This window comes from Candidatus Parcubacteria bacterium (assembly GCA_021414235.1).
GTDB lineage: Bacteria > Patescibacteriota > Minisyncoccia > Phycocordibacterales > JAKFXT01 > JAIOOV01.
In genome coordinates this window covers 1-56,698 of record JAIOOV010000003.1, presented here as the reverse complement: position 1 = coordinate 56,698, position 56,698 = coordinate 1, and the positions used below count along the sequence as shown (strand labels likewise).

Annotated in this window: 56 protein-coding genes (1 of these 56 cut by a window edge); 48 read left to right on the top strand and 8 right to left on the bottom strand. The window is 54.0% G+C overall.

Going from position 1 to position 56,698, the window contains the following annotated elements; genetic code table 11:
* The 27 genes from K8Q93_00300 to K8Q93_00170 all read left to right on the top strand — a co-directional run.
* A protein-coding gene (locus K8Q93_00300) for a type IV secretion system DNA-binding domain-containing protein (GenBank protein ID MCE9643683.1) crosses the window boundary here: on the top strand, positions 1-1,373 show its 3' portion. The gene continues 643 nt to the left of window position 1, outside the view; the window shows 1,373 of its 2,016 coding nt (coding positions 644-2,016); its start codon lies beyond the left edge, outside the window; its stop codon occupies positions 1,371-1,373.
* A gap of 19 nt (positions 1,374-1,392) precedes the next feature.
* Positions 1,393-2,832 carry a lamin tail domain-containing protein gene (locus K8Q93_00295; GenBank protein ID MCE9643682.1) on the top strand — a complete coding sequence of 480 codons (1,440 nt, stop codon included), beginning with the start codon at positions 1,393-1,395 and terminating at the stop codon, positions 2,830-2,832.
* Positions 2,833-2,859: 27 nt separating this feature from the next.
* Positions 2,860-4,062: a glycosyltransferase family 4 protein gene (locus K8Q93_00290; protein ID MCE9643681.1), complete on the top strand. Its 1,203-nt coding sequence runs from the start codon at positions 2,860-2,862 to the stop codon at positions 4,060-4,062.
* Between the two features lie 21 nt (positions 4,063-4,083).
* The gene (locus tag K8Q93_00285; protein ID MCE9643680.1) at positions 4,084-5,196 is read left to right on the top strand and encodes a glycosyltransferase family 4 protein; all 1,113 of its coding nucleotides are present in this window, start codon (positions 4,084-4,086) and stop codon (positions 5,194-5,196) included.
* On the top strand, positions 5,193-6,317 hold the full coding sequence (locus K8Q93_00280) for a glycosyltransferase (protein MCE9643679.1): 1,125 nt from the start codon (positions 5,193-5,195) through the stop codon (positions 6,315-6,317). Before K8Q93_00285 ends, K8Q93_00280 begins: the two co-directional genes overlap by 4 nt.
* Positions 6,318-6,333: 16 nt before the next feature.
* Complete coding sequence (locus K8Q93_00275) at positions 6,334-7,383, top strand: glycosyltransferase family 4 protein (GenBank protein MCE9643678.1); 1,050 nt, start codon at positions 6,334-6,336, stop codon at positions 7,381-7,383.
* Entirely contained in the window at positions 7,380-8,039 is a 660-nt protein-coding gene (locus tag K8Q93_00270; GenBank protein ID MCE9643677.1) for a methyltransferase domain-containing protein, read from the top strand. Before K8Q93_00275 ends, K8Q93_00270 begins: the two co-directional genes overlap by 4 nt.
* Before the next feature lie 2 nt (positions 8,040-8,041).
* Positions 8,042-9,868, top strand: a complete 1,827-nt coding sequence (asnB, locus tag K8Q93_00265; protein MCE9643676.1) for an asparagine synthase (glutamine-hydrolyzing) — start codon at positions 8,042-8,044, stop codon at positions 9,866-9,868.
* A complete protein-coding gene (locus tag K8Q93_00260) occupies positions 9,865-10,980 on the top strand; it encodes a glycosyltransferase family 9 protein (protein ID MCE9643675.1) in 1,116 nt (371 codons plus the stop codon). The genes asnB and K8Q93_00260 overlap by 4 nt, the downstream gene beginning before the upstream one ends.
* A gap of 70 nt (positions 10,981-11,050) precedes the next feature.
* The gene (locus tag K8Q93_00255; protein MCE9643674.1) at positions 11,051-13,210 is read left to right on the top strand and encodes an O-antigen ligase family protein; all 2,160 of its coding nucleotides are present in this window, start codon (positions 11,051-11,053) and stop codon (positions 13,208-13,210) included.
* 220 nt (positions 13,211-13,430) lie between these two features.
* Positions 13,431-14,447, top strand: coding sequence for a UDP-N-acetylmuramate dehydrogenase (gene murB, locus K8Q93_00250; GenBank protein MCE9643673.1), 1,017 nt, complete (start codon positions 13,431-13,433; stop codon positions 14,445-14,447).
* Between the two features lie 404 nt (positions 14,448-14,851).
* Positions 14,852-17,374: a preprotein translocase subunit SecA gene (secA, locus tag K8Q93_00245; protein ID MCE9643672.1), complete on the top strand. Its 2,523-nt coding sequence runs from the start codon at positions 14,852-14,854 to the stop codon at positions 17,372-17,374.
* A 2-nt stretch (positions 17,375-17,376) separates the two neighbouring features.
* Positions 17,377-17,790, top strand: coding sequence for an NUDIX domain-containing protein (locus K8Q93_00240; protein MCE9643671.1), 414 nt, complete (start codon positions 17,377-17,379; stop codon positions 17,788-17,790).
* A 3-nt stretch (positions 17,791-17,793) separates the two neighbouring features.
* The gene (locus K8Q93_00235; protein ID MCE9643670.1) at positions 17,794-18,258 is read left to right on the top strand and encodes an NUDIX domain-containing protein; all 465 of its coding nucleotides are present in this window, start codon (positions 17,794-17,796) and stop codon (positions 18,256-18,258) included.
* A gap of 68 nt (positions 18,259-18,326) precedes the next feature.
* Positions 18,327-18,560: a hypothetical protein gene (locus K8Q93_00230; protein ID MCE9643669.1), complete on the top strand. Its 234-nt coding sequence runs from the start codon at positions 18,327-18,329 to the stop codon at positions 18,558-18,560.
* A gap of 424 nt (positions 18,561-18,984) precedes the next feature.
* Entirely contained in the window at positions 18,985-19,935 is a 951-nt protein-coding gene (locus tag K8Q93_00225) for a hypothetical protein (protein ID MCE9643668.1), read from the top strand.
* Positions 19,936-19,984: 49 nt separating this feature from the next.
* On the top strand, positions 19,985-20,395 hold the full coding sequence (locus tag K8Q93_00220) for a hypothetical protein (protein ID MCE9643667.1): 411 nt from the start codon (positions 19,985-19,987) through the stop codon (positions 20,393-20,395).
* A 118-nt stretch (positions 20,396-20,513) separates the two neighbouring features.
* A complete protein-coding gene (locus K8Q93_00215) occupies positions 20,514-21,188 on the top strand; it encodes a hypothetical protein (GenBank protein MCE9643666.1) in 675 nt (224 codons plus the stop codon).
* A 12-nt stretch (positions 21,189-21,200) separates the two neighbouring features.
* Entirely contained in the window at positions 21,201-21,944 is a 744-nt protein-coding gene (gene pyrF, locus K8Q93_00210; GenBank protein ID MCE9643665.1) for an orotidine-5'-phosphate decarboxylase, read from the top strand.
* A 73-nt stretch (positions 21,945-22,017) separates the two neighbouring features.
* Positions 22,018-22,893, top strand: a complete 876-nt coding sequence (locus K8Q93_00205) for a hypothetical protein (protein ID MCE9643664.1) — start codon at positions 22,018-22,020, stop codon at positions 22,891-22,893.
* Entirely contained in the window at positions 22,890-24,095 is a 1,206-nt protein-coding gene (locus K8Q93_00200) for a glycosyltransferase (protein MCE9643663.1), read from the top strand. The genes K8Q93_00205 and K8Q93_00200 overlap by 4 nt, the downstream gene beginning before the upstream one ends.
* Positions 24,092-25,120, top strand: a complete 1,029-nt coding sequence (locus K8Q93_00195; GenBank protein MCE9643662.1) for a glycosyltransferase family 47 protein — start codon at positions 24,092-24,094, stop codon at positions 25,118-25,120. Before K8Q93_00200 ends, K8Q93_00195 begins: the two co-directional genes overlap by 4 nt.
* Positions 25,121-25,171: 51 nt before the next feature.
* The gene (locus K8Q93_00190) at positions 25,172-26,632 is read left to right on the top strand and encodes a glycosyltransferase family 39 protein (GenBank protein ID MCE9643661.1); all 1,461 of its coding nucleotides are present in this window, start codon (positions 25,172-25,174) and stop codon (positions 26,630-26,632) included.
* Between the two features lie 23 nt (positions 26,633-26,655).
* A complete protein-coding gene (locus tag K8Q93_00185) occupies positions 26,656-27,297 on the top strand; it encodes a GtrA family protein (protein MCE9643660.1) in 642 nt (213 codons plus the stop codon).
* Positions 27,294-28,442 (top strand): glycosyltransferase, encoded by a 1,149-nt coding sequence (locus K8Q93_00180; GenBank protein ID MCE9643659.1) that lies wholly within the window; start codon positions 27,294-27,296, stop codon positions 28,440-28,442. The genes K8Q93_00185 and K8Q93_00180 overlap by 4 nt, the downstream gene beginning before the upstream one ends.
* A 69-nt stretch (positions 28,443-28,511) precedes the next feature.
* Positions 28,512-29,579, top strand: a complete 1,068-nt coding sequence (gene gmd / locus K8Q93_00175) for a GDP-mannose 4,6-dehydratase (GenBank protein ID MCE9643658.1) — start codon at positions 28,512-28,514, stop codon at positions 29,577-29,579.
* 7 nt (positions 29,580-29,586) lie between these two features.
* Entirely contained in the window at positions 29,587-30,246 is a 660-nt protein-coding gene (locus K8Q93_00170; protein ID MCE9643657.1) for a class I SAM-dependent methyltransferase, read from the top strand.
* Positions 30,247-30,290: 44 nt separating this feature from the next.
* Here K8Q93_00170 and K8Q93_00165 read toward each other — a convergent pair whose 3' ends face one another.
* Positions 30,291-31,547, bottom strand: coding sequence for a methyltransferase domain-containing protein (locus K8Q93_00165; GenBank protein ID MCE9643656.1), 1,257 nt, complete (start codon positions 31,545-31,547; stop codon positions 30,291-30,293).
* A 44-nt stretch (positions 31,548-31,591) separates the two neighbouring features.
* Between K8Q93_00165 and K8Q93_00160 the strand changes: the two genes are divergently transcribed.
* From K8Q93_00160 to K8Q93_00140, 5 genes are read left to right on the top strand one after another with little or no spacing between them, the layout of a single operon-like run.
* Positions 31,592-32,326, top strand: a complete 735-nt coding sequence (locus K8Q93_00160) for a polyprenol monophosphomannose synthase (protein ID MCE9643655.1) — start codon at positions 31,592-31,594, stop codon at positions 32,324-32,326.
* The gene (locus K8Q93_00155; protein ID MCE9643654.1) at positions 32,323-34,071 is read left to right on the top strand and encodes a hypothetical protein; all 1,749 of its coding nucleotides are present in this window, start codon (positions 32,323-32,325) and stop codon (positions 34,069-34,071) included. The genes K8Q93_00160 and K8Q93_00155 overlap by 4 nt, the downstream gene beginning before the upstream one ends.
* Positions 34,072-34,082: 11 nt before the next feature.
* Complete coding sequence (locus K8Q93_00150; protein MCE9643653.1) at positions 34,083-34,850, top strand: polysaccharide deacetylase family protein; 768 nt, start codon at positions 34,083-34,085, stop codon at positions 34,848-34,850.
* Positions 34,851-34,877: 27 nt separating this feature from the next.
* Entirely contained in the window at positions 34,878-36,107 is a 1,230-nt protein-coding gene (locus K8Q93_00145; GenBank protein ID MCE9643652.1) for a glycosyltransferase family 4 protein, read from the top strand.
* Between the two features lie 19 nt (positions 36,108-36,126).
* Entirely contained in the window at positions 36,127-36,837 is a 711-nt protein-coding gene (locus tag K8Q93_00140; protein MCE9643651.1) for an FkbM family methyltransferase, read from the top strand.
* A 27-nt stretch (positions 36,838-36,864) separates the two neighbouring features.
* Here the strand turns inward: K8Q93_00140 and K8Q93_00135 are convergent, their stop codons facing one another.
* From K8Q93_00135 to K8Q93_00120, 4 genes are read right to left on the bottom strand one after another with little or no spacing between them, the layout of a single operon-like run.
* Entirely contained in the window at positions 36,865-37,647 is a 783-nt protein-coding gene (locus K8Q93_00135) for an FkbM family methyltransferase (GenBank protein MCE9643650.1), read from the bottom strand.
* A 44-nt stretch (positions 37,648-37,691) separates the two neighbouring features.
* Positions 37,692-38,675 carry a glycosyltransferase family 2 protein gene (locus K8Q93_00130; GenBank protein ID MCE9643649.1) on the bottom strand — a complete coding sequence of 328 codons (984 nt, stop codon included), beginning with the start codon at positions 38,673-38,675 and terminating at the stop codon, positions 37,692-37,694.
* 4 nt (positions 38,676-38,679) lie between these two features.
* On the bottom strand, positions 38,680-39,906 hold the full coding sequence (locus K8Q93_00125) for a glycosyltransferase family 4 protein (GenBank protein MCE9643648.1): 1,227 nt from the start codon (positions 39,904-39,906) through the stop codon (positions 38,680-38,682).
* Between the two features lie 12 nt (positions 39,907-39,918).
* A complete protein-coding gene (locus tag K8Q93_00120) occupies positions 39,919-41,148 on the bottom strand; it encodes an oligosaccharide flippase family protein (GenBank protein ID MCE9643647.1) in 1,230 nt (409 codons plus the stop codon).
* Positions 41,149-41,299: 151 nt separating this feature from the next.
* On the opposite strand from K8Q93_00120, the gene K8Q93_00115 reads away from it, so the two are divergent.
* Complete coding sequence (locus tag K8Q93_00115; protein ID MCE9643646.1) at positions 41,300-42,034, top strand: glycosyltransferase; 735 nt, start codon at positions 41,300-41,302, stop codon at positions 42,032-42,034.
* 141 nt (positions 42,035-42,175) lie between these two features.
* Here K8Q93_00115 and K8Q93_00110 read toward each other — a convergent pair whose 3' ends face one another.
* Together K8Q93_00110 and K8Q93_00105 are read right to left on the bottom strand one after the other, a co-directional pair.
* Entirely contained in the window at positions 42,176-42,490 is a 315-nt protein-coding gene (locus K8Q93_00110; protein ID MCE9643645.1) for a hypothetical protein, read from the bottom strand.
* An 8-nt stretch (positions 42,491-42,498) separates the two neighbouring features.
* The gene (locus tag K8Q93_00105; protein ID MCE9643644.1) at positions 42,499-43,092 is read right to left on the bottom strand and encodes a sigma-70 family RNA polymerase sigma factor; all 594 of its coding nucleotides are present in this window, start codon (positions 43,090-43,092) and stop codon (positions 42,499-42,501) included.
* Between the two features lie 154 nt (positions 43,093-43,246).
* Here K8Q93_00105 and K8Q93_00100 point away from each other — a divergent pair, with 154 nt between their 5' ends.
* The 10 genes from K8Q93_00100 to K8Q93_00055 all read left to right on the top strand — a co-directional run bounded on the left by K8Q93_00100 (position 43,247) and on the right by K8Q93_00055 (position 51,186).
* Positions 43,247-43,774 (top strand): DUF1993 domain-containing protein, encoded by a 528-nt coding sequence (locus K8Q93_00100; protein MCE9643643.1) that lies wholly within the window; start codon positions 43,247-43,249, stop codon positions 43,772-43,774.
* A 2-nt stretch (positions 43,775-43,776) separates the two neighbouring features.
* Positions 43,777-44,700, top strand: a complete 924-nt coding sequence (locus tag K8Q93_00095) for an ABC transporter ATP-binding protein (GenBank protein ID MCE9643642.1) — start codon at positions 43,777-43,779, stop codon at positions 44,698-44,700.
* Positions 44,693-45,466 (top strand): ABC transporter permease, encoded by a 774-nt coding sequence (locus tag K8Q93_00090; protein MCE9643641.1) that lies wholly within the window; start codon positions 44,693-44,695, stop codon positions 45,464-45,466. The genes K8Q93_00095 and K8Q93_00090 overlap by 8 nt, the downstream gene beginning before the upstream one ends.
* Positions 45,467-45,480: 14 nt before the next feature.
* Positions 45,481-46,137, top strand: a complete 657-nt coding sequence (locus tag K8Q93_00085; GenBank protein MCE9643640.1) for a VTT domain-containing protein — start codon at positions 45,481-45,483, stop codon at positions 46,135-46,137.
* Between the two features lie 47 nt (positions 46,138-46,184).
* On the top strand, positions 46,185-46,517 hold the full coding sequence (locus K8Q93_00080) for a phage holin family protein (protein ID MCE9643639.1): 333 nt from the start codon (positions 46,185-46,187) through the stop codon (positions 46,515-46,517).
* Positions 46,518-46,520: 3 nt separating this feature from the next.
* On the top strand, positions 46,521-47,393 hold the full coding sequence (locus tag K8Q93_00075; protein ID MCE9643638.1) for an MYG1 family protein: 873 nt from the start codon (positions 46,521-46,523) through the stop codon (positions 47,391-47,393).
* 12 nt (positions 47,394-47,405) lie between these two features.
* Entirely contained in the window at positions 47,406-48,461 is a 1,056-nt protein-coding gene (obgE, locus tag K8Q93_00070) for a GTPase ObgE (GenBank protein MCE9643637.1), read from the top strand.
* A gap of 1 nt (position 48,462) precedes the next feature.
* The gene (gatB, locus tag K8Q93_00065; GenBank protein ID MCE9643636.1) at positions 48,463-49,857 is read left to right on the top strand and encodes an Asp-tRNA(Asn)/Glu-tRNA(Gln) amidotransferase subunit GatB; all 1,395 of its coding nucleotides are present in this window, start codon (positions 48,463-48,465) and stop codon (positions 49,855-49,857) included.
* Positions 49,858-49,942: 85 nt separating this feature from the next.
* Positions 49,943-50,326, top strand: coding sequence for a hypothetical protein (locus K8Q93_00060; GenBank protein MCE9643635.1), 384 nt, complete (start codon positions 49,943-49,945; stop codon positions 50,324-50,326).
* 95 nt (positions 50,327-50,421) lie between these two features.
* Positions 50,422-51,186: a slipin family protein gene (locus K8Q93_00055; protein MCE9643634.1), complete on the top strand. Its 765-nt coding sequence runs from the start codon at positions 50,422-50,424 to the stop codon at positions 51,184-51,186.
* 77 nt (positions 51,187-51,263) lie between these two features.
* Here K8Q93_00055 and K8Q93_00050 read toward each other — a convergent pair whose 3' ends face one another.
* Positions 51,264-51,941, bottom strand: coding sequence for a peptidoglycan-binding protein (locus K8Q93_00050; protein ID MCE9643633.1), 678 nt, complete (start codon positions 51,939-51,941; stop codon positions 51,264-51,266).
* Positions 51,942-52,148: 207 nt separating this feature from the next.
* Here K8Q93_00050 and K8Q93_00045 point away from each other — a divergent pair, with 207 nt between their 5' ends.
* The 5 genes from K8Q93_00045 to K8Q93_00025 all read left to right on the top strand — a co-directional run.
* Positions 52,149-52,928, top strand: a complete 780-nt coding sequence (locus tag K8Q93_00045; GenBank protein ID MCE9643632.1) for a hypothetical protein — start codon at positions 52,149-52,151, stop codon at positions 52,926-52,928.
* A 133-nt stretch (positions 52,929-53,061) separates the two neighbouring features.
* A complete protein-coding gene (locus tag K8Q93_00040) occupies positions 53,062-53,841 on the top strand; it encodes a hypothetical protein (GenBank protein MCE9643631.1) in 780 nt (259 codons plus the stop codon).
* 92 nt (positions 53,842-53,933) lie between these two features.
* Complete coding sequence (locus K8Q93_00035; protein ID MCE9643630.1) at positions 53,934-54,494, top strand: RNA polymerase sigma factor; 561 nt, start codon at positions 53,934-53,936, stop codon at positions 54,492-54,494.
* Between the two features lie 15 nt (positions 54,495-54,509).
* Positions 54,510-55,640 carry a DUF5667 domain-containing protein gene (locus K8Q93_00030; GenBank protein MCE9643629.1) on the top strand — a complete coding sequence of 377 codons (1,131 nt, stop codon included), beginning with the start codon at positions 54,510-54,512 and terminating at the stop codon, positions 55,638-55,640.
* 72 nt (positions 55,641-55,712) lie between these two features.
* A partial coding sequence (locus K8Q93_00025) for a type I glyceraldehyde-3-phosphate dehydrogenase (GenBank protein ID MCE9643628.1) occupies positions 55,713-56,698 on the top strand: 986 nt, incomplete at its 3' end.

The window sequence follows — 56,698 nt, the reverse complement described above, 5'->3', positions numbered from 1 at the left end:
ATATCGTGGGTCAGGAGAATTCCACCTTTGATATCCGTAAGATGATGGATGAGAAGAAGATCCTCATCATCAACCTCTCTAAGGGCAAGGTGGGGGAGAGCAATGCCAATCTCCTCGGTAGCATGCTCATTACCAAGATATATCTCGCGGCCATGAGCCGCGCGGATGTGCCGGCAGACAAGCTCGCTAAGCTCCCGAATTTCTATCTCTACGTGGACGAATTCCAGTCCTTCGCCAACGAGTCCTTCGCAGACATCCTCTCGGAGGCGCGCAAGTATAAGTTGAATCTGACCATCGCCCATCAGTACGTGGAGCAGATGTCGGAAGAAGTGCGTGCCGCAGTCATCGGCAACGTCGGTACCCTGATCGCCTTCCGCGTGGGGGCAATCGATGCAGAGCTCTTCGAGAAGGAGTTCGCTCCACACTTCCTGGCCGAAGACATCGTGAACCTAGGGATACGCCAGATATATCTTAAGCTCATGATCGACGGAGTCAGCTCTACGCCTTTTTCTGCCACTACCATGCCGCCGATACCCGCTCCCGCGCTTTCTTTCAGGGATAGTGTCATCGCTAATTCGCGCATGGTCTATGCTAAGCCGCGTGCACAGGTGGAGGTGAGTATCGCTGAACAGACCCAGTCGTCTGCGGTGGTGGCGAGCCTCAAGCCGAAAGAGGCTGCTGGTCCTTCGGCTTCCACCTCGGCTCCGCGTCCGACTCCTATAGCTACGCCTCGTCCGCCTTCTGTGAGGGAAGACGCCCCTCGCGTTCCGTCCGCGCTGGTGCGCGAAGCAGAGCGCGAGAATTTTGAATCCAAGCAGCATCTCACTGGCCTTCGTGCGGTGCTTGCTTCTGTGGTAAAGGAAGACGCTTCTTCCATACCGTCTATTCCCAAAGTGCCTCCCGCTGCGGCACCCGCTCATCGACCTCCCGTAGAGAAACCCTCCGTCGTTCGTCCGCCGGAGATGCCGAGACCGCCACGCGACTCGTCTCCTCCGAGGTCAGAGAGCCAGACGCCTGCGCCTCAAGCCCCGCGTCCTCCTGTGACTAAAACGGCCCCGAGTCGTTCATCCGAGCCTTCCCAGAACGAAAGCCTCAGGAAACCTCCCCAGCCGAAAGGGGAAGTCCGCGGCGGCAAGACCGCCAACAAAGAGCTCCTCCATGCTGCGCTCCAGGAGGCCCTCAAGAAACAGAATCCAAGCGGCCTAGCTTCTGCTCCGAAAGCGACTCCTGTTCCCCCTAATCCGCTTCCGAAGGAAGAGAGAAGGGAAGATCCTCCTGAGTCGAATCAAGCCGCTGAGCGTCCTGCCCCAAGACCCAAGGCTTCGCATGTACGCGAAGTACCCGAAGACGAACTCAAGCGCCTGCTCGAATAGTTTCGAAGCGGCGCGGTCTATGTTCACGCGAATTTCGCTGATCATCGCCATAGCTCTCCCACTCTCTGCCTCCGCGCAGGTAGAGTTCAGCGAGGTTATGTACGACCTCGAGACCGGGGGTGATAGTGGGCGGGAGTGGGTGGAGATACGCAATAGCGGGAGCTCAGCTATAGACGTCTCCGACTATCGCTTCCGTGAAGCCGAGACCAACCACGCTCTGACCCTCTCCCAGGGGGACGCGATGCTTGCTGCGGGAGGTGTCGCCATTATTGCGGATAACCCCGCTAAGTTCCTGACGGATAATCCGTCGTTCTCAGGAACTATCTTCGATAGTTCTTTCTCCCTTTCTAATACTGGAGAGACGCTCGTACTGAAGGACACTGCTCTCCTTGATATTGATCAGTTCACCTATTCCTCAGAGATGGGTGCGGCAGGTGATGGCAAGAGTTTGCAAAAGTCAGAGGGAAGCTGGATCGCAGCGCTCCCGACGCCTGGATCCGCTCTCTCTTCATCTTCCGCAGGAAGCTCGAGTAGTTCCACAGAATCTTCCTCTGCCGATACTTCCACAGAGACTTCCTCGACTACTCCATCAGTAACCCAATCGAGCGCCCCTGTCTCGGGCAGCTCTTCCAAATGGCCTACTAAGCCGCAGATCTATTCCTATGCAGGGGATGACAGAGCGGTAACCGTAGGCACTCCGGAGGAGTTCATAGGAGAGGCGCTCGGGATTGATAAGAAGCCGCTCCAGAATGCCCGCTATCTCTGGAACTTCGGGGACGGAGCGTACGCTGAAGGGAAGCATGTCCTCCATACCTACCACTATCCCGGCAGTTACGTTGCCACCCTCGATGTCTCTTCTGGAGAGTTCTCGAACTCTGACAAGCTCATCGTAACAGTGGCCACTGCGGACCTCTCTCTGCGGAGCGGGCGGGATTCGCTCGGAGGGTACCTAGAGATTGAGAACCGGGGAAGCGAGGAAGTGGACCTCTCGTATTGGCAGTTCCTCTCGGGAGGGAAGTTGTATACTCTTCCGAAAGATAGTTTCCTTCTCGCGAAGAAGAGTGTCCGTTTCCCCGAAGGGGTGACCTCACTTCCTTTCACTCCTTCTGCAGAACTTCGCTATCCAAACGGGACTCCCGCTCTCACGAGCACTGCAGAGGGCATTATCTCCGTTGTTCCTACTCCAGCTCCTTCCTCTGTTGTTGTTTCTTCGGTTGCTACGCAGCGGTCTGCGCCGAAGATCTCTCCGGAGGCTCCTACCAGGGTTTCTGTGCCCGAACGCTCTTCTCCTGTTGTAGCGGCTGTGGCCGCCGCATCTCTTCCGACGACGACTGCTGCCTCATCGCACTTGGGGGAGTATAAGTGGTTCTATCTCTTAGGAGCGCTTCTCGGCTCTACTCTGCTCGGTGTCTTCTGGCTGGGACGGGCGGGGAGGCAAGAAATTGAAGGTCTGTACTAATCACTCCTCTCGGGGTTTACTTTCCCTATGTCCGATACTAAGTCGCGCCGAGTCATCGCCTTCTCCCTTTCCTACGATCCGTTCTGGGGAGGAGCGGAGGTGGCTATCAGGGAGATCACTTCAAAACTCCCTGATTATCAATTCGACCTCATCACCGCTCTTCTCGACGGGAATTCCCCGCGCGTCGAAGAGAAGGGAAATATCCGCATTCACCGGGTCGGCTTCGCCAAGCGAAACCCGGCTCCTTCGGACCTCCTTCGTTTGCCCTGGTATCTCACTAAGGTGTTCTATCCGCCGCTCTCTTTCTTCAAGGCGTGCCGGCTCATCATGAAAGAACGTCCGGCTTTTCTCTGGGCGGTCATGTCATACAACGCCATCGGAGCATCTTTGGCCTCGATGCTTTTCCGCGTACCGCTCCTCATTACTCTCCAGGACGGAGACAGTGTAGAGCATATGTTCAAGCGCGCGCGTATCCGTCCCTTTGTCTGGCTCATCCGCTCCGCCTTCAAGCGCGCTCGCGCGGTACAGGCGATCTCACGCTATCTCGCAGGTCTCTCCAAGTCTCTTGGCTTCAAAGGAGAACCGGTGGTCGTACCGAACGGAGTTGATCTCAGGGTACTTAGTGAAGTGGACGCGAAAGAGACCGCGGCTCTTCGCGAGTATCTGAAGCTTCCGGAGCAGGGCACTATCCTGGTGACCACTTCGCGTCTTGTTCCTAAGAACGGCGTTGAATATGTGATCCGTGCGATGCCGGAGCTTCCTGAGGTAATTTTTGTCATCGCTGGCGACGGTCCTCTCCGTGCAGAGCTCGAAGAACTGGCTCGCTCGCTCGGTGTAGAGGAGCGTGTCAGATTCGCCGGTGCTCTCGCTCACAAGGATGTCGCTCCATTCTTGAAGCTGGGCAGTATCTTCATCCGTCCTTCTCTCTCAGAGGGCTTGGGTATCTCTTTCCTCGAAGCGATGGCTGCAGGTGTTCCTATCATCGCTACTCAGGTGGGCGGTATCTCCGATTTCCTGTTTGATCCCGAGAAAGATGCCGGGGCAGAACCTACAGGGAGAGCGGTGGAGCGTAAGGATGTCCCGAGCATTGTCCGCGCGGTGCACCTCTACGAAGGGGATAGGGAGATGACCGAGCGTATCCGCAAGAACGCTCGCGCTGCCGCCGAGAAGTATGACTGGGATCTCATCGCGGCGAGGATGAAAGAGGAAGTCTTCGACAGGCTTTCTTAGGCGTGTCATAATCAAAAAACTATGCGGGTGCTCATCGCCACCGGACTCTTTCCTCCTGATATCGGAGGTCCCGCTACCTACAGCGCCATGCTCCTCCGGGAGCTCCCTAAGAGGGGGATCGCCGTCTCTGTAGCTTCCTTCGGGAGAGTGCGGCATTTCCCTCCGGTCATCCGGCATATCATCTATTTCATCCACCTCCTTGCGGCGGGATTCTCTGCTGACGTCATCTACGCACAAGACACCATGAGCGTGGGCTGGCCTGCCTATGTCGCTAATCTCTTCTTGCGCAAGAGATTCTTCGTGCGCGTGCCGGGAGACCATGTCTGGGAGCAGGGTGTGCAGAGGTTTAAGGTGACGGAGACACTTGATGCTTTTCCGGTCTTTTCCTGGAAGTGGAATCCGTATCTCATCTTCCTTCGGAAGCTGCAGTTCCGAGTGGTGCGCGCTGCGCATCGGGTGATTGTGCCGAGTGAATATCTCAAACGGATCGTGGAAACGTGGGGCGTCCCCTCTTCCCGTATCGCGGTCATCTACAATTCATATGCCCTGCCGAGCGGAATCGAAGAGAAGGCCGCACTGCGGGAGCGCTTAGGCCTTGAGGGTACCATCATCGTCTCCGTAGGCAGGCTCGTCCCTTGGAAGGGCTTCGCTACGCTTACCGAGCTTGTACCTGCGCTCGAGCGCTTCTTCCCGGACGTACGCCTCCTCATCATCGGGGATGGTCCTGAGCGGAGAGCGCTCGACAAGAAGATCCGCTCGGCGCATCTCGGAGACAAGGTTTCCCTCCTCGGCCGCTTGCCACAGCCGGTCGTCTTCAATTATGTACGCGCGGCGGACCTCTTCATGCTCAATACTTCTTATGAAGGCTTTTCTCATCAGCTCGTAGAGGTCATGGCTATGGAGACGCCCATCCTGACCACGAACGTGGGCGGGAATCCTGAGCTCATCACTCATCGCGAGAGCGGGCTCCTGGTGCCGTATGACGATCGCACTGCGCTCCTTGAGGGAGCTAAAGAGGTGCTGAAGGACCATGACCTTGCAGGGAAGCTCGCGCGGAATGCCAAGGAGAGGCTCTCAGCATTCGACGAAAGCGAGTTGGTGGAGAGGTTAGTGAGCGAACTCAAGACCCTATGAAAATACTGATGCTCTCCACTGATCCGCGGGTATTCGATATTAGGAGCGCGGTCGCGTCGCGCCTTATTGCGTATGGCGAACTTACGGAAGGGATCAGAGTGCTCGTCTCTGCGGGCGGGCTCTCTGAGGAGAAGGAGGTGGCTCTTTCTCCGCGAGTGGTTTTGGGTGCGGTTTCCGCACGCTCCCGTTTTCTCCGTCCTCTCGCGCTCGCCCGTGCCGGATATTCTCTCCGTAAGGAAGGGTTCTCTCTCGTCACGGCACAAGATCCTTTTGAAACAGGTTTCGCTGGCTTCATCCTCTCCATGCTCTTGAAAATCCCTCTTGAGGTGCAGGTGCACACGGATTTCTTGAGCCCGTATTTTGCCCGACACTCATATCTAAACCGCGTACGCGTGGCGCTTGCTAGCCTCATCCTCCCGAAGGCTCGCTCCATACGCGTCGTCTCTTTGCGCATCAAGAGAAGCATCCTCTCCCGCTATGGCCTCGCGGAGAAAAAAGTGACCGTGCTTCCTATAATGAACCCCTCTTCTGTTCCGACGGAGGAGGTGCATCTCAAGGAGCGGCATTCTGATTTCTCTTCTTTCTCTCTCGTTGTCTCCCGCCTTGAGCCGGAGAAGGATCTCCGGAGGCTTCTCGAGGCGTTCGCGGAAGTCTCCCGTACGGAAGAGAAGGCTGCGCTTGTCTTGGTGGGGGAGGGGGGAGAGCGTGAGGCTCTGGAGCGTCATGCGCGCACGCTCGGGATCGAGAAGCGCGTCCTCTTCGAGGGCTGGCAATCTCCCGCTGCGTATTACAAAGAGGCCGATCTGTACGTGCTCAACTCTCTTTTCGAAGGATACGGACTCACCCTCATCGAAGCGGCGCAGGCGGGCTGCCCCATCCTTACCACCGACGTTGGCATCGTGGGCGAAGTGATTACCGAGGAGAACGCTTCCGTAGTTCCTCCGGGAGACATTCGCGCGCTGGCCCGTGCCTGGCAGACTGCGCTTGAGAATCCGCAGTACATGCGAGAGAAGGCGGAGCTGGCCATGGAGGCGGTAAGGCGCCACTCGCCGCTCACGCCAGAGAGCTATGCAGAGACGATCGTCGGTCTCTGGAGAGAGGCTTGCGCGCGCGGCGTTTAGGCGTATATCTACACGTATGCGATTACTGATACTTACCCAGAAGGTCGATCGGGAGGATCCCATCCTCGGTTTCTTTCATCGTTGGCTCGAGGAATTCGCGCGTTCCGTGGATTTTGTCACGGTCATCTGCCTGGAGCGGGGCAAGGTATCTCTCCCTAAGAACGTGAAGGTGCTCTCCCTTGGCAAGGAGAAGAAGACCTGGCGCATCGTGCGGCTCTTCCGGTTTTATAAATACATCCTTGCGGAGCGCAACAAGTACGACGCGGTCTTCGTGCACATGAATCCGGAGTACGTGATTCTCGGCGGCCTCTTTTGGAAGGCGCTCCGCAAACGCGTTGCTCTCTGGTACATGCACAAGGCGGTCAACTGGCGTCTGCGCGGGGCGCTCGCACTCACCGACCTGGTGTTCACTGGTTCAGCAGAGAGCTTCCGTATCGCTTCTTCTAAGGTGCACGTCCTGGGACATGGTATCGATACCGAATACTTCAAGCCCGCGGAGAAGAAGAGCGTAGAGACGCCGCCCGAGCGCCAGTTCCGCGTACTCTCGGTGAGTCGTATCGCTCCGGTGAAAGACATCATGACCCTTGTTCGAGCTATCCAGGAACTCCGCGGGCGAGCGACGCTTCCGGTGACCCTCATGGTGGTAGGGCTTCCGGTGACGGACGTGGACAGGGAATACTTCGATGAGATAAAGACTTACATCAAGAGACACGACCTCGGGAGCTTGGTGCGTTTCGTGGGCGGCGTGGGGTACCAGGATATCGTGAAGTACTACCAAGCGGCGGATGTGTTCGTGAATACGAGTCAGACCGGCTCGCTCGACAAGACCGTGCTCGAAGCTATGGCCTGCAACACTCCGGTCCTTACTTCAAACGAGAGCTTCAAGGGCGTGCTCGACGAGACCTACTTCTTCCCGCAAGGAGGGCACCGTGAGCTGGCCGGTAAGATCGAGCTCCTGGCGCTCGGGGACAACGGCCAGAGCAGCGGCAATCACCTGCGCGGCTCCATCGAGCGCGATCACAGCGTCGTGCGGCTCATCCCGCGCATAGTACAATTGCTCTCATGAGTTTCTCTCTCGTCTTCCGCGAAGTGCTCCGGGGGAAGTCAGCTTCCCGCGCACTCACCAATATCCTCCTTCCTCGCTTCACGGTCTCAGGCCGCGCGCTCGATGTGGGTGGGACGCGGGAAGAGAGTCATTATCGGTATCTTAGGCTTGATCCGTCGCTTGCGATGAAGACGCTCAATATCCGTGAGGAAGCACGGCCTGATTACGTGGTCGATCTCGAAGCCTCTCCCATGCCCGTCCCTGACGGATCTTTTGATACGGTTCTTTGTTTCAATCTGCTCGAGCATATAGAGAAGTATGAGAAGGTGGTCGCAGAGATGCATCGGGTCCTTGCTCCGGGTGGCCGCCTCATTGGTAGCGTTCCTTTCTTGGTGAACGTGCATCCTGACCCGCATGATTTCCAGCGCTTCACTGCGGAGAAGCTCGAACGCATGTTCTCTGCAGCGGGATTCCGGGAGGTAGAGATCCTTCCTGCCTCTCGTGGACCTTTCGTTGCTGGGTACACGCAGGTGGAGATGTTTCTGCCGCGCATCCTGAAGCCGCTTTGGTTCGCTGCTGCCTATGCGAAGGATGCCTTCCTTCTGCGCTTCTTCGGGAAGCGGTTCCCGTTCCGGGATCGCTTCGTGCTAGCGTACGCTTTTTCTTGTATTAAATAGTCATGTGCGCCATCAACGGATTCACTTGGAGGGATGAGGCGCTCGCAGAACGCATGAACGCGGTCACTGCGCACCGGGGACCGGATGCGACCGACACGTTCATTGAGGAGGGGATTTCCTTTGGACACAATCGTCTTGCCATCATCGATCTCTCCCCGCGCTCTGCTCAGCCGATGACGGATGCGAGCGGGCGCTACACGCTGGTATTCAACGGGCAGATTTATAATTTTAAAGAATTGAAAGCGGAGCTCTCGGATTATCCTTTCCGTTCGGAAGGAGACACGGAGGTCATCCTCGCAGCCTATATCCGCTGGGGCAAGAAGGCGGTGGAGCGTTTCAATGGAATGTTCGCGCTCGCTATCTGGGACAGGGAGAACAAGGAGCTTTTTCTTGCGCGGGATCATGCTGGTATCAAGCCCCTCTACTATGCGGAGACGGAACGTGGGCTCATCTTCTCTTCCGAGATCAAGGGTATCCTGGAGTACGATCTGCCGCGGCGTCTCAATATGGAAGCTTTCGGACGCTACCTGCGACTCCTCTACGCGCCGGGGCCAGAGACAATGTTCGAGGGTATTTTCAAGCTGCCAGCTGGTTCCCGCGCACTCTACAAGGATGGCAAGCTCTCCATCGAGACCTATTGGGATGTCCATAACGGCGTAAAAACTGATTCACTCACTTCGGCCGAGTGGAGGAGGCGAGTCGCTGCTCAGGTAGATGCCTCTGTCGCCATGCAGCTCGTCTCGGATCGTCCTATAGGTATCTATCTCTCCGGTGGTATCGATTCGAGTGTGGTGCTCGATGCGGTCTCGCGCATCCGCTCCAACGTAGACACCTTCTCTGTCGGCTTCGAACTCGGAGAGGGCGAGCAGTCCGAGCGCTTCAATGCGGATTTTGATCTCGCGCGCCGCACCGCGGCGCACTACGGCACCAATCACCACGAAGTGGTGATGACTACTACGGACGCGGCAGAGCTCTTCGAGCGGGCCGTTTGGCACCTCGATCAGCCGGTAGCGAACGCCACTATCCTTCCGATGTTCAAGCTGGCTGCGTTCACCAAAGACAAAGCCACTGTTGTTTTAGGCGGCGACGGGGGAGACGAACTCTTCGGCGGCTATGAGCGCTATCGTCTCTCGCTCGCGGCGAGCAGATACCAGAAATACGTACCAGGAGTACTCCGCTCTCTCCTGTCTTTCCATCCCACGCTCTCGAAATTGAATACGCCTCCTGGTCCTGCGCGCATCGCGCTCTTCATGGCTGAGAAGGAGGAAGCCGTGCGTCGACTCCTCGCTCCTGGCATTGAGCTCCCGAATCTTAAAGAGGTATTCGCTCCGCACCTAGTGCATGACACACGAAACTTCGAAGACGCCTTCATGGAAGCTGATCGTAAGACCTGGCTCGTAGACGAGGCGTTTGCTATGGCGGATTCCATGTCCATGTCTGCAGGTGTAGAGAGCAGGCCTCCGCTTCTTGATGTGGACATGATCGAGCTTTCCGCGCGCATGCCGCTCTCTGAGAAGGTCAGTCTGCGGAATACCAAGGTTGTTCTTAAGGAAGCGTTTCGCGGTCGTCTCCCTGCGTATCTCTTTAATGAGCCGAAGCGCGGCTGGTTCTCGCCGGGTGCTAAGTGGCTGCGCCGAGAGCCGTTTAAATCTTTTGCGCGCGAAGTTCTCTCTGAGAGCTACTATCCTCCCACGGCTGCTCTTTTCAATTGGACGGAGATATCACGCATGCTCGAAGAACACACTGAGGCGAAAGCGTATCATCTTAATCAGCTCTGGGCTGTGCTTACTTTCCAGGTCTGGGCGAAGCTGTACAAGATATCGCTATGATCTTCCTGACCCGCGTTCAGAATGGGCTGCTCGCTCTTGCGGCGAGCTTCGTCTACCTCTTCCGAAGAAAGAAAGCGGGGGATCCGCAGCGCATCCTGGTGATCCAGGGAGCCAAGATGGGAGATATGGTCTGCACGACGCCGCTCTTCCGTGCGATCAAGGAGCGTTATCCGAGATGCGCACTGTATGTGATGGGGAATGCGCTGAATAAAGAACTTCTCGCTGGGAATCCTCACATCAATGAATATCTGGTCCGTCCGCCGGGTCTCTCTGCTCTCATAGAGTCTATTTCAAAGATACAGCCGGACGCAGCTATTCTGCCCGGCCCCGACAACGAGTCGCTCCAAGCTCTTCTTTTCGCACGTGTATCTCAGGTCATCGTGCCGCGTATCGAGAACGGCTGGTCGCCGTATGAGACCCTCTCATATCGCTTCCTCGCGCGTTCCGTGGATACGGCGCCGCACCATATGGGCTCCTACGCTCCGCGAGAATATCTGCGTCTGCTTGAACCGCTCGGTATATTTTCTGAGGATACGCGCAAAGAACTATATGTATCTGAAGAAGCGACTACTCATGCCAAGTACATGCTCGAGGTTCCCGGGGTGAGCGGCGAGAAGCTTATAGGAATCGCTCCCGGAGTAGGGAACAAGGCCAAGGTCTGGGGAGGCGCGCGTTTCGCGGAGGTCGCTCAGGCGCTCGGAGAACGCCCGGGCAGACGCATCGTCCTCATCGGAGGAGCGGGGGACGCAGAGGAAGTCCGGGCGATGCGCTCCGCTCTTCCCTCATCTCTTCCTCTTATTGATCTTTCAAACAAGCTTTCGCTCGAAGAGCTGAAGGCGGTCATCGGGGAACTCTCGCTCTTCATCAGTGTCGACACTGGTCCGATCTATATCGCAGAGGCGTTCGGCATCCCTACGGTAGATATCGTGGGTCCCATGGATGAGAATGAGCAGCCGCCGCAGGGTGTGAAGCATCGGGTGGTGGTGCCGCAGCGGGAGCGGCCGATGCTTCATATCATGAACGCTGCTGTATTTAATTTGGAGGAGGCTCGCCGACAGGCGGAAGCTGTTACCCCCAAAGAAGTTATCCGAGAAGCCGAGGCTTTGCTTTAATTGTCTTAGCAATCCCGCCTTGGTATAGTGGCTTCCGTACGCGTCGCCTTAATCTTCTTCACTTTTTCGTATGAATCGCTACCTTCGTTACGCTCTCCTTACCGGACTCTTTGCCGTACCGTTCATCTCCTTCATCGTCACTCCCTCGCTCTTCTTCCCGTACATCACTGGTAAGAATTTCGCTTTCCGCGCTCTTATAGAGATCATGCTCGCGCTCTGGGCGGTGCTCGCGCTTCGCGATGTCACGTACCGTCCGCGCTTCTCCGCTATCGCGGCTTCTTTCGGCGCTCTCGTCCTCACTATGGGTATCTCCACTATCTTCGCGGAGAATCCCGCCAAGAGTTTTTGGAGTAACTTCGAGCGCATGGAGGGCTACATCACTCTCCTCCATCTCGGCGCCTACTTCCTGGTGCTTGGAGCGGTGCTTAATCGTGAGGCTCTTTGGGAGAGATGGTTCCAGACGTCGCTTGTCGCGAACGCGCTCATGTGCGGCTACGCATTCCTCCAGTATTTTGGTGCAGTGGGGATCAGTCAGAGCGCGGATCGTCTCGATGGTACCTTCGGTAATGCCACCTACCTCGCGGTCTACACACTCTTTCATATCTTCCTTGCAGCCTTCCTCTTCCTGCGTCACAAGGGTGGTGCCTGGGTGCGCTACGCCTATGGCGCCGTCGCTCTCCTCAATATCTTCGTGCTCTACAACACTGGCACCCGCGGCTCCATGCTTGGCCTTATCGCTGGTGTAGGTTTCGCGGCGCTCCTCATCGCGCTCTTTGAACGCGACAACCGCATGCTGCGTCGTGTTGCTATCGGTTCCATCGTCAGCATCCTCGTCTTGGTAGGTGCTTTCTTAGCCCTTAAGGAAACAGCTCTTGTCCAGAAGAGCAGTGTCCTCCAGCGCTTCGCTTCCATCTCTCTCACGGAGGGTACGGTTAAGGCCCGCTTCCTGGTCTGGAACATGGCCTTCCAAGGCTTCAAGGAGAATCCGGTCTTCGGCTGGGGTCAGGAGAATTTCAATTACGTCTTCAACAAGTACTACGATCCCAAGATGTACGACCAGGAGCAGTGGTTTGATCGTACGCACAATGTGTTCTTCGACTGGCTCATCGCCGGAGGCGCTCTCGGTCTCCTCGGCTATCTCGCCCTCTTCGCCGCTGCGCTCTATGCGCTCTTCCGCAGGATCAATCTCCCGTTCACCGAACGTGCGGTGCTTGCAGGTATGCTTCTCGCATATTTCGTGCACAACCTCTTTGTGTTCGACAACCTGATCAGCTATCTCTACTTCGTCGCCTTTCTCGCATATCTCCATGAGCGCAGCCTGCCGGCTTCTGATACTCGCTCGGCTTCTCCGGAGACAGGGTATCGCTACCAGGTGGCAGTCTCTGCGATCGTACTCGCAGCGTTTGCTTCACTCTACTTCTTCAATGTGCGGCCGATACTCGCGAGCAATCTACTGATTAAGGCTATCTCTCCTCAGGCGGATCCGGCCACTAATATCAGCTACTTCAAGAAGGCGCTCGCCTACGGAAGCTTCGGCGACCAGGAGATCCGCGAACAGCTCTCTCAGGGCACTAGCGCGCTTAGGAACGCCAATATCGCGCTTCCGGTGAAGCAGGAGTTCTTCGACCTCGCCCGTACCGAATATGTGAAGATGATCGGTGAAGTACCGAACGATGCCCGCCACCCACTCTTCCTCGGGGCTATGCTTAACAACTATGGATCCCACGAAGAAGCCGTTCCCTACCTGGAGCGTGCCCATGAACTCTCTCCGCGCAAGCAGACCATCCTCTTTGAAATCGGTTCGAACTATCTCAACGCTAAGGACTTCCCGAAAGCGGTCGCTGCCTTCAAGGAGGCGTATGAGCTCGAGCCTGGCTTTAGAGACGCCCGCATCATCTACGCCATGGGTCTTATCTATGCGGGGGACAATGCGACCGCGACCAAGGTCCTTACCGAGGGCTTCGGTACCCCGTTCGTAGGAGATGACCGCCTGGTGAAAGCGTATGGAGACACGCAGCAGTACGGGAAGATGCTCGAATTGGTGAAGCTCCGCATCCAAGCGAATCCCGATGCGCAAGGCTACCTCACGCTCGCCGCTGCCTACTGCCAGGCTTCCCAGGGGACGAATGCGGTAGCGGCTCTCAAGAAGCTTATCGAGATCGCACCGAGCTACAAAGATCAGGCGACCTACTACATCACCGAGATTCAGGCGGGTAGGGAGTGTAAATAGGATTGACGGAAGGCTCTTTTGAGCTATGATGGATGAGTGAGTGCTAACAAGTGTTAGCTCCAAAAGAATGTCTGCGCAAAGGCCCGCGAAAGCGGGCTTTTACGCGCCCGAGCGTTTTTTGCTATCATGTCTCTAGTTGTGCCGAGATATGGCTCCCGGCTGCACTCACATTAGATATTCTTTGGAGCTAGCACCCGGGAGCCATATCTCGCCGTAACCTATGCGCCTTCTCTCTGACGTACTGCTTGCCCCCTATACCACCTTCCGCATCGGCGGGAAGGCTGATTTTTTCGTAGAAGCCGCTACTCTCTCGGAGCTCGAGGAGGCCTGCCGTTTTGCCGCGTCGAAGAATCTCCCTATGTTCATCCTCGGGGGCGGCTCCAACGTGCTCATCGCTGATGAAGGTTGGCGCGGATTGGTCATTAAGATGGATATGGGCGGCATACGCCTGGAGGAGAGAGATGGTGTTCCTCTCGTGCGTGCTGGTGCAGGCGTTTCCTGGGATGAGCTCGTCGCACGGACGGTCGAGTGGGGATTGTGGGGCTTGGAGAACCTCTCGGGTGTCCCTGGTTCGGTAGGAGGCGCGGTTGTTCAGAATATCGGCGCCTACGGAGCGGCTATCTCTGAAGTACTGGAGAGCGCTGAGGTACTCGATACGAAGAGTGGCCAGGTTCGCACTTTTTCAGTACAGGACTGCTCTTTCGATTACCGGGACAGTTTCTTCAAGCATGATGGCGGAGCGCACATCGTCCTTTCGGCTTCGTTCGCTCTCTCTCGGGAGTCGCAACCGAATCTTTCGTATAAGGATCTGACGGTGCGTTTTGGGGAGAGTTCTCCTTCTCTTATTGATATTCGCGAAGCGGTACTTCAAATCCGTCGTGAGAAGTTCCCGGATCTCTCCAAAGAGGGAACGGCGGGTTCTTTCTTCAAGAATCCCATATTGCCTAAGGCAGAAGCGCTGGCTCTCCAAGCTCGGTATCCCTCGATGCCTCTTTTTGATATGCCGGAGACTGCGGGTGTCAAAGTGCCGGCTGCTTGGATAATGGATAAGGTGCTGGGGTTACGCGGATATGCTTTAGGCCGCGTGCGTCTCTTTGAAAAACAAGCATTTGTTGTAGTTGCAGAGCCTGGTGCACGCGCGGAAGAGGTGCGAGTTCTTGCGGAAGAGGTGATACGACGCGTGCGTGAAGAGTGCGGTATCGAGCTTGAACCTGAAGTTCGCTTCATAGAGAAATAAAAATTACGTGTGCGTAAAATATTTTTTTACGCACAAATATTTTCTATTTTATTTTTTATACGAAGTTATCCACACATTCGCGTGAAAAAATATTGCGGTGTGATGCGTCGCGTATGATAATACGCACAGAGCGTTCGCTCTAAAAATCTCCTCATCCTCAGTACCTACAATTTTTGTAATCATCGGGATGAATCGAGAGGTCGGCAGCGGACGAAAAGTTATTAAAAAAGTTCTTACCAAACATATGGCAAAGAAGAAAAAGGCCAAGAAGGCCGCAAAGAAGAAGAGATAAATTCTCTTCGGTTTCTCACTTCAAGCAAGAGCCCCCTTACGGGGGTTTTTGCTTTTCTGCTGAAGGTACGCTTTTTCTGCGGGAGTGAGGCCTAATGTGCTAGCATAGGTAGATGTTTTCCTGGCTCCAGAGTCTCACTGACGGAAATGCCCGCAAAGTAAGCGGTTTGGCCCCTGCCGTGGCTACAATCAACGCTCTAGAGGCGGAGATAGCATCCCTGCCTGACGGAGCCCTGCGGGACAAGACGGCCGCGCTCCGGGTCCGTGCCGAGGGGGGAGAGGATCTTGATATTCTCCTGCCGGAGGCTTTTGCACTCGTGCGGGAGGCGGGCAAGCGTACCCTGGGCCAGCGTCACTTCGATGCGCAGCTCATGGGAGGACAAGTCCTTCATCGCCGCGGCATCGCGGAGATGCGCACTGGCGAGGGTAAGACGCTTGTGGCGACGCTTCCGGTATATCTCAATGCTTTGGCGGGCAAAGGCGTGCACGTGGTCACGGTGAACGACTATCTCTCTCGTCGTGACGCAGTGTGGATGGGACAGATCTATTCCTTCCTGGGGCTCTCTGTCGGCGTGATCGCGCACGACTCTTCTTTTCTCTATGATCCCAATCATCGCGATCTCGACAAGGAGCGTGATGCAGAAGGCTCGTTTCGTATCGTGAGCGAATTCCTACGTCCGGTGACTCGCCGCGAGGCCTACCAGGCTGATATCACTTATGGCACCAATAGCGAGTTTGGTTTCGACTATCTCCGCGACAATTTGGAATATGAGCAGAGCAAGCTTCGCCAGAGGGGGCACCACTATGCGGTGGTGGACGAGATCGACTCCATCCTCATCGACGAGGCACGTACTCCGCTCATCATCTCCGCACCCACCTCGGACTCCGAGCAGCTCTATCACACCTTTGCAGGCATCGCTTCGCGCCTCACTAAAGAGGAGGATTTTACAGTGGATGAGAAGCGTCGCCAGATCGTGCTCACGGATTCCGGCATCACCAAAGCCGAGAAGCTCCTTGGTGTGGAGAATATCTATACGGAAGGAGGGGTGAAATTTGTACACCATCTAGAGACCGCGGTGCGGGCCAAGGCGCTCTTTACTAAGGACAAGGAGTATGTGGTCAAGGATGGGGAAGTAGTCATTGTGGATGAGTTCACTGGGCGCCTACAGCCAGGCCGCCGATGGTCTGAGGGGCTCCATCAGGCAGTCGAAGCTAAAGAGGGTGTCTCTGTGCAGAAAGAGTCTCGTACCTTTGCTTCCATCACCTACCAGAACTATTTCAGGCTCTACAAGAAGCTCTCGGGCATGACGGGTACGGCCATGACCTCTACTGAGGAGTTCTACAAGGTCTACGGCCTCGATGTGGTAGCTATTCCCACTAATCGTCCGGCTATCCGCAAGGATCACAACGACCTCATCTTCCAGACGGAACAGGGTAAGTTCCGTGCAGTGGCTCGCCATATCAAGGAACTCTCCGCCAAAGGGCAGCCGGTCCTCATCGGCACCGTCTCCATCGAGAAGAACGAGCTCCTCTCCGCATATCTCCGACAGGAAGGCGTGCCGCATACCATCCTCAACGCCAAGAACCACGAAAAGGAGGGTGAGATCATCGCTCAGGCGGGACGCAAGAGCGCAGTGACCATCGCTACCAACATGGCAGGCCGCGGCGTGGACATCAAACTGGGAGGGAACCCGGCGACAGCCGAGGAGTACGAGGAGGTCAAAACGCTCGGAGGTCTTTTTGTTCTCGGTACGGAGCGTCACGAGGCGCGCCGTATCGACAACCAGTTGCGCGGCCGTTCCGGCCGTCAGGGTGATCCTGGCGAGACACAGTTCTTCGTTTCTCTTGAGGACGACCTCATGCGCGTGTTTGCTTCCGATACCATCAAGAAGATGATGGGCCGCTTCGGCATCCCGGAGGACGAACCTATCGAGAACGGTCTCATCACCCGCTCGCTCGAAGCAGCGCAGACTAAGATCGAAGGTTTCCACTTCGACTCTCGTAAGCACGTGCTCGAATTCGATGATGTGCTCAATCACCAGCGCACCTCCATCTACTCCCGCCGTCATCGTCTCTTGACCGGATCTGTAGAGGAGATATCCGAAGAGGTGGCCATGCTCTCTGCGGGAGACGCCGAGTTCGAGGCGGCTATAGAGAAGAGGAAGGAGGAGATCGGAGTGGATGCTTTCTGCGAAGGCGCACGCCGGCTTCTCCTCCAGACCATCGATATGTTCTGGGTGGATCACTTGGAGCAGATGGAATACCTCAGGGACAGTGTCAATTTGCGCGCCTACGGCCAGCGTGACCCCTTGGTTGAGTACAAAAAGGAGGGTCTACGCCTTTTCAAGACTCTGGAGATGTCCATCGACGATGAGGCTCGCAAGCTCCTGGTACACGTGACCTCTGGCGCTTTCCGTGAGGCTGAGAATACGCGTCTCCGCGAAGTACACGAGCAAGCCGTGCGCATTGGTGCAGAAGACGGCTCCGGCGCTGCTCTGCCGTCTTCTGCCATCACGCCTGAGGGAGACAGGATTGGCCGCAACGATCCTTGTCCGTGCGGATCGGGCAAGAAGTGGAAGAAGTGCGGAGATTTGAATACCGAAGAGCATCAGCGCTTGATGGCAGGGAAGAAATAATAATGAGAGAAACCCAGAGCGCAGGTGGAGTAGTGCTGAACCCTCAGGGAGAAGTTCTAGTGGTGAATCAGAAAGGAGTCTCCTGGTCGCTCCCCAAGGGACATATTGATGACGGGGAAGATGCGCTCACTACAGCCAAGAGGGAGATTCACGAAGAGTCTGGTGTTACTGAGCTTGAATTTGTACGTGACCTCGGGAGCTATCAGCGCTTCAAGATTGGTAAGGACGGCAAGGAAGACGATCAGACGGAGTTGAAGACGCTAATAATGTTCTTGTTTAGGACGAGCCAGCTGGAGCTGAAGCCTATCGATCCGCATAATCCTGAAGCTAGATGGGTGGCTAGGGACAAGGTGGCAGATTTACTGACTCATCCTAAGGACAAAGAGTTTTTCTTAAAGATAAGCGGGGAGATATAACGCATGGCTCATATACACGAGAAGATTGATTTTGTGGTGACGATATGGATCGTCTTTGAAAACCGCGTGCTTATGATTTTTCATAAGAAGGCTCAGCTCTGGCTTCCTGTCGGCGGGCACGTTGAACTCGACGAGGACCCGGAAGAGACATTGTATCGGGAGGTAAAAGAGGAATGCGGCCTTGAGATTGAGCTCATCGGAGACAAAAGGATGGAAGGATATCCTACGGATTCTCGCAGGAAGCTCCTGCCTACTCCTGCATACATGGATATCCATCATTTCAATGACACCCATCGGCATATCTCTCTGGCCTACTTTGCTCGCGCTAAGTCGGACAAGATGGTACTGGCAGAAGAGGAGCATGATCAGATTCGCTGGTTTACAGAAGAAGAGTTGGAAGATCCGCAGTACGCTCTCATTCCCGAGATGAAGTTTTTGGCTAGAGAGGCGCTGAAAAGGGCTTCCTAATCTGAATAAGACAGGTGGTGTGAAGAAGTAGCTGGTCTTTAGATAACTGGGCCTGGTAGGATTCGGATATGAATATGTCCCTGCGGGGATGGCTAGGAAAAGTGTGGCGAGTAATCCGTTGGCCGGTGTGGGCGGTACTCGCATTGTTCGTAGGTCTCTGTATCTATCGAATCCCAGCAGTTTTGGAGGCTCAGAAGACGGAATTAAAAACCTTAAAAGATGATTTTAATAGTCTTGATCAAAGAATAGCTGATCTAGAAGGTAAATTTGAAGAAGTAAGCGTCGTTCCTGGCTCCCTTTAGAGGTGCTTGCGGTAAGGCTTGAAAGGCGTACCATTCTAGTTAAAGTATGGGTAAAAATTTAATACATTTAGCAATCTTTTTAGCGTTATTTTTTTGTATTCCTATCCTAGTATCTGCACACCAATCTGGGTGTCATCGGTGGCATAGTTGCCCATCGGATACCGGAAGTTACGTCTGCGGAGACTTGGGGTATACCAGTGGATGTGGAGGTTCGTCCTATGGAAGTTACAACTCTGCCGCATTGTCTACGCCTACCTGTCCTTCAAACTCTTATTACGATGGTATTTCATCATGTAAATGTAATTTTGGTTATGTGGTAAGTGGCAACAGCTGCGTGTCCGCGGACAGTATGTGTCATGATCAATTGGGGTATAACTCAAGCTATGATTCACTAAGTAACTCCTGTAAATGTAGCTATGGTTATGTGATCGGTTCGTCAGGTCAATGCACTTATGGAGACAGTGTTTGTCATACGAAATTTGGTCTCTATTCTAGCTACAATAATTCTGACAAAAGCTGTGAATGCGATAGTGGCTACACTCTGGACAATACCGATCAGTGTGTAAAAAAACAAAATAACGTTTACTTTAAATTACTCGATGTAGATACAGATAATAAAAAGGCAATTGTTAAAAGTCAGAGTGATAACCGTAATTATCTTATTACATATGGTTCGGGTTGTTATTCTAGCTCAATACAGCGCTATAAAAATAGGCAAATAGTTATTAATCTTGGTACAGATTTTGATTTAGATACCTGGGACAAAATTGTTCTCCAAAGTGATGACGAAACATGCGACATTACTCACAGAGAAAGGACGTTTGAAGAGTCTCTAGAAACTAAAGAAACATCGGACGCCTATATTGGTAATTACACACCGCCTTCTGCGTTAACGTGTCCCACCAATTCAACTCTGAATCCGTCTGATTCAAAATGTTACTGTAATTCAGGGTATTCCCTCTCGGGCAATAGTTGTTTAATTAAATATAATCAACTCCCGCCGCCGAGTCCCTCTGTGGACTCAATTGATTCTTGCACCCAAAAACTTGGTTCTCATGGAGTGGTAGCCGGACAAAATTTATGTGGGTGTGCTCAGGGTTATGTTCTGAATGAATCAAAAAATTCTTGCGTTCTTAAACCAGTAGACACTCAGCCAGTGCTGATGACTCCTCTTGTACCCAAAGATGTGACCGCGGCTCCTGCCCCCAAGAAAGAAACTTCAAAAACTAAAGCAAGTATAAAAGATAAATCTACCAATACACCAGAAACTATAAAACCATCAGCAATTTCTACAACAAACGTTACCTCTACACAAAATATCATCAAATCTTCAATTACCAAGAAAATAGGGGTGTGGTTTAGAAACCTGTTCTAGGGACATGATAGGGTTTATAAATGACCTTTAAGGTGATTCACTAAATCTTATGCGACTTATGCGATTCTTCGACAAGCTGGAGGATTATGTGCGCACGCGACTCTCGCGCAGGCCGATACTCTACGCTCTGGTGGGCGGCATCGGCGTGGTGCTCTTCTGGCGGGGTGTGTGGATGATGGCGGATGAACTCGGTATCTCAAGCGTCGGCTCGTTTGTGTGGAGCCTCATCATCCTCCTCCTTTCCGGACTCTTCGTGTCTTTCTTCGTGGGAGACGCCATCATCATCTCCGGTCTCAAGAGGGATAAGAAGCTGATCGAGAAGACGGAGGCGGAGGTGGACGCGGAACTCTCTGAGTTTAAGCATATGAAAGAGGAGCTTGATAAGGAGATAATCACTCTCTCTGAGATCAGGCGGGATATTGCGGAACTGAGGGAAGCGATTTCTAGGATAGGGAGGTAACACCGCGCCTGGAGCGCGGTGTTTGATTTTATACACATTTTCCTCCAAGCTGCCCCCAGACTGCCGGATTCCCGGCAAGCTTACAGGCGGCTTTTGCCTGGTTCTTTGGGAGACTTAAATGAATCGCGGCGAAGCGGGCTGGATAGCCCAATATCAGCAGATGAATGCGCTGTGGATGCATGATGGCAACCCCAAGCGTCCTCACGCCCTCCTGACCTCCGGACAACATTCCGGGGGATTCTTCAATAGCTCTCTCGTGATGGAAGATCCGGTCGTGCTCGACCACGCGGCCATCGAATTAGTCACGAGTCTGGCCAAGGCAGGACTCGTTCTGTCGGAAGTCGATCGTGTCGTCGGTCCGGCGATGGGAGCTATCACTCTCGCGCATGATGTCTGCCGGCACATCAGCTATATGACCGGACGCCACTGTCTGTGCGCCTACGCTGAGAAGATCGGCGAAGGCAAGGACAAGGAGATGCGTTTCAACAGGACCGTCATCCGTCCCGACGAGAAGATCCTACTGGTCGAAGATGTCGTCACGACTGGCTCTAGTCTCGCGCTGGTAGCCGAAGCGGTGACCGTCAAAGGCGGGGAGGTGCTGCCTTTCGATGCGGCCCTGGTGAATCGCTCCGGTCTGAAGATGAACGGTGAACGGACGATCGTCTCTCTCATCGATCGGCATCTGCCGAGCTGGCTTCCTGAGGATTGTCCTCTGTGCACGCAGGGGTCAGTGGCCATCCCGCCGAAGAAACCTGTGGAGAATTGGGTTCGGCTCAACGCTACCTATAGCTAGAAAGAGGTCGCCATGGTTAGGATACTCACTTCTCCTGAGCGGCTGATCGTAGCCGCTGACTTCAAACCTCCTCGTCCGGAAGCGGGGGCGAACTGGGTGGGATCTCAGGTGCTGCGGCTCGCGGACACGCTTGCTGGCACGGATGTCTGCATCAAGATCAATTCCGCACTTCGTGCCTGCGGTCACGATCTTCTGGAAGAACTTCACTCAAGGGGTCTCCGTACGTTCGCGGACTACAAGCTCAACGATATCCCGGAGACCATGCGTACCGACGCTGAACTTCTGCAGCCGTGCGCTCCTTCTCTTTTGACAACGATGTGCGGCAGTGGTCCCGCAGGGATGCGTGCTGTCTGTGAGGTGCTTCCTCAGACGGATGTGCTCGGTGTGACCATGCTCACCAGTCTTTCGGAGGATGACTCCTTGTCGTTGTTTGGGCGGGGACTGCGTGAGATGGTGATGAAGTTGGCGTTGAACGCTGCGGCAGCCGGCGTCGCCGGACTGGTCGCTTCTTCCGCGGAGGCAGCTTTTCTCAAGGAAGGCTTCGGCGGCAAGTTCTCGATCGTTACTCCCGGCATTCGTCCTAAATGGGCGGAGGTCGAGGGCGATGACCAGAATCCGCTGCGGGTTAAGACTCCGCTTGAAGCGATTCGTGCAGGGGCTGACCGTATCGTCGTTGGGCGTCCGATCATTCAGGACAAGTATCCTCGCGATGCGGTGAAGCGGACGCTCGAGGAGATCGAATCAGCGGTTCGCTGATCGCCTTCCTTCAGAGCCCGTCTGCGACTTTGGTCGCGGGCGGGCTCTATCTTTTTATGCTAAAGTGACGCGTATGACTGACGCTCAAAAACCCTTGATTGGCTTCGTGGGACAGGGATTCATCGGCAAGAACTACGCGGATGATTTCGAGCGTCGCGGCTACTCCGTGACGCGCTACTCCCTTGAAGAGCCGTATCGCGCCAACAAGGAGAAGATTAAGGATTGTGATGTCGTATTCATCGCTGTGCCGACACCGACGACTCCGGAGGGCTTCAGTGCAGCGACGGTAGAAGAAGCACTTTCTCTGGTGGGAGAAGGGAAGATCGCCGTCATTAAGTCCACTATCGTCCCCGGCACCACCGAGCAGCTCCAGGAGAAATTCCCCGGTATCACAGTGCTCTACTCTCCCGAGTTCCTCATTGCACGCAAGGCTGCGGAAGATGCGGCGCATCCCATTCTCAATATCGTAGGCTTCCCGAAGCAGCGTCCGGAATCAGCGGCGGCAGCAGAACAGGTGCTCGCTCTTCTCCCGCAGAGCGCGTTCAATAAGGTGATGACTTCGACGGAAGCAGAGCTTTTCAAATACACCCATAATGTACACGGCCTTATCCGCGTGGTCTTCGCGAACCTCATCCACGATCTCGCAGAGAAACTCGGTGCAAATTACGAAGCAGTGAAGGAAGCGATGGATGCTGATCCCTACATGACAGTACAGGCCAACTATTACAACAATCCTGTACACCAGAGCGGCCGTGGCGCGGGTGGAGTCTGCTTCATCAAGGATTTTGCAGCCTTCCGTGAGCTCTACACCACACTCAATCTGGAGGATAGTCGCGGCAAAGAGATACTCACGGCGCTCGAGCAGAAGAATCTTTCGCTTCTCCGGGAAAGCGGCAAAGACCTGGAGCTCATCAAGGGTGTCTACGGCGAGGGTATCGCAAACTCATGAAAAAGAAGATTCTCGTGGTTACGCCGAATTTTCCGTATCCCTCGACCGGCGCGGACGAGCAGGAGCGTGCCGCGGGCATAGAGATGCTCATCACTATGGGCTACGAGGTGCGCGTCATCGCCAAGGTGACGCCGAAACATGATCAGACAGTGGGGGAGACGCGTGAACGCCTCGGTATTCCTATCTTCCCGATTTCTTACAAGGGCGGCAGCTGGCATCCTCATTTCGGCACATGGCGCTACTACGCTGCGCGCCTCCTTAATCCGTTCAATTGGGATGGCGCAGCATATGAATACCGTGATCCGGAGATCCAGAGAGTCTTGCGGGAGCAGCTCGACGAATTTCAGCCCGATTTGGTATGGATAGACTATACCTATCTCTGGCCTCTCTATGCGCCCATACGGAAACGCGGCATCCACATCGTTACGCGTTCCATCAATTTCGAACCAGTACACGCAGTCCAGGAAGAGGGCTGGAGTCTTTACAGTCTCCTGACTTTTCCCGCCAAGCTCATGAGCGAATGCTTCGCTGTGTGGTGGAGCGTCGCGATCTGCGCCATCACACCTAAGGAAGAGAAGATCTACCGCCTTCTCGGAGCCAAGAAGGCCGTCATTCTTCCGCTCCGTTCTTTGCCGCGACTCCTTTCAAGCGGGCACAGTATTTCTTCGGCTTCTCCGCTCCATGTCTTCTTCCTTGGTTCGACGTATAACGTGTATCACAACAGCAGCGCGCTGCTCTTTCTTCTTCGGGAAGTAATTCCTCTCATGGAGAAGACTGCGCCAGGGGAATTCCAATTCCACATCCTCGGCAGCAAGGTGCCGGAGAAATTTAAGGGATTCTTTACTTCGTCTGCGGCACACGAGGGCTATGTAGCCGACCTCGGTGCGTTCCTCCGGACCATGGATATCGCGGTGATCCCTTCGCTCATGGGGGCGGGGATGCAGCAGAAGATATTTGAGCCGCTGGCGCTTGGCATCCCTACAGTCACGTCTCCTCGTGGACTATCCCAATATCCTTTCGAGGGAGGTAAGCATCTCCTCCTTGCAGAGAGCGCGCAGGACTATGTAGACCGGCTCTTAGAGATGCGCGATCCAGCTTTGCGTGCACGACTCTCGGAACAGGCTTCGCTCCGCTCTGCCGAGCTCTTTTCTGCTGAACGCGTCGAAGGAGCGATGAAAGAAGCACTCTCTGTAATTCTATGAAGAAGGTCCATATTGAACTCATTTCGGGCCAGCCGCATATTCCGCTGCTTTTCCCAAACTTAGGAACTATCGATCGTCCGGAGCGACTCTTCACTAATGACGCTTTGCAGACGCTCCGCGAGCCGATCGTGGAGATTGTGGAAGATCCCGCGATAGCGGACTATTTCCTAGTGCCACATGATTTCTATCGCATTGCCTTGGAGAAAGAATATTTCGCGCGCGTAGTGGCTCGTGCGGAAGAGCATGGGAAGAAGATACTGATCTTCGATTACAGCGATTACGATTCGCCGATCGAGGTGCCGGATTCGATCGTCTTCCGCTACTCCCAGTATCGCTACAAGAAAGCGACCAATGAGATCATTGCGGCGCCCTTTGTGGAAGATCTGGGTGCGCGTGGCGTCGCATTGCGCGCAAAGGGGGAGAGGCCTGTTGTAGGCTTTTGTGGTTGGGCGGATTTCGATTCTTTGCGCCGTCGCCTCCGCTATTATGCGCGGCTTCTTCTGGTGGAAGCACACGCGCTCTTCCAGAACTCCGCATTGCGCGCTCATCGCCCGGGGCTTTATTTCCGCCGAGCTGCGCTCGCGCGGCTGCGTGATTCCGCGCTAGTAGTTTCTAATTTTCTGATACGTAAGACTTTTTCCGCGCATGCGCACAGTATTACCTCCGATCCGCAGACGGCCCGTAGGGAATATATTGAGAACATGGTGAATTCTGATTTCGTACTCGCGCCTAAAGGGGATGGTAATTACTCGATGCGTTTCTACGAAGCGCTTTCCCTCGGTCGGATACCGCTTCTTATAGACACAGAGACGGAGCTTCCGCTTGAGAGCGAGATAGATTATTCCTCCTTCGTTCTACGAGTTTCTTATAAAGATATGGATCGATTGCCGCAGATCGTCGCGGATTTCTACGCGGGGCTAACAGAGGAGGAATTTAAAGCGATGCAGGAGCGAGCACGGGCAGCTTTCGTTGAGAAACTCTTCGGCGAGGCATTTCTACGGTATGCCTTTGCACACCTCCTCTAGGCAGCGGGGATGGTATGATACGGCCATTACACGCCCTCTGTGGCTTCTAAAATGCCTCATCTAGCTCGATTGCCGTGGTATGGGGTAGTGACAGGGGTTCTCTTCCTTCTGGCCTCTTTTTACGCCTTTTATGCGCTTACGGAGAGCCCGCCGACCTGGTATGACGAAGGCCTCTATATCCAGGTGGCTCAGTCTATAGCGGAGCGGGGAGAGCAGACGCTTCAGGTAGCTCCCGGGGAATTTGTCTCCTCTGGCTTCATCACCGGAGGCTATCCTTTCTTGGCGCCGATAGCGCTGTCGCTCCATACCTTCGGTGACACTCTTTTCGCGGCACGCCTGCCTATGGCGCTCTTCATCCTGCTCTTCCTCTTGGTAGCGTGGCGCTTCGCCTACGATGCGTTCGGTAGAGAGACGGCATTCCTTTCTCTTCTGCTCCTCGCTACACTGCCCATTCTCTACGGGAACGGCAAGAATGTGCTGGGTGAAGTTCCTGGCCTTTTCTACATGACCCTCTCGCTCATGTTCCTCTGGCGGATTGAAGCGAAGAATTTCACCGGAGCAGGTCTCTATATCGGAGCAGGTCTCACAGCAGGCCTTGCGGTCGCTACGAAGCCGTTCCTCCTTCTCTTCCCGGCAGCGATCGGACTCGCGCTCCTCTTCCGCTTCCGTACGATCACTTTCCGTTTCAAAGAAATATTGGCGGCGATGATTGCTTTCGCCTTACCCGTTTCGCTCTGGCTGTATCTCCAGTTCGGGATAGGGGACAAGGCGGGAGCGACGCTCGCGTACTATGCTAATCCTTACGGTATCCAATCACTCGGAGAGATCATCCTGGCGAACGCGTTGCGCTTCTTCACTGAAGCGACGCCACTCTACTGCGGAGCTTTCATTCTCCTGTGGCTGGTATCAGTTATCGTTCGCATTTTCCGCGGTGAGCGCATTCTTATTGCTGAGTGGGCGGCACTTTCCTTCTCTCTCCTCGTCCTTGCTGCCTATTTGCGTACGGCGGGTTGGTATCGCTACCTTTTCCCGGCATTGGTGCTCGCGCTTCTCTTTGCTCCGCATAACCTGAAAGTGCTCTACGAAGAACTCCGTCGCTTTCTACCTGTCTTTTCGAGTTCTTTGGGTCCCGTACTCATTACTGGCATGGTGCTTGTTGTGGGCACGCTGCACCTCTATCAACTCAATTACTCTTCCTGGGTAGCGGAGCATTATCGCAGTACTGCGGCGCATGAGCTGGAAGCATATTTCTCGGAAGTCCCGGCAGGAGAAACGTTATTCGTTTACAACGTACCAGAGGCAGTACCTTTCATTCGTACGGAGAGTTACTATCAATACATCGCTACTACGGACACAATGGTCTACGGCGCCGACACCCTTGAGCTGGTGAAGCAGGGGGTGCCGGACCGAGTGATCGTGACGGGGGCGGATTACGCCAAGCACGGAGAGCTTTTTATTCGCTATGAAAGGGTGGGGAACGCCGGTCCGTATCTCTCCCTTGCGAGAAAGTAAGGTTTGGGGATAATCAGCACACCATGACACGCCATCTCCAATCCTCTCTCTGGTTCGGTCTCCTTGCGGGAGAGCTCATCGCGCTGTTCTCTTTGGCTGTTTTCGGATACTTGGGTGCCTATCGCATACTCGGCCTCTCCGGAGGGGTATTCGTCATCGCAGCGCTCCTGTGGTGCCTTTTAGTACCGCTCGCTATGGCTTCGGGTTTAAAGGTACTTACTCTTTTACCGCTGCCAGAATCCTTTACTCGTCAGTTCTCCCGCTATGGAGTAATAGGGGTACTCAACACTCTCCTTAGTCTGACCATATTTAATTCCTTCATGTCGGTGAGTGGTATCACGGAAGGGTATCTCATCACCTTTTTCTCTATAATTACCTTCATCGCCGTGATCACTCACGCCTTCCTCTGGAACAAGTTCTTAGTGTTTCAGTCCGAAAATCTATCCGGTACGCATCGCGAGTACACCCGCTTTTTCTTGGTTTCTGGTGCGACTGCCCTTATAAATGTCGTGGTGATTTCAGTTTTAGTGAACATGGTCGGTCCTCTCTGGGGGATATCCCCTAAGCTCTGGGCGAACATGGCTGTCCTAAGTACTGTTCCGATATCGGTCTTCGGCAACTTTTTCGGTTACAAATTCCTGGTATTCAAGGTTCACCTCATATGAAGCTTCTCTATATAGCGAACATGAGGCTCCCTACGGAGAAGGCTCATGGCCTTCAGGTTACCAAGATGTGTGAAGCCTTCGCTCTTTTGGGTCACAGAGTGACCTTAGTCGTACCCTGGCGCTTTGGACGAGTGGAGGCAGATCCTTATGAGTATTATGACGTAGAGCGGAACTTCCGCATCGTGCGCGTATTTTCGCTCGACCTCATCCCTCACTTCGGGGCCGTAGGTTTCTTCATCCAGGTATTTACTTTCGCGTTCTCTTCTTTTGTGTATGCGCTCTTCGCGCGCCCCGCCCTTATCTATGGTCGCGACGAAGTAGTTCTTTGGGGCACCACCTTCCTTGGCTTGAGGACGCTCTGGGAAGTGCATACACGCAAGCTCAACTGGTTCGCACGTTCGCTTCTTTCTCGCGCCGATACGCTCGTGACCATAAGCGGCGGCCTGCGGGAGCTTCTCCTTAAGGCGGGAGCGGATGATAAGAAAATATTAGTGGCACATGATGGCGCGGATCCTTCCAAATATGCAGTGCCTTTTGATCGCGATGCTTGGAGGCTGTCTAAAGACATTCCGCTGGAAGCCAAGGTGGCGGCTTACGTGGGAGCGATCCATACGATGGGAGAAGGGAAGGGCGTGGAGGAGATCATCGCCCTCTTCCCGGAAGTCCTAGAGAGAGAGCCCGATGCATTCCTCCTCCTTACCGGTATGCCGGAGAAGGATCGTGCAGCTGTGCTTGCTCTTTGTGAGAAGGCTGGGGTTCCGCTCTCGAATGTGCGCGTGGACACGGATCTGCGCCAGAGAGAGATCATCCCGTATTTTCGCGCAGCGGACGTACACGTGATGAACTTTCCGTTTACTGAGCACTATGCCTACTACATGTCACCCCTGAAGATGTTCAACTATATGGCGAGCGGCGTGCCTATGATTACTACCGACTTGCCCTCTGTTCGTGAGGTTCTTTCGGAGAAAGAGGCGGTCTTCATTCCGCCCGGGGATAGTGATGCTCTTCTTGAGGCTCTCCTTAGGGTGCTCACGGGTAGTGAAGATGTTCGCGAGAGGGCACGGGCGGCCGAAGCTTTATTCTTGACGCACTACACCTGGGAAGAACGCGCTCGTGTAATTCTAGATTCTCCTCGTTCTCACTAGGCTCTTTATCCTTGAATTTTCCCAATAAAGCTTGCGATATAAGGATAATTTGCTAATATAGATTTTATCATGCCTGCTAAATCCCCTGAAAAATCTAAGAAAAAGAGGGCTTTCATCACCGGTCTAACTGGCCAAGATGGCTCCTATCTCGCGGAATACCTCATAGATCTCGGCTACGAAGTCTGGGGACTCATGCGCCGTACCAGTCTTGAGCCGATGATGCGGATTGAGAAGCTAATACGTCCCGAACGTCGTATCCATATCGTGTATGGCAACCTCCGTGACGGAGCATCTTTGCGCGCCGCATTAGAAGAGAGCAAGCCTGACGAGATCTACAATCTTGCCGCCCAGTCTGATGTCGGTATTTCTTTCAAGTGTCCGGATGAGACCATGGATATCAACTACCATGGCTTGGGCCGGCTCATTCACGAGGCGGTAAAGGTAAATCCCAGGGTGAAGATATACCAGGCTTCAACGAGCGAGATGTTCGGTCGCACCAATCCTCCTCAGAATGAGAATTCTGTCTTTGCTCCAGTCAGTCCGTATGGCGACGCAAAATTACTGGCGCACGAGGATTTCGTAAAAGGCTATCGAGAGAAGCGTGGGCTCTTCATTTGCTCTGGAATACTCTTTAATCACGAATCTCCGCGGCGTGGTGAACATTTCGTGACCCGTAAAATCTCCATCTCTCTTGCGAAGGTGAAGCTGGGTATCCAGGAGTCCCTTGCTCTCGGCAATATGGATGCGAAGCGGGATTGGGGCTACGCCGGAGACTATGTGAAGGCTATGCACAAGATGCTTCAGCAGAAAACGCCAGATGATTACGTCATTTCGACTGGCGAGAGTCATACGGTACGGGAGTTTGTAGAGGAGGCTGCAAAGGTCCTTGATATGCCTATCACCTGGAGCGGCAAGGGTTTTAATGAAGTGGGCAAGACCAAGAACGGGAAAGTAGTAGTAAAGATCGCTAAAGAATACTACCGTCCTACCGAGGTGGATTATCTCTTGGGAGACAGCAGCAAGGCAGCCGAGAAGCTTGGTTGGAAGCCTGAGGTGAGTTTTAAGCAGCTCGTGAGTATGATGGTCAAGGCTGATTATGAACGTCTCAAGAAGATGAAAGACGCGGGGCTGTTATAATCTCTTGATGCAAAAGACCACCGAGCAGGCGGGGGAATGGCAGGAGATCTGGGAGCGGAGTAATTGGGTGGACACCGTCATTGATTGGGGTCGTACCGTCTATAATTTCTTCTTTCGTCGCATAGTGCGCCATTACCTCACACGCGACTCTGTCATGATGGAGCTCGGTTGTGGGCGCGCCTCTCTCTCGCTCTCGCTTGCGCCGGAGATAAAGCGGCTCGTTGGGGTAGATATCTCTGAATCTGCAGTGCGCCAAGCGGCAGCTTTCGCAGAGAAGCGGGGTCTCACAAACACATCTTTCATAATCGATGATTGTACGAAGCTCGCGACGGAGGAGCGTTTCGACTTCGTGTGGAGCCAGGGACTCCTGGAACACTTCGAGGATCCAATCACTGTTGCTCGCGAGCACTACCGTGTTCTGAAGCCAGGAGGAACAGCCCTCCTCTCTGTGCCGTATAAATATTCTTACCATAATGTCTGGTACACTCTGGCTCGTCCCAAGATGCTACGTTGGGTGTGGCCGTGGACGGAACAGAGATTTTTTGACGCCAAGGAGCTCCTCGTTGTGGGTAAAGAAGTGACGCCTACTGCGCGTACCTATTTCCTCCAGCCTCTTCCCCTCGGCATCATCTTTCTAGAGATGAGGAAACCGCTTTTGGAGAGATAAAAGAAAAACCACCCAACCAGGGTGGTTTTTCTTTTATAAGTTTCTTACTTGCCAATTACTTCGAAGCGAGGACAGGGGACTATGAACTTGCCGCCACGCTCCAGGAATTCTTTTTCGCGACGCACAAAGGATTCGATGAAGTGCCAAGGGAGCACAAAGAGATAATCGGGCTTGGCCGCGCGCATGTCCTCATCTGAGGCGATGGAGATGTTTGTGCCTACCGTTTTCAGTCCATATTTCATGGGTTGGCGCTCAGCGATGCCGTCGATGAGAGTGTTATCGATACCCCACCACTGCAGGAGCGTATTGCCTTTGGTAGAAGCTCCGTAAGCCCAAATAGTCTTTCCTTTGGCTTTCTCTGTGTGCATGAAGGCGAGGGTCTGGTCGCGTAGCTCGCAGCACTTTTTGTAGAAATCTATGTAGGTCTGTGGGTCTTTCAGGTTGAGGCCTTTCTCGTAGGCGAAGATGGATTCTACGCGGGCCTCGGCGACATCTCGGTATGGTGCGTTGGCAAAGGTGGTCGGGTCGGCCTCGTTCTTGCGGATGTATACTCGGAAGCTGCCTCCGTTCACATCGTTGAGTTGGCAATCCACTATCTTCATCCCATGCTTATCGAGGAGGTATTTGAAGGATTCGAGTGAATAGTATTCTATGTGCTCGTGGCAGATGTTGTCGAAAGCGAGCTGTTTGAGCATGAGCGGCAGATAGCTCATCTGTACCACCCAGAGGCCGTTGTCGTCCATGATATCTTTTACATCCTTCACAAAGGAGTGTGGGTCTTCCAGATCGTAGAACATGGCGATGGTGGTGACCACTTTCGCTTTTTTATCACCGAAGGAGGACTCGCGATAGGCTTTGGCCGTGAAGTAGTCGTTGACGAAGAGGTTGAAGCGGCTCTGGTCCGCCTCGCGATACGTATTCTTGGCCGGGTCGAAGCCGATGCGGGTCACTCCCGGATCAATGAAGGAGAGGAGGGTGCCGTCATTGCAGGCGATATCTACGAACACATCGCCAGGCTTGAGGCTCATCAGCTTGGCCGTAGAGAGGGCGATATCCTTGAGCTCTGCCACCATGGACTCGTTGGTGCCCGAGCGATACCAGTATTGCTCGTACATGCTGTCGAAGGGCGCAGTATCTGCGAGCTGTACTAGTCCGGATTCAGGGGCAAGCATCATCGTGAGAGGCACCTTCTCGCTGCGAGGCGCCACTTCCTTCGGCAGGAAATCGGAGATATAGAGATCTCCTAACGAAAAAAGCTCCACCAAGGGTTCGCCGGAAATGCGGCAGGTTGTGCGCTTCATAATGAAGGGATGGTATCACTTCTGTCATTGCGCAGCAAGAGAAAATGCGCTACTTTACCAAGAATTACATGGAGAAGACCGTCATCGTCATCCCGACCTATAACGAGGCGGAAAACATCGTCAAGATAATCCCACACGTGCGCGAATTTCTCCCCGAAGTAGACATCCTGGTAGTAGATGACAACTCTCCGGACGGCACGGGGAATATCGTGCGCTCGATGATGTCTACGGATGCTCATCTCGAGCTTTTGAGTCGCCAAGGGAAAGAAGGACTCGGCAAAGCTTATCTCAATGCCTTCGAGGAGGTCATGAAGGATCCCTCTGTGGAGTGGATCCAGATGTTGGATGCGGACTTCTCGCATGACCCCAAATACCTGCCGGGCATGATGGCGCTCAGGCAGGAGGCAGACATGATCATCGGCTCTCGCTATGTGTCGGGCGGCGGCACCGTCGGCTGGGTATTTTGGCGCAGGCTCCTCTCTCGTTGGGCCAATTTCTACTGTCGTGTAATCACCGAGATGCCAGTAAATGACACGACTGCGGGCTTCATCCTCATGCGCAAGAGCTTCATGCGCGAAGCGCACTTGGAACGCATCCGCACCAGGGGACACGGCTTTATGATGGAACTCAAGTATAGGCTTTGGAAAAAGGGCGCACGCATCATAGAGGTGCCCGTGCTTCTTGAGGACAGGCACGCAGGCAAGTCGAAGATGTCGAAAGGTGTCATTCTCGAGGGCCTAAAAGCTCCTTGGAAGATGCGCTTCCACACGAAGATATGAAGAAACACATCCTGGCTATTCTGCTCGCTTTCCTCGTCGGGAGCATTCATGCTGCTCCTTTCCTATATCAGAAGTTCTCGCCGGAATACCAAGGTATTCCCATGATAGAGGCTGGAGACGCTGATTTTTATCTGACCTTTATCGGTAAGAGTTATGATGCTCAGGCTCCGGTTGCTGATCCATTTCAATATGAATACCAGAACTCCAGGAATTCTTTTCAGTTCTTCGGCATCGAATTCTTCTTGGGGAAGACAGGTAAGATCCTTGGTCTTCCGCTCGATACTCTCCATATCGGCATGCAATTCCTCTTTCCTGCTGGGCTTACACTTCTTTTATATTTTTTCGCGCTCAGTCTCTCTAGGAGTCCAATCACCGCACTTCTTGCGGCAGCGGCAGTCCTTCTTGGGAACGAGTTCGTACGGTTTGCGGGTTTCTCCGAGATGTTCCGTACGTTCTTGTTCGAAGGTCCTTATCGTGAATTTCTTACTCATTCTCGTCCGGTGAATCCTCAGGTAAGTGCGCTATTCTTCTTTGGATCACTGTGGACACTCTTTTCTTTGTTTCAGCGTCCGACGCTTCGAAATGCGCTCCTTGCGGGACTCGCGGCGGGTGTACTCATCTATATCTATCTCTACTTCTGGGCTTTCGCCGCGACAGTGCTCGGGCTTTTGTTCCTCTACGCCTTTTTTGTGCACGAGCGGGGGCTACTCAGGTACTCCTTCATCGCGGGCCTCGCAGCGTTGGCAGTAATGCTGCCCTTCGTTCTCCTTAATGTACGTGTGTTCCTTGGCGATACGCAGAGTGCGCTCACGACCGCCATCCTCACGCACGAGATCGTTCTGGAGAAGATGATACTGGTGCCGCTTTTTCTTTATCTACTCACCTTTCTCTGGGGGAAGTTTGCGGGTGCGCGTTTCGGTGCGGAGTGGGCACGGTATTTCTCAGAGAAATACCGCTTCGTCTACCTTCTTCTTGTTACCGGGTTCGTTGTCTCTAATCAGCAGATCATCACTGGCAGGATTATATTTCTGGAGCACTTTCATTTTTTCACGAATATTCCAATGTTCCTGCTCTCTATGTCCCTCCTTGGAGGAGAAATCTTGGCTCTATTCCCGCGCCTGTTGCGGAGCGCTCTCGTCGTCTCCGCTGTGACCGTGCTTGCTTGGTTTTCTTTCGGCGTACAAACCATCTCTTATACTGCACATGAGATACAGGCTATCCGGCTCCAGTCTGTGGCTCCGATCGTAACTTATCTCCGCGAGCAGGCCGCACCGCGGTCGGTGATAATGGCCGACTACTATCTTTGTACGCGCCTGGGGGCCTACACTGGCCAGTACGTGTACACGGCCGGGGGTACGGATGCTACTTTTGAAGTCCCTCGTGAACGCATTCTGCATGGCTACTTCACCATGCTCGCTCTTCGCGGAGTAACTGCGGAATCCATTCGCGCCTACGTGTACGAGCTGGCGAATCGCAAGGAGCTGGGCAGCATGATCTTTATCGGTACCTATTGGAGGGACCTCTGCGGTTCGCAGGGCTGTTTCCCTGATAGTGTTCTTGAGGATCTCATTCCTAAGTACCAGGCCTTTGCATCTGTGCCGCTTCTTGAGAATATACATAGGTACAAGATCGACTATGTGCTCTGGGACAGGCAGAGGGAGCCTTCTTGGTATCTTGCAGGTATCGTTCAATATCCGCCGATAGTCGAAAGCGGGGACTTCACGCTCTATGCCGTCAAGCGATAATCTTCATCACTATGCTCACCGTAACGACCAGCTGGGACGACGGCCATAAGCTCGATCTGCGCACGGCGGCGCTTCTTGAGCGTTACGGCGTGCGTGGCACTTTCTATATCTCAGAGAAATACGCTGAACCACGTCTTACAGAAGAAGAGATACGCTCCCTCCTTCTGTTCCACGAAGTCGGTGCGCATACAGTGACCCATCCGGATCTCACCAAACTCTCAGAGGCAGAAGCTTTGCGTGAGATGGTGGAGGGGAAAGCTTGGTTAGAAGCTGTGCTTGGGCAGGAAGTTCCGCTTTTCTGCTATCCTTCTGGTCGTTACAGCGCGCGTGTCGTGGAGCTCGTCAAGGAAGCTGGTTTCCAGGGCGCGCGGACCACAGCCTCTGGCGTGACTGAACCCCCTCAGGATCCTTTTCTTATCGGTACCACAGTGCAAGTGTACCCTTTTCCGTTTCGGAAGCTTGATAGAAAAAATTACTATTGGGGTAAGCTTTTTCAGCCTCTTTCAGAACGCTATGGCTCGTTCCGTTCCTTGGGCGTGCCTCTCTCTGCTATGACTAGTTGGCGCTCTGCGGCTCTTGCGGCGTTTGACCATGCTCTTGCGGGAGGGGGGGTGTTCCACCTATGGGGACACTCTTGGGAATTAGAGCGCTATGGGTTATGGGATGATCTTGAATGGCTCCTCGCGCGGATGTCTGAGCGAAAAGGAGAAGTACGTTTTGTCGGGAATGGCGAACTTCTCGGGATACCAAAGACTGATGCCGCCGCCACCACGGTCTAAATGGATTTATCGCGCAAGATTCTAATAGTGAACGACCATTTCCCTCCTGATCATTGGGGGGGTTCTAATAGCGTCGCTTTCCTTCAGGCCAAGGGATTGCGTGCTCGAGGAGTAGATGCGCGTGTCTTCGCAACTACGCAGGAGAGGGGAAAAGAAACTGGTTGGAGAGAGTACCAGGGAATACCAGTGCGTATTTTCTATACAGACTATCATCCGCGCTGGTGGGCATGGCTTAGTTTGTACAATCCGGAGGTTCTTGGTGAATTCGAGAGGGAACTACGTCTTCTTGCACCGGATGTCGTTCATTTTCACAATGTCCATCATTTCTTCTCCTACCACACTATCGCTATCGCCAGACGTGCGGGAGCAAAGACCTTCCTGACTGTGCACGATGTGATGAGTTTTGCGTATCAGAAGCTTCATAATTTCATCGACTACTCCTCGAAGGATATTCCCAAGTCCTTCAATTACTATGTTCCGTGGCTGGTGAATGCGCGAGACGCGCGGAAGCGGTATAACCCCTTGCGGAATCTGATTATCCGCTTCTATCTTTCAAGGCTCGATAGGGTATTCGCCGTGAGTGCTGCGCTCAAGCAAGCGCTTGCTCATAATGGTATCGCGCAAAGAGTCGAGGTCGTATCGAATGGCGTTGATGTGGCGGCTTTTGACCAACCTTTCGATACCTTGGCGCTACGAAAAGAACTCGGTGTGGACGATTCTCCTATCGTACTCTTTGTCGGCAGGTTCACACCCGATAAGGGGCGCGATGTCCTGCTGCGCGCTTTTGAGCTTGTGCACAAGAGACTTCCGGAAGCTAAGCTGCTCGTCGTCGGCTTCAATGCTGACAGGCTCCACGAACCTGTCATGTGGGGGATCATCGAAGGTCTCGGTATAGAAAGAAATCTGGTTTTCGTGCCTGCAGTCGAGTATATCCATATGCATAAGTACTACCGTATTGCTGACGTGGTAGCGGTACCCTCGGTGATTTTCGATTCCTTCCCCACAGCCAACCTCGAAGCCATGGCGGCAGGGAGGCCGGTTGTTGCAACCTGTTTTGGTGGCTCGCGTGAAGCAGTACGGGACGGAGAAACTGGTTACATCGTAAACCCCTTAGACATAGAAACTCTCGCCTCGCGGATCATCGGCCTCTTGTCTGATTCTGAAAAAGCAAAGGCTATGGGTCGCGCGGGACGTGAACGCCTTGAAAAGGAATTTTCAATTACTCATCAGCTCGCAGCGTACGAAGCTCGTTATTAGGTCAGAATAGATTCATTATATGAGCTTCATTAAGCGTATCGTCAGAGCTGTGCTGCACTTCTTTCGTGATCTTGCTGATTTTGTCTTGAGGCGCAATCTGAATGGTGTAAGAGTGGAAATAACATGTCCTTACGAATTTGCGGGGACGCCTGGGTATTCCCAGTATGCTTTCTTTGGTCAGAATCTCGAGGAAGGGGCGATAGTGTATTCGCTGGGTATAGGAGAGGATGCTTCTTTTGATAAAGAAATAATCGAACGCTATGGGGTCGAGTTGCACGCGTTTGATTTTACTCCACGGGCTATTAAATATATGGAAGCGAACCGGCTGCCGAGACTGACTTTCCACCCTTATGGTGTCGCGGCCAAAGACGGATCCCTTACGTTTTATGCACCTTATCAAGCAAAGAACGTTTCTTGGAGTAACATTCCCCGCAATACCAAATCCGAGAGCTTTCCAGTCAAACGTCTCCTCACCATCATGCAGGAATTAGACCACTCCCGCATAGACATCCTGAAAATGGATATCGAGGGCGCGGAGTACGAGGTGTTAGAGGATATGTTAGCTTCCGGTATCAGGCCGGCACAGTTGCTTGTCGAATTCCAGCACAGATTTGAAGGAATTGGGGTGGGTAAAACGAAGAAGATGCTTAAGATCCTTCATGGGGAAGGGTATCGGATATTTTATATGACAGAGGATAAGACTGAGTTTAGTTTTCTATTTACCAGATAATACTTGGTTCTGTAAGGAGAGAAGAATTTAATCTTTGGCCAGAGCGATATAGTTGGTGTACATGAAATCCTCCAGGTTGCTCTGGTAGGGAGTTTCCTCGAGCTTTCCCTTGAAGAGCTTGTGTATGCGGTAACCATCGAGAAGCCGGTACATATCAAAAAGATAAGAGCTAGAATCGACGTACGTCAGCCCATATTCGAATTGGATAGCTGAGACGAAGGACGGATTCAGATATTCTCCAAGGCTTTTTAGGACGGAAAGTTCGTGACCTTCCACGTCTACCTTGAGGAGATCTATATGGGTGATGCCGTTCTCGCGAATGTAGTCATCGAGCCGTATAGCCGGTATGGAGACGATCTCAGGTTTCCCTTGTTTGTCGTGAGTAAGTCTACGTTCGTATACGGAAGACTGGTCCGTACTCGGCCACTTATGGACCTGTAGGGTACCGGCTCTCTCGGACACTGCAGCTTTCACTGACTTGATCTTTATCGTCGCCGTATCGTGTGTAAGGGGTACAGTGAATTCGGCGATCGGCTCAAAAGCATGCAGATCGATAGGTCCCTCGGCTTCTTTGCATAGGAAGGTGCTCCAATCGCCCACGTTGGCTCCTACATCAAACACTGTCAGGGGGTTCTTGCCATTGGCTTGAAGGAAGGCTTTGAGAAAGGTTCCTTCTCCTGTACGAGTTATGTCTCCTTGTATCTCGTTTTCGAGAAGCTTGCGCCATTTTAAGCACAGGTGAGAAAGCTTGTTCCGTATGCGGCTACGCGGTTTTATTTTTATGAAATTTCCTAGAGCGTGTTTGTCCATAATATGAATTAGCGTGTGGGCGGCTGGTGAATCTTCCCTCTTTTTTACGCTTTTCGCAAGCGCTTGAGCCAGGCGTGCAGAGCAGGGAGATGTCGCTTTAGGAAAAAGATGACCTTCTCGCTCGCTCGGCGTTTGATGCGGTATCCGGCTTTGAGGCTGAACGCGTCGGCTACTTGATTGATCTCCATATCGGCAGGGTGCACCAAAGGGAAGGTTACGGGCACTGTGGGAGCATTAGTGAATTGACTCTCTACCTTGGCTGCCTTCTGATGAGTCGCATCCGGGCTTACGCCCAGGTTGGACACGAGGTTAGTGACTGGAACGATGGCGAGCCCGTCATGAAGCCACTGCGTGAATAGCCATTGGGCTCCCCACACATCCGATATCTTCCTGTTGTCTCCAGCGTCATAAACAAAATCAAAGCGATACTCGAAATAGTCGACTGCCGCAGGATCTTGAATACGGTTTTGCAGCATCCCTTCTTTTTTAGCTTTCGGCCACGCGCTCATGTTCACGTCGTAGAGTTTCCAAGCCCGTCTCCAGGTAGCCCATCCCCAGATCTCTCCGAAGTGAGAAAAGTAGTAACTTTTGCCATCAGTAGTGAAATCCTTATTTCTTTGCTGAAAATTCATCCCCGCTATGTGCATGATCCGTGGATCATCTTTGTATTTTTCGAGGAGTTCTTCACAGAATGGGAAAAATGATGCATCGGGGATGCAATCGTCTTCAAGGATAATTGCGGTTTCGACGGCTTCAAAAACCCAGTCCAGGCCAGAGACGATTCTTTTCTTTAATCCGATATTGATATCTGAGTAATTTTTATATACTTCACATGACCAGTCCACAGCACCGTCGAGGTATTCTCGTACAGCAAAACATTTCTCTTTTTCATCATCGTTTCTCCACCCATCAGCGATGATGAAGAGTTTACGAGGGCGCGCAGCGCGCACGGTCTCGAACATCTCCTTGGTGGCGTCCAGGCGTTTGAAGACGATGATGGCGATCGGGGTGTTGAGCTGCTCATTCATAGGGTTATTTCTTGTTTACCAGTGCTTGCTCGTATCCTGCGATAAGCAGACGGGCGATATTATCCCAGTCAAAGAAGCGCGAAGCGGCGAGAGAGTTCGCTTTTTTTTCTTCCAGTATAGCCCTCTCTTCGATGAGATTCACCATGGCCTGTGCGAGTTCCGCCTCATTTCCTGGTTCGACCAATAGGCCCGCTTCGTGCTCCTCGACGGCTTCTCCGCTCCCACTTTCCTTGGTGGCGATAATAGGGAGACCTGAGGCCATGGCTTCGCCCATGACTGTAGGAGTCGAACCGGAGAGGGGTACTAAGCAGAACACATCGGCAGAGGTGTAGGCTCTTGGCAGGTCATCGTTTGAAATGTTGTCAAAGAAGTGCACCTGCGGGTAGGGTGCCGCAGTCTGCTTAAGCTCAGCGATGAATTCTGGGTGTCCTCTGCCTACGAGGAAGAGTTCGCTTTCTGGATAGCGCGGAAGGATAGAGACGAAGGCGTTCAGAAGATGCTCTGTACCCTTCCTTCGGGACACGCTTCCCACGTGGAGGAAGCGCAGACCCTGCTGAGTGCGCTCGAAGAGAGGGGGGTTCTGCGGCGAGAACATTTGCGTATCAACTCCGTTTGGTACGTAGGCAAGAATGCTCTCTGGTCGTAAGGATTCAAGTGTGGGTTGCAGGCTGCGCGCACGATAGAAGAATATGTCGGTGCCCTCGGGGAACTTGTTGTCTACGCCGATCATGCGAAAGAAGCGCAGGGCGAGGCGTGAGGAGAGATCGAAGGAACGTTTCGCGAACCCCGCTTCTTGGTTTTTCTGTGAATTGTCTAGCTTCAATTCTTTGCCGAATTTTGAGTTCTCATAATCCCATGCCGGATCGGCGCTCATCACGAATGTCTTACCGAACTTGAAGCGTGCAAAAGGATTGGGGCCGTTGGTCGGAAGATGGTGGATGATATCGATACCTTTGAGAAAGATGAGGGGGATGGACCAGAAGAATATCTTGAGGAGCTCTCCTGCGTTGAAGTTTAGAAAATCTTTCTTAGCGAAAGGTACCTGGTAGAGGTGTACGTTCGGGTGGGGGACTGTGTCAAGCTTCTTCATGGAAGTTATTACGTACACTTCGACACCAGCACGTGCGAGCGCGTTGGTGGTCTCCCAGACCACGCGGCCTTCGCCTCCGTAGCGCGGATCATAATCCGTGTAGATGTAGGTGAGGATGAGGACGCGGAGGGGTCTAGACATATAAGGATGCTATCACTTTACTGCGGAGCTTCCAGTTTGGAGGCTTTCCCCTGGCTCGGGCTTATCGGTGAGGTAGAAGTAGGCCGCCAGGAATGCTCCCATAAAGCGGGTGGCGATACGCGATAGCATGAGGCCGAGGAGGCCTGCTGTAGCGATGCCGATAAGCACGGCGAGCACTTGGAAGACACTCATGAACGCGTTGATGAAATACTGGGCGCGTACCCTGCGTTTGGCGCTTAGGTAGAGACCCATAGGGGCGGCAGTAATAGCCAGGAAAGATGTAGCATATATCTGCGAGAGTAAGACAGCTTCCGTATATTGCGGATAGATGAGCCGAAAGACGTAAGGGGCGATGAGTATATAGCCTATCGCCATGGCGAGTCCGAGGAGGAAAAAGCGCAGGGTTTTTTGACCCATCCCTTGGCGCAGTTCTTCCGCAGGACGCTCCGCGAATTTCGGGAACATGAGAGATGAGAGTGATTTAGTGAGAAGCTTGGATTGAGAAGGTAAGGCGAGCGCAAATGAATAGATAGCGAGAGGGGCGGCTCCAAGGAGCTGGAAGGCCAGTATCTTGTCCAGATTGTCTGCCACATTCGAAATGACGTTCATGAGGGAGAGGTGCTTGCCGTAGGTCATGGCAGAATGGTCTTCTTCCTGAGTCGGAGCGAAACGACTGTTCACATACCAGTAGAGGCCGACTGCAGAGACGAGGTTGGCCCCGAAGTAGGCGAGGATGACGTGAAGCGCGCTCGAAGAGACAGACATTACTCCGAGGAGTACCCCTGCTGGCAGTATATTGTTCACTGCGTAGTAGCCTGCGCTTATCTGGAAAGCCTTCTTGCCGTTGAGGAAAGCCGCAGCGAGCGCGGCGCTCGTGGTGAGCGGCTGGACTAGCGCGATGAGGAAGAGGGAGATGCTGAGGGTGCTGTTGCCGTTAAGAAAATAATACAACCCGGCGAAGGTGGCTGCTAGGCTCGCGGGGATGCTCCACTTGAGATTCTTCCAGAAGGCTTGCCGTAGAACGCCTTCTTTGCCACGAGCCACAGCCTCAATGACCGCAGTCTCGAGACCTGTGAGCGTAAAGGCGTTTATTGTTGAAGCGACCGAGAGGACATATTTATAGACTCCATAGGCTGTTTGAGGAAGAAGATTGGCAAAGGCGAGGGAGAGTATGAAGGAGGTTGCACCAGAAACGAAGGAACCGATGGAGAGCCAAAACCCTCCCTTGGTGAGATAGAGCATATCGGTCTTCGTGTACCTCTCGCTCCATCGGAGGATAGATACGAGTCTACTCTTCATTTTTTGCATCGTTTTATTTTACCACGAAAAACTAGAATATCCTATAGATAGAGCCGTGCAATCGGCATTCCTTTTTAGATGTTTTGGCGCTAGTATGAGCGCAATGCTTTCGGTCATCATCCCGTGTTTCAATGCCGCCGCGACTATCGAATCCCAGATCGGCAAACTCGTCACCTTTCTAGAGAAGCACTTTCCTGCCTTCGAAGTCATCGTGGTGGATGATGGCAGCACGGACGCCACTCCAGAAAGGCTCGCTATCCTTGAAAAAGGAGATCCGCGGGTCTACGCAGTGATTCTCTCTAAGAACCAAGGAAAGGGTGCAGCGGTTGCAGCAGGAGTCATAAAGAGCCGAGGGGACTTCGTTATCTTTACCGATGCAGATCTCCCGTACGACCTCGAAGCTATTCCGCGCTTCGTCGACTATATCCGTGGAGGCTACGACGTAATCCTCGGAAGCCGCTATCTGAAGAAAGAACAGCTGATGCCGGGCGTCGAGAATCAGACCGTGGAGAGGACGCTGCTCTCTCGGGTGTTTGTATTCTTGGCCAACATCGCTTTGAAGAATCCGGTCTCCGACACCCAGTGCGGTATCAAGGGATTCTCCCGCCGGGCGGCGCAGGCTATTTTCTCTCGCATCACCATTTTCCGCTTCGCCTTCGATGTAGAAGCGATCTCGATCGCCCAGGCGCTTGGACTTCGCATCAAGGAAGCCTCAGTCAACCTCGTGCATCAGGACCGCTCTACGGTCCGCCTTGCACGTGATGGTTTTGATATGTGCTTTGATCTCCTGAAAATATTCCTCCGTTACCGACTCTCTCTTTTTAAATGAAACCGAAGAATCTGAAGATTTCCATTGAGCAGCTAACTCACTTTCGCTGCGGGAGCTGTGACAAATGGTGGAGCATCGGAGACGCCCCTACTACGAAGAAGGAGTGGCATTGCCCTTGGTGTGGCTTGAAGCAGCTCGTAGTTAAAACGAAAGTCGGCCGCTAGCGACTTTGAACGCATCGCGGACCACAAAGAGGCAAAGGCCGACCGTGGCAAGGCTCGCAATCTGCACCAGGAGGGAAGTATGAAGGAAGGCCTGCGCGTGGAAGGTGAAGAGTGCAGGGAAGTCGTAGAGCGTCGGCATGTTCATGAATATGTGACGTACCGAGACGGAGAAGAGAATGGTGAATACGGCAGTGAATAGCCCCAACGTGCGGAGACCCAGAGGCGAGAGAGCGAAGCGCAGCGCAAAGAGCGCGTAGACGCGGAGCATGATGCGATTCTTGAGTGTAGACATATGTATATTTAGGCAAACATAGTGGATCCGTTCATCTTATCGTTAAGCTTTCTGAAAAGCGCCTTGGCCCGATGCACTCTGGCCTTGGTAGCTCCGACAGAGATACCTTCCTCTGCAGCGATCTCTTCCTGGGACTTCTCCTCTAAGAAGAAACGGCGCAGGACAGAGGAGAACTGGAGCGGCATACGCGAAAGCACGGACTCGATGTGGTCCCGGTGCTCTTCCGCAGTACGGAAGATCTCGGATCCAGGATCCGCGAGTACTGCTTCGAGTTCTTCCGAGAGGGCTACTGAGCCTGCACGCTTTCGTTTCTGATACAGGCTGAGACAGGTATTGATGAGTACGGTGTAAGCCCAGGAGCGGAAGGAGCCCTCGCCCTGAGGCGTGAACTGTGCCGCCCGGCTATAGAGCTTTACGAAGGTATCCTGCACAGCATCCTGCGCATCCTCCTTGTTGTAGAGGACGCGCTCAGCCCGCCTGAGGAAGGCCTTCTCGTAGCGCTCTACGAGCGTGGCGAAGAGCCACGGGCGGGTACGAGAGAGGAGGAAGAGTTCCTCGTCTCCCTGAGCGTCCTTTGGTATCTCTGTGTCTTGAAGAAGCATATCAATAGCTCCGAGGGTCCTCGGAGCCGGCTGTTAATCTTTTGGTCGACCTGCACCATTAGAACCGGCTTTCGAGGGAGAAAGTTACGCTTTTTTGAAAAGAAGTAGGGGCAGCGTATACTGACCTGACTTCAGCTCCATTAACGCACGTTTTATGCAAATATCAATGTACTCTGCGACCGTTCCGCTCTTCGTCAAATTCCTCAGCAATCTCTCTGGGATTCTGGATAAGAGCGTGATACATGTGACCGAGAAGAAGATTGATCCTCAGTTCCTCCTCAACGACCGCCTGGCGCCGGACATGTTCCCGTTTATGCGCCAGGTACAGATCGCCTGTCGTACGGCGATAGAGGCTTCTGCCGGACTCGCGGGAGTACCTAAACTTACTTTCGAGAATACGGAGACTTCCGTCGAAGAGCTCAAGGTGCGCATAGATAAGACCATTACTTTCCTCAAGGCGCTTACTCCGGAGCAGTTTGTGGGGAGTGAGGAGCGTCCGGTCGACGTGTACTTCATGCCTGGCAAGCATCTCCCCGGTATCGAATATGCCTTGGAGATGGCGCTGCCAAATTTCTATTTCCACCTGACCGCCGCCTACGCCATCTTGCGTCATAACGGCGTGCAGCTCGGCAAGGCTGATTATATCGGTACCCTCGCTCTCAGAGATACTCCGGCCAATTAGATATGCATGCTCTCGAAGTAACTAATCTCAAAAAAACCTATGCCACCGGCGTGGAAGCACTCAAGGGTGTTTCCCTTACTGTAGAGAAGGGGGATTTCTTTGCTCTCCTCGGTCCCAATGGCGCAGGCAAGACGACAATCATTGGTATCGTCTCAGGTCTGGTGAACCGCTCTGGTGGAGAGGTGATGGTGGACGGCATCAATGCTGCCATCGAGCCTGAGCGCACTCGTACGCGTATCGGTCTTGTGCCGCAGGAGTTCAACTTCAGCATCTTCGAGAAGACGGAGGATATCGTCTTGGCGCAGGCAGGGTATTACGGTATCCCTCGTGCTCTTGCTCGTGAGCGCGCAGAGAAGTATCTCACCAAGCTCGGTCTCTGGGAGAAGCGTGCGGAGGCGTCGCGTACTCTCTCGGGCGGCATGAAGCGGCGGCTTATGATCGCGCGTGCTCTGGTGCATGAACCGCAGCTTCTCATTCTGGACGAGCCTACGGCGGGAGTGGATATCGAACTGCGCCGCGGCATGTGGGACTTCCTGCGGGAGGTGAATGCGAACGGCACCACCATCATCCTCACCACGCACTATCTGGAAGAAGCCGAACAGCTCGCCAAGAATCTCGCCATCATTAACAAAGGTGAAGTGATCGCTCAAGGATCTATCCGCGAACTCCTCGCGAAGCGCACAGGGGAGTCCTTTGTTCTCGATACCGCTTCCCCTTATCCAACCAACCTCGTGCAGAAGCTCGCTCTCTTCCAGGGTAAAGCGGTGGATGCCGACAGTCTGGAAGTGGAACTCTCCGGAGGTCAGACGTTGAACGACGTGCTACGGGTCTTCGACGAAGCAGGTGTCGCTGTGCGCAGTATGCGCAACAAGACGAATCGCTTGGAAGAGCTCTTCCTTTCTTTAACTACAGAAAAAAATGCCTAAGGCTGCCCTCTTCATCGCTATCAGCACTCTCCTCCGCAAGGAGATGTCCCGGATATTCCGTATCTGGTCGCAGACGCTCCTCCCTCCTGCGATCACTATGTCGCTCTACTACCTCATCTTTGGCGCCTTCATTGGCTCGCGCGTAGGGGAGGTGGGCGGCGTCTCCTACATACAGTTCATCGTGCCGGGGCTCGTGATGACCTCCGCGATCATGAGTGCGTTTACCAATACTGCGAGCGTGCTTTTTAGCGCCAAGTTCATGAAGAGCATCGAGGAACTCCTGGTCTCGCCCATGCCTCCTTGGGCAATTGTCACTGGCTTTGTCGCCGCGGGCGCTCTGCGCGGACTCATCGTGGGCATCATCGGCCTTGCAATCTCGCTTTTCTTCACGGACATCACTGTCGCGCACTGGGGCGCCGTGTTCTTCTTCATCCTGCTCTCTTCGATTGCTTTCTCTCTCGCAGGGTTCTTCAACGGGCTCTTCGCTAAGAATTTCGACGGTATCTCCATCATCCCCACGTTCGTACTCACTCCGTTGACCTATCTCGGCGGCGTGTTCTATTCGATCGACGCATTGCCGCCCTTCTGGCAGGCTCTCTCCAAGCTCAATCCCATCCTCTACCTGGTGAATGGCTTCCGCTACGGCTTCACCGGGCACTCTGATGTGAGTCTCGTTATGAGCGCCACCATACTCATCCTCATGACCACAACGCTCGCGACGGTGGTGCTTATCCTCTTCCGTCGCGGATACGGGCTCCGCAATTGATATACTGATACCTCATGCTGATTGACCTTATTTCTTTCGTTGAGCACACGCTCATCCCGCTCGGAGCAGTAGGCGTCTTCTCGGCCGCCCTCCTCGAGCAGCTCCTGCCGCTCATCCCTTCCTCGCTCATCATGCTGCTCGCGGGGTTCCTGTTCCTCTCTCCGCTGCCGTTCTTTTCTCTGGATTTCTTCTCCACGCTCTTCCTGACCATCGTCATCCCCATCACCATCGGCGGCACCTTAGGCTCGATCCTCTTCTACTCCATCTGCTACCACCTCGGTAAGCCCGCGATCGAGCGCTTCGGCCGCTATATGGGCGTCTCCTGGAAGGAGATTGAGGAAGCGGAGAATAAGCTGCGGAACTCTCCGGTAGATGAGATCGCTTTCCTTGCTATGACCTCGATGCCGATACTGCCGACTTCGATTCCTACCGTGCTTGCCGGCACGCTGCGCTATCCGCTTAAGAAGTATCTCCTCATCTTGGGCGCAGGCATGGTGGTGCGTTCAGTCCTCTACGGCATCCTGGGAGCCCAGGCAGGCAGCCTCTACCACGATCACGTGGCCCTCGTCAGTACGCTGGAGCACTACCTCATCGGGATCCTCGCTGTGGCCGTGATTGGAGGGTTCCTCTGGTGGTCGTATCGCAAGTATCGGAAGCAATCGCAGAAGTAATCGGCTGGTGGTATAGTGGATTTCTAATACGCTAGCACTCAACTCTGATGGCCATCATTGCAAAAGTCATCCTCCTCTCCCTGGTGATCATGGGTGTGGCCCAGCTCGTACCGGGTATCACTGTGGTCAATTTCTATGGCGCCCTCCTCGCAGCGCTCATCCTGAGTCTGCTCAATCTCCTGGTGCGTCCGATCCTCCTCATCCTGACCATTCCCATCAATGTGCTCACCTTTGGGCTTTTCACCTTCGTGCTGAACGCGGTCGTGTTCGCACTCGCTGCCTGGCTCACTCCGGGGTTCGCGGTGGAGGGATTCTTCGCGGCTTTCATCGGAGCTCTCGTAGTGGCAGTTGCTCACTGGATCATCGATCTTTTTGTCTAGAAAATGAAGCGCATCATCACTCACAGCGGCCACTTCCAGCCGGACGAGATCTTCGCCGTGGCGACGCTCTCGATTCTTCTCAATGGAGAGTATGAGCTCATTCGTACCCGTGATCCGCAGGTCTTCCAGAGCGGAGACTTCGTGGTAGACGTGGGTGAGGAGTATGATCCTGCTCGCGGACGTTTCGATCACCATCAGAAGGGTGGTGCTGGATCTGGTCCTGAGGGTATGCCGCTCTCTTCCTTTGGTTTGGTCTGGAAGGAATATGGAGAGAAAGTAGCAGGATCCAAGGAAGCAGCGGAGAAGATAGAGAAGAGTCTGGTGCGATCTATCGATGCAGATGATGCGGGTATCAATCCGGATATGGGCGAGGTGCCTGTCTACCCGTTGGTGGAGGCGTTCTACAGCTTCGTGCCGAGCTGGCAGGAATCAGAAGAGATGTTCGACATGCAATTCAAGCATGCGGTCGATTTCGCAGAAGCTATCCTGCGCCGAGAGATCATCCGCGCATCCGGTTCGCTCTCTGCGGCCGCAGCGGTGGAGAAGGCCTACCAGGAGGCGGAGGACAAGCGCATCATCGTGCTCGACGAGGCGTATCCGGTGAGCGAAGTGCTCGCCAAGTATTCAGAGCCTCTCTATGTGGTGAAGCCTGCGCGTCAGCTCAATCAATGGAAGGTGAAGACGATGACGGTTACTGATGACAGTTTCGAGAGTCGCAAGCTTTTTCCGGAATCCTGGGCGGCCAAGCGGGAGGAAGCACTTCAGGAGGTGTCAGGTGTTGCGGATGCAGTGTTCTGCCACAAGGATCGCTGGGTTGCTGCGGCCCGGAGTAAGGAAGGCGCCATCGCACTCGCCAAACTGGCGGCTGAGGCTTAATATCAATATCTAATGGCTTTCGTAGACGAAATCAGCATACATGCAACGGCCGGCCGCGGCGGAGACGGCGTAGTCCGCTGGCGCCAGGAGAAGGGCAAGCCCCTCTCGGGAGCTGCGGGTGGCAACGGCGGAAAGGGAGCGAACGTCTACGTGCGCGGCTCGCGCGACCTGGGCATCCTCGCCCGTTACCGTCATATCAAGGAGTTCCAGGCAGAGAATGGGGGACACGGCGAGAGCGAGAGCCGCCACGGCAAGAACGGAGAGGATCTCATCATCGATATCCCGCTCGGCTCTGTAGTGACGCACCTCGGCATCGGCCGCAGCATCGAGCTTTTGAATGAAGACGAGAAGGTATTGATTCTCTCCGGTGGTCGTGGAGGCCTCGGCAACGAACATTTCAAAGGGTCGCGTAATACGACACCTAAGGAGAGTACGCCGGGAGAGAAGGGCGAAGAGGGGGATTTTCGTATCGAACTCCGCCTCATCGCGGACGCTGGCCTCATCGGTCTTCCGAACGCGGGGAAGTCGAGCTTACTGAACGCGCTTACTCGCGCGCGCGCCAAGGTGGGCAGCTATCAATTCACTACGCTTGAGCCGAACCTTGGCGAACTCTACGGGTATATCCTCGCGGACATTCCGGGGCTCATCGAAGGCGCGGCCGAGGGTAAGGGGTTGGGCCACCAGTTCCTCCGCCATGTCACTCGCACTAAGCTGCTCCTCCACTGTATCTCTGCGGAGGAAGACATCCCTTTCGTATATCAGACCGTACGCACTGAGCTCAATCGCTACTCTTCCGCACTCACGCACCAGGAAGAATGCATCGTCATCACCAAGACTGATACTTTGGACGCAACCGCGCTCAAGCTGAAAGTGAAGGAAGCCAAGACGTTTACGAAGGAGGTCTACACCGTTACCGTCCTGGACGATGCCTCGGTGAAGGCGCTCTCTGATGCTCTCATCAAGAAGCTCCGTGGTTTCAAGGAAAAGGCTGAAGAGAAGCCGAAGAAGGAAAAAGTTGCCAAGAAGTCTGCTAAGAAAGCGGTGAAGAAAGTTGCGCCAAAAAAGTAATATGACCTACCTTCTTACTGTCGGCTTGGAAGTGCATGCGGAGCTCCACACCAAGAGCAAGATGTTCTGCGGTTCCAAGAATGATCCGGACGAGACGCGTCCGAATGTGAACATCTGTCCGGTGTGTATGGCGCACCCAGGGACCTTGCCGGTGATAAACCGTCAGGCGGTAGAGCATGTGCTGCGCATGGGCGTGGCGGTAGGCGGCACGCTCGCGGATTTCACTGAGTTCGACCGCAAGAACTATTTCTACCCTGACATCCCCAAGGGATATCAGATTAGCCAGTATAAATATCCGCTGGTTAAGGGTGGCAAATTAGCTGGTGTAGATATCACCCGTATCCATCTTGAAGAGGATACTGCGCGCACTATACATAAAGATGACAGAAGCCTGGTGGACTACAACCGCGCGGGCGTGCCCTTGATGGAACTCGTCACTGAGCCGGTCATGCATGATGTGGCCACAGTGGTAGCTTTTGCTAAGGAGTTGCAGCTTCTCCTCCGTGCGCTCGGAGCAGGGGAGGCCAATATGGATAAGGGAGAGATGCGCGTAGAGGCCAACATGTCGGTGGGGAAGGATGGGGAACTGGGAACCAAGGTGGAAGTGAAGAACCTCAACTCCTTCCGCTCGGTGGAACGCGCCATTCTCTATGAGATAGACCGACAAACGGCTCTTATTGAAGCTGGAGGTAAGGTAGTGCAGGAGACCCGTGGCTGGGACGAAGCGGGTCAGAAGACCTTCTCGCAGCGCCTCAAGGAAAGCTCTCACGATTACCGCTATTTCCCAGATCCGGATCTTCCCAAGCTTTGGCTCAATGAGGTGCCGGAGTGGCGCGCAGAGAATATCAAGAAAGATTTGCCGGAGCTTCCCTGGGAGCGGCGCGCCCGCTATCTCGCGCTCGGCATGAAGAAGGAGGATGCTGAAATGCTCCTCTCAGACTCAATACTCGGAGGTCTGTTTGAAGACGTTTCAAAGACTCTTGATGCGAAACAGCTCCTGCTCGCGGTGAACTACATCACCTCTGACCTCGCTGGTCTCGGCGCATCTTCTGGCTTGGGTAAGCTCACTTCTGCTTCTTTCGCAGGACTCATTTCTATGATTTCCTCTGGCGCGCTTTCTTCCCGTGGTGGCAAGGACCTACTCACTCTTCTCTATTCTGAAGGCGGTGAGCCGGAAGCACTCGCTAAGGAGAAGGGTCTCTTGCAGCAGAGTGATGAAGGGGCGCTCAAGAAAATCGCGGAGGAGATAATTGCGGCGAATGCTTCCGTTGCGGCCGACTATAAAGCAGGTAAGGAATCTGCACTTATGTTCCTGGTGGGCCAGGGTATGAAGGCGTCCAAGGGGTCTGCTAATCCGCAGACTTTGAGGGAGATTTTCAAGACTCTTCTTAGTTAACTGTGCATTACCGCGTAGCGGAGCGAGGTGATAGAGCGCTATACTTCAGCCATTACTCGTAACGCATCCGCTCAGGTCTTTCAGTATGGAAATCTTTCTTGCACAGCTCTTCGGCCTTTATTTCATAATCGTTGGAGCGATCGTCGCTCTTCGCCGCAAATCCTTCATGCCGGCGATTGCGGATCTCACTAGTAATCGTCCGATGCTCCTGGTAGTGGCCTTCGTAGAGCTCGCGGCTGGTCTTGCGGTGGTGCTGGCCTTCCCGGCGATCACTGCTGATGTTCCCGGTGTCATCTCTCTTATCGGCTGGATGATGTTGGTGGAGGGTGTGATCTATCTCGCTCTTCCTTCGCGGATGGTGCAGAAGTTCGTTCGCCGCTTCAATACTCCTATCTGGTATGTCTACGGCGGCGCTTTCTCGGTGGTTCTCGGTATCTGGCTCGCGGGAAGTGGCTTCGGCTACTTCTAGGCTCTGAGAGGATATTTAGGTCAAAACCCGCTCCAAGGCGGGTTTTGACGCTTTTGTTATACTCAAAATAGCTTATTCGCTAAGACCATAACTATATGCCCCTACCCATCCTCTATGGAATCGGAGTGTTCTTGTTCCTCCTCATCGTCATAAGCCTCAAGCAGATCAACCAGTACGAGCGCGGACTCAAGTTCACCATGGGTCGCTTCACCGGGATACTGGAGCCGGGCTGGCGCATCGTCGTCCCGATCTTCCAGGGCTACAGCAAAGTGGACATGCGCGTGAAGGCGGTAGACGTGCCCGATCAGAAAGCCATCACCCGCGACAACGTATCGGTGACGGTGAACGCAGTCATCTATTACCGAGTGGACTCTGCGGAGAAAGCCATACTCGAGGTGCAGGACTTCCAGTACGCCATTTCCCAGTATGCGCAGACCACCATGCGTAACATCGTAGGCGAGGTGACTCTTGATGAGCTCCTGGCGAACCGCGACAAGCTCGCTGAACGCATCCGCGAGATCGTGGACAAGGAGACGGATGCCTGGGGACTCAAGGTGAGCAATGTGGAACTCAAGGACGTGAGCCTGCCTGCGGACATGGAGCGCACCATCGCCAAGCAAGCCGAAGCAGAGCGTGAGAAGCGTGCGGTCATCATCAACTCGGAAGGCGAGCTTGCTGCAGCGGAGAAGCTCGCACAGGCTGCAGCTATCCTCGGAGCGGTAGATGGAGCGCTCCATCTGCGCACCCTCCAGTCCATCAACGACATTTCTTCCGACCAGTCCAATACGGTGGTCTTTACCGTGCCGCTTGAGATCCTCAAGTCCTTCACCGGCTTTCCTCAGATCCAGAAGGGGAATTAGGGGGAGAAGGGGGACACAAAAGAAAAACGCCGTCGGTAACCAGCCGGCGGCGCTTTCTTTTGTGTCAGATTGAACTGTTACTGAGCGTTAGTCCTGAAGGTCGAAGGCCAGGTGACACTCACGTTGCCGCTCTGATCCGAGACCACGAACATGAAGTAGTAAGTGGTGTTCGGAGAGAGGTTAGAGAGTGCTACTGACTGCGCCGTGCGGTTGATCGAATCGGTGGCTACTACGTTGCCGCTGACTATCGGTAAGCCGTTGGTTTCCGTATAAGTGAGTGGGCTCGTGCTGTAGTAGATCCTGCCGGTAGCTGCTTCGCTAGTGTTCCAGCTTGCCGTAGCGGTTGTGCTGGACATGAAGACATTTGCGGTCAGGAATAGCGGAGCGTCGATGTCTCCGGTGTTGATGGGGCCGGAACCGGAGCCGTAAATCTGGTTAAGCTTGGCGAGGGTCTGCGGGCCTACGCGGCCAACCTGCGAGATCCCGTAGCGGGCCTGAAAGTTCATGACGGCTGATTTGCTCAGGGAGCCAAAGTAGCCGGTGACGAGGCCCTGAGGATAGAGGGTCTGATCGGCGCCGAGGGTCTGCTGGAGCAGAGTCACCTGAGAGCCGCGGGAACCCACCTGCATCTGAGTGTTGAATGGGGCTGTCTGCGCTTCTGCGGACAGCGCGGAGAAACCGAAGGTGATGGCGGCAAGGAGGCCGAGGCCGATGATGGCAACGACGTTTCTTGAACGCGCTAGTGTTTGAGTCATATTCTAAGTTGATTATCTTAATAGCCGATAATGTTTGCGACCCGTAGATGATGACGGGTGGTTACGCACACTCTTACGGGAGTCTTTAATAAAGGTAAGAAAGGTCGAAAGAGGTCGTCACCTCTCGGAGAGGCTGCGAAGACACAGAAGGCCCATACCCTCTTCGCAGTCAGCTCTTAGAAGCCTTATCGGTTAACCCTCATCTCTATGAAGAAGAATCCTCTTTTCCTTGCAACTCTCCCTATTGCAGCTTTGCTTGCGCTTGTTCCGCTCGGAGTACAGGCGCTTGCGTTCGATATCTCCAGCAGCGTCGGTGCGAGCACTACTGTAGGTTCAGCTAGCCTCTCTGGCTCTGCTAATGGCAGCGCTCCTTCTGCTGATGCTGGTAGTGATGGCAACGTTAGTGTTACGGGCTCTGTTTCCGGATCGATCACTCCGATCGCTATCGACCGCGCAGATGTCGACGGTACGGCGAATGCTAGCGCGACCACTATCTCTGTCCCAGAAGCCGTCCGCACTCAGGCGGATCTAAATGCCTACGCGAGCTCTGCAGTGCGCGCTGATAAGAACATCGACGGAGTAGTTCTCTCCGATTCCGGAGTGATGGTGCGCTATATGCAGCCTGCTAAGCTTTTTGGATTTATTCCTGTCTCCGTGACTGTCACTACCGAAGTGGACAGCCAGGGTACGGTGTCCGTGAAGTACCCGTGGTACCGCTTCTTGGTCGCAGTGGGGGACAAGGAGGAACTTGAAACCGTCATTCAGTCTCGTGTGGACAGTGCTCTGGAGGCACACGCTTCTGAGAGTGGCCAGGCCGCAGCTTCTGCTGCTGGCAGTGGTTTAACCGGCCGCACTGTCGCTACCTCGACCGTGATGCTCGACGCCAAGATGAAGGCACAGCTTCTCTCTGAAGTGCGTAACGTCATGAAGAGGGCTGTTGAAGCGAGCGTCGATGCCGAGGCTGCGGCTTCTGCAGACGCTCGGTAATACGTAAAACACGTTGATATAAAAGCCCCGCCAGCATGCTGACGAGGCTTTTATGGGTAAGGAAAATGGTTCTGAGACGTCGTCACTAGTGGTGGAATTTGTCAGCACATTCCTAACTCAATTCCTCACAACTATGAAAATCTTCAATCAAAACTCCGGCAAGCCTCTTGTTGCCGCCGCTATCGCTTCTGTGCTCGTCTTCGCTCCGCTCGCGTACGCGCAGGACAATAACAAGGATGAGAACAAATCTAAGGAAAAAAGTTCCTTCCAGGTCCGCTTCTCGAATTTCGCTCACTCCATATTCTCGAGGGATAAGAACAAGACCGAGGAGAATAAGGATAAGGAGGTATCCAAAGAGAACGCTCTGGATATCCGCATCGCTCCGAACGGAGAGGTGATCGTGCGTGGGGCTCGCATCTCTGCGATTAGTGGTACTACACTTACTGCTGTCGCTACTCTCGGCAACACCTCTATGACCTGGACGGTACTCACTGATAGTACGACGCACTTCGTGACCAAGGGCGACAAGAATACTGCTCTCTCTGGTCTCAAGGTAGGCGACTCCGTGAGTTTCTCGGGTAAGCTCGCTACCGCCGCCTTCAGTGTGAACGCCAAGGTGGTGAAGGACTGGTCTGTGACCACGACTACGCCCGCTCTGGAGCGCCATGTGTTCGAGGGTAAGCTCACTGCTCTCTCGACCACTACTCTTCCGACTTCCTTGACCTTCTCGGCAGGTAGCAAGATCTATACCGCGCTCGTGCCTCAGGGCACCGAGATCCTGAACGCCCTCTGGGCCACCACTACGCTTAACCGATTCTCCGCAGGAGACACGATACGCGTCTTCGGAACTCTACAGAGTGGCAGTACGAGTGTCATCGATACGCTCATCATTCGTAACGCTTCTCTTAGGTAATTCTTCCTGATGGCTCTCTTGAGCCTCGCAACGTCTCCGCCTTGGGGCGGAGACGTTGCGTATTCCCCCGAAAAGGTACAATGTGGAAGGGCATGAGTAAGAAAGAAGAGACACCCACGTCTCAGCCACCGAGGGATACCGAGCAGGCCTTCAACGAGGCCTTTGTACAGTACTCGGACGAGCTACTCCGGCATGCGCAGCTGCGCATCTCAGACCGTGAACGAGCGCTCGAGTTGACCCAAGAATGCTTCCTCCGGACCTGGCAGTATGCGAGCCGCGGGGAAGAGATACGGGAGCTGAGACCCTTCCTCTACCGGACACTCCGACATCTCATCATCGACGAATACCGCAAGGCGAAATCCTACTCCCTAGAGGGAATGGTGAACGAGGAGGAAGGGGAGAGCGTAGAATCGCTCCTCCCTCCTGAGGAGACCAATACGCTCGAAGCCGCTATGGAGCGCTTCGACGCCCGCCGCGCACTTGAATTGCTTAAAAAATTACCTGATTCTTATAGAGAAGTCCTAAGCTTACGATATATAGAAGGTCTCTCACCTAAGGAAATAGCTGTGATACTAGAAGAAAGCGAGAATGTCGTCTCAGTCCGTATCTACCGCAGCCTGAAGAAGCTACGTATCCTGTTCGATGCTTCCTGATATACCGAAACCAGTATGAACGAATTTTTCACACAACTAGCTACAGAAGGAAAGAAGAATCAGCTCTCTGCTTCTGAAAAGAGTGCCATGCTCGCGCGTCTCCAGGCGGAGATGAAGGCGAAGCCCATACGTCCCCAGGCAGGCAACCCCGCCGTCCGCGTGGTGAGCCCCTACGCCTTCCTTCTCTCCCGTTCGATCCTAGTGCCGTTTCTGTTTATGCTTCTTGTCGTCGGCAGCGCTTCTGCCTACGCAGCGGAAGGCGCAGTGCCAGGCGATCTTCTCTATCCCGTAAAAGTAGGCCTAACCGAGCCGGTACGCGCTACGCTCGCCTTCACGGCGGAAGCCAAGGCTTCCTGGCACGCGGAAGCCGCCGGCCGCCGCATGCGCGAAGCCGAGACGCTCGCGCTTCGCGGGGAGCTCTCTGCTACCAAGTCCGCCGAGATCGCGGCTGATTTCGATCGCCACATCTCCATGGTAGAGACCTTCCTTGGTGCAGTGGAATCGAATAGTCCGCTCAAGGCGGCAGAGATTTCTGCTCGCTTTGCGAGTTCCTTGGCTTCTTACGGTAGCGATCTGCTCCGCGCGGGCTTTGAGAGCGTAGACATCGCTTCTCGCAGGCAGACCGATTCGCTCGCAGAACATGTGAAGATCCGGGAAGTCACCCTCGTCTCCCCAGAGCGCGCCAAGGCGGCTGCTCCTGCGCGCACCAAATTCAAACCTTCGAGCTCTCTCCCGACTTCTCCTACGGAAGCCACGACACCTGTCCAAGTGACGTTCTCTGCGAACGCAGCTCCTGCTACCCTCGTTAGCCTTAGGGATGTAGAAAAGGAGGTCTTGGCCTCCCTTGCTCGGATCGAGCTCCAGTACTCTGACCTCCGTCCTTGGCTCGGGACGGAGGCAAGCCGTGAAGTAGAGTTGCGCGCTGCTGATATCCGCGAGCTTCTCGCGGAAGCCGCGGTTGCGGATGAGAAGAAGAAGGCTGCTGCTCTGGAGCGCGTCCGCCTCGCTCAGAAGCACGCGGCTGCCCTCGAAGCGTTCCTTAAGGAGCATAAGAAGGATTCGTCCGCATCTTCTGATGTACAGACCGCTCCCGTGATCGTGGTCCCTGGTCTTCCTACGCCGAATTCCAACCTTTTCGGGATATAGGTACTCGAGTTTTTAACATTCGATCGGAGAGTGAGCGGTGGTATAATACAAGCACCGCTTTTTCTCTGTTCAATGAAAACCGTACGCATAGGCATCAACGGATTCGGTCGCATCGGGAGAGCTTTCTTCCGTGCGGCTCATTGGCATCCGGATTTGCAGATAGTCGCCATCAACGATCTTGCCGATCCGGCGCAGCTCGCATATCTCCTCTCTCGCGACTCTGTCTATGGCAAGAGTCCTTTTCCGGTAGCTTCCGAACCCGGCTTTCTCATCGTGAGCGGCCGGCGCATTCCCGTGACCACCGAGCGTGATCCCGCGCTCATTCCCTGGAAGAGCAATGAAGTGGACGTGGTGCTCGAATCCACGGGAGTATTTGAGAAATACGCAGAGGCGCGGAAGCATCTTGTTGGGGGAGCAAAGAGGGTAGTCATCACTGCACCTGCCAAGGATGAACCGCCAGCCGATCTTAAAGCGGGCACGGTGCTTGTGGGGGTGAATGAGGATAAGTTTGGTACTTGCGAGGTCACTTCGAACGGCTCTTGTACTACGAATGCGGGCAGTCCTCTTCTCGCTATCCTCCACCAGACTCTGGGAGTGGAGAAAGCACTTCTTAGTACCGTACACGCGTACACTGCCACTCAGAGCCTGGTGGATTCTCCGGCGAAAGGGGATTTTCGCCGCGGCCGCGCAGGAGCGCACAATATCGTGCCTTCTTCTACGGGGGCTGCGATTGCAGTCACTAAAGCAATCGAGGGACTCGCAGGAAAATTCGACGGTATCGCTATCCGCGTGCCAGTAATCTCGGGTTCTCTTGTCGATATCACGTTCGTCTCGAAACGCGACACGACTCCCGAAGAGGTGAACAGGATTCTTTCTGCTGCTGCCAAAGAAGCACGTTGGAGTAAGACATTCACCGTCACTACGGAACCTCTGGTCTCTTCTGATATCGTGGGGATGCCCTATGCCGCTATCGCTGACCTGGAATTCACGAGAGTGGTCGGCGGAAACTTAGTCAAGGTATTGGCTTGGTATGATAATGAGATGGGGTATGCTCATAC

Excerpts from the sequence above, each read along its gene's own strand:
- K8Q93_00215 (MCE9643666.1), top strand. The coding sequence starts at position 20,514 with ATGAATCGCGGCGAAGCGGGCTGGATAGCCCAATATCAGCAGATGAAT.
- K8Q93_00150 (MCE9643653.1), top strand. The coding sequence starts at position 34,083 with ATGCTCACCGTAACGACCAGCTGGGACGACGGCCATAAGCTCGATCTG.
- K8Q93_00130 (MCE9643649.1), bottom strand. The coding sequence starts at position 38,675 with ATGAATGAGCAGCTCAACACCCCGATCGCCATCATCGTCTTCAAACGC.
- gmd (MCE9643658.1), top strand. The coding sequence starts at position 28,512 with ATGCCTGCTAAATCCCCTGAAAAATCTAAGAAAAAGAGGGCTTTCATC.
- K8Q93_00235 (MCE9643670.1), top strand. The coding sequence starts at position 17,794 with ATGGCTCATATACACGAGAAGATTGATTTTGTGGTGACGATATGGATC.
- secA (MCE9643672.1), top strand. The coding sequence starts at position 14,852 with ATGTTTTCCTGGCTCCAGAGTCTCACTGACGGAAATGCCCGCAAAGTA.
- K8Q93_00060 (MCE9643635.1), top strand. The coding sequence starts at position 49,943 with ATGGAAATCTTTCTTGCACAGCTCTTCGGCCTTTATTTCATAATCGTT.
- K8Q93_00085 (MCE9643640.1), top strand. The coding sequence starts at position 45,481 with ATGCTGATTGACCTTATTTCTTTCGTTGAGCACACGCTCATCCCGCTC.
- K8Q93_00035 (MCE9643630.1), top strand. The coding sequence starts at position 53,934 with ATGAGTAAGAAAGAAGAGACACCCACGTCTCAGCCACCGAGGGATACC.
- K8Q93_00230 (MCE9643669.1), top strand. The coding sequence starts at position 18,327 with ATGAATATGTCCCTGCGGGGATGGCTAGGAAAAGTGTGGCGAGTAATC.
- K8Q93_00275 (MCE9643678.1), top strand. The coding sequence starts at position 6,334 with ATGCGATTACTGATACTTACCCAGAAGGTCGATCGGGAGGATCCCATC.
- K8Q93_00055 (MCE9643634.1), top strand. The coding sequence starts at position 50,422 with ATGCCCCTACCCATCCTCTATGGAATCGGAGTGTTCTTGTTCCTCCTC.
- K8Q93_00170 (MCE9643657.1), top strand. The coding sequence starts at position 29,587 with ATGCAAAAGACCACCGAGCAGGCGGGGGAATGGCAGGAGATCTGGGAG.
- K8Q93_00040 (MCE9643631.1), top strand. The coding sequence starts at position 53,062 with ATGAAAATCTTCAATCAAAACTCCGGCAAGCCTCTTGTTGCCGCCGCT.
- K8Q93_00110 (MCE9643645.1), bottom strand. The coding sequence starts at position 42,490 with ATGTCTACACTCAAGAATCGCATCATGCTCCGCGTCTACGCGCTCTTT.
- K8Q93_00095 (MCE9643642.1), top strand. The coding sequence starts at position 43,777 with ATGCATGCTCTCGAAGTAACTAATCTCAAAAAAACCTATGCCACCGGC.
- K8Q93_00285 (MCE9643680.1), top strand. The coding sequence starts at position 4,084 with ATGCGGGTGCTCATCGCCACCGGACTCTTTCCTCCTGATATCGGAGGT.
- K8Q93_00185 (MCE9643660.1), top strand. The coding sequence starts at position 26,656 with ATGACACGCCATCTCCAATCCTCTCTCTGGTTCGGTCTCCTTGCGGGA.
- K8Q93_00155 (MCE9643654.1), top strand. The coding sequence starts at position 32,323 with ATGAAGAAACACATCCTGGCTATTCTGCTCGCTTTCCTCGTCGGGAGC.
- K8Q93_00280 (MCE9643679.1), top strand. The coding sequence starts at position 5,193 with ATGAAAATACTGATGCTCTCCACTGATCCGCGGGTATTCGATATTAGG.
- obgE (MCE9643637.1), top strand. The coding sequence starts at position 47,406 with ATGGCTTTCGTAGACGAAATCAGCATACATGCAACGGCCGGCCGCGGC.
- K8Q93_00180 (MCE9643659.1), top strand. The coding sequence starts at position 27,294 with ATGAAGCTTCTCTATATAGCGAACATGAGGCTCCCTACGGAGAAGGCT.
- K8Q93_00115 (MCE9643646.1), top strand. The coding sequence starts at position 41,300 with ATGAGCGCAATGCTTTCGGTCATCATCCCGTGTTTCAATGCCGCCGCG.
- K8Q93_00240 (MCE9643671.1), top strand. The coding sequence starts at position 17,377 with ATGAGAGAAACCCAGAGCGCAGGTGGAGTAGTGCTGAACCCTCAGGGA.
- pyrF (MCE9643665.1), top strand. The coding sequence starts at position 21,201 with ATGGTTAGGATACTCACTTCTCCTGAGCGGCTGATCGTAGCCGCTGAC.
- K8Q93_00105 (MCE9643644.1), bottom strand. The coding sequence starts at position 43,092 with ATGCTTCTTCAAGACACAGAGATACCAAAGGACGCTCAGGGAGACGAG.
- K8Q93_00160 (MCE9643655.1), top strand. The coding sequence starts at position 31,592 with ATGCGCTACTTTACCAAGAATTACATGGAGAAGACCGTCATCGTCATC.
- K8Q93_00100 (MCE9643643.1), top strand. The coding sequence starts at position 43,247 with ATGCAAATATCAATGTACTCTGCGACCGTTCCGCTCTTCGTCAAATTC.
- K8Q93_00030 (MCE9643629.1), top strand. The coding sequence starts at position 54,510 with ATGAACGAATTTTTCACACAACTAGCTACAGAAGGAAAGAAGAATCAG.
- K8Q93_00270 (MCE9643677.1), top strand. The coding sequence starts at position 7,380 with ATGAGTTTCTCTCTCGTCTTCCGCGAAGTGCTCCGGGGGAAGTCAGCT.
- K8Q93_00135 (MCE9643650.1), bottom strand. The coding sequence starts at position 37,647 with ATGGACAAACACGCTCTAGGAAATTTCATAAAAATAAAACCGCGTAGC.
- K8Q93_00125 (MCE9643648.1), bottom strand. The coding sequence starts at position 39,906 with ATGTCTAGACCCCTCCGCGTCCTCATCCTCACCTACATCTACACGGAT.
- asnB (MCE9643676.1), top strand. The coding sequence starts at position 8,042 with ATGTGCGCCATCAACGGATTCACTTGGAGGGATGAGGCGCTCGCAGAA.
- K8Q93_00190 (MCE9643661.1), top strand. The coding sequence starts at position 25,172 with ATGCCTCATCTAGCTCGATTGCCGTGGTATGGGGTAGTGACAGGGGTT.
- K8Q93_00050 (MCE9643633.1), bottom strand. The coding sequence starts at position 51,941 with ATGACTCAAACACTAGCGCGTTCAAGAAACGTCGTTGCCATCATCGGC.
- K8Q93_00195 (MCE9643662.1), top strand. The coding sequence starts at position 24,092 with ATGAAGAAGGTCCATATTGAACTCATTTCGGGCCAGCCGCATATTCCG.
- K8Q93_00200 (MCE9643663.1), top strand. The coding sequence starts at position 22,890 with ATGAAAAAGAAGATTCTCGTGGTTACGCCGAATTTTCCGTATCCCTCG.
- K8Q93_00290 (MCE9643681.1), top strand. The coding sequence starts at position 2,860 with ATGTCCGATACTAAGTCGCGCCGAGTCATCGCCTTCTCCCTTTCCTAC.
- K8Q93_00140 (MCE9643651.1), top strand. The coding sequence starts at position 36,127 with ATGAGCTTCATTAAGCGTATCGTCAGAGCTGTGCTGCACTTCTTTCGT.
- K8Q93_00255 (MCE9643674.1), top strand. The coding sequence starts at position 11,051 with ATGAATCGCTACCTTCGTTACGCTCTCCTTACCGGACTCTTTGCCGTA.
- murB (MCE9643673.1), top strand. The coding sequence starts at position 13,431 with ATGCGCCTTCTCTCTGACGTACTGCTTGCCCCCTATACCACCTTCCGC.
- K8Q93_00045 (MCE9643632.1), top strand. The coding sequence starts at position 52,149 with ATGAAGAAGAATCCTCTTTTCCTTGCAACTCTCCCTATTGCAGCTTTG.
- K8Q93_00205 (MCE9643664.1), top strand. The coding sequence starts at position 22,018 with ATGACTGACGCTCAAAAACCCTTGATTGGCTTCGTGGGACAGGGATTC.
- gatB (MCE9643636.1), top strand. The coding sequence starts at position 48,463 with ATGACCTACCTTCTTACTGTCGGCTTGGAAGTGCATGCGGAGCTCCAC.
- K8Q93_00165 (MCE9643656.1), bottom strand. The coding sequence starts at position 31,547 with ATGAAGCGCACAACCTGCCGCATTTCCGGCGAACCCTTGGTGGAGCTT.
- K8Q93_00090 (MCE9643641.1), top strand. The coding sequence starts at position 44,693 with ATGCCTAAGGCTGCCCTCTTCATCGCTATCAGCACTCTCCTCCGCAAG.
- K8Q93_00260 (MCE9643675.1), top strand. The coding sequence starts at position 9,865 with ATGATCTTCCTGACCCGCGTTCAGAATGGGCTGCTCGCTCTTGCGGCG.
- K8Q93_00080 (MCE9643639.1), top strand. The coding sequence starts at position 46,185 with ATGGCCATCATTGCAAAAGTCATCCTCCTCTCCCTGGTGATCATGGGT.
- K8Q93_00075 (MCE9643638.1), top strand. The coding sequence starts at position 46,521 with ATGAAGCGCATCATCACTCACAGCGGCCACTTCCAGCCGGACGAGATC.
- K8Q93_00220 (MCE9643667.1), top strand. The coding sequence starts at position 19,985 with ATGCGACTTATGCGATTCTTCGACAAGCTGGAGGATTATGTGCGCACG.
- K8Q93_00295 (MCE9643682.1), top strand. The coding sequence starts at position 1,393 with ATGTTCACGCGAATTTCGCTGATCATCGCCATAGCTCTCCCACTCTCT.
- K8Q93_00120 (MCE9643647.1), bottom strand. The coding sequence starts at position 41,148 with ATGCTCTATCTCACCAAGGGAGGGTTTTGGCTCTCCATCGGTTCCTTC.